Source organism: Fodinicurvata halophila (assembly GCF_042651425.1).
Lineage (GTDB): Bacteria > Pseudomonadota > Alphaproteobacteria > Kiloniellales > DSM-21159 > Fodinicurvata > Fodinicurvata halophila.
In genome coordinates this window covers 1-56144 of sequence record NZ_JBHSCW010000009.1, presented here as the reverse complement: position 1 = coordinate 56144, position 56144 = coordinate 1, and the positions used below count along the sequence as shown (strand labels likewise).

At 65.2% G+C, this 56144-nt stretch carries 53 protein-coding genes, 1 other RNA gene and 1 pseudogene (1 of these 55 running past the window's edge); 24 read left to right on the top strand and 31 right to left on the bottom strand.

Going from position 1 to position 56144, the window contains the following annotated elements; all coding sequences use genetic code 11:
• The 5 genes from ruvX to ACFOW6_RS14995 all read left to right on the top strand — a co-directional run.
• Positions 1-125 carry the end of a Holliday junction resolvase RuvX gene (gene ruvX, locus ACFOW6_RS15015; protein WP_382423239.1) on the top strand. Its footprint begins 373 nt before the window's first position, so only the last 125 of its 498 coding nucleotides appear in the window; its start codon lies beyond the left edge, outside the window; it ends in the stop codon at positions 123-125.
• A 48-nt stretch (positions 126-173) separates the two neighbouring features.
• The gene (locus tag ACFOW6_RS15010; protein ID WP_382423238.1) at positions 174-1088 is read left to right on the top strand and encodes an AEC family transporter; all 915 of its coding nucleotides are present in this window, start codon (positions 174-176) and stop codon (positions 1086-1088) included.
• Between the two features lie 88 nt (positions 1089-1176).
• Positions 1177-2391: a CaiB/BaiF CoA transferase family protein gene (locus ACFOW6_RS15005; protein WP_382423237.1), complete on the top strand. Its 1215-nt coding sequence runs from the start codon at positions 1177-1179 to the stop codon at positions 2389-2391.
• Positions 2392-2429: 38 nt separating this feature from the next.
• Positions 2430-4070: an amidohydrolase gene (locus ACFOW6_RS15000; protein ID WP_382423236.1), complete on the top strand. Its 1641-nt coding sequence runs from the start codon at positions 2430-2432 to the stop codon at positions 4068-4070.
• 15 nt (positions 4071-4085) lie between these two features.
• On the top strand, positions 4086-5015 hold the full coding sequence (locus tag ACFOW6_RS14995; protein ID WP_382423235.1) for a CobW family GTP-binding protein: 930 nt from the start codon (positions 4086-4088) through the stop codon (positions 5013-5015).
• 7 nt (positions 5016-5022) lie between these two features.
• Here the strand turns inward: ACFOW6_RS14995 and mtgA are convergent, their stop codons facing one another.
• Entirely contained in the window at positions 5023-5760 is a 738-nt protein-coding gene (gene mtgA, locus ACFOW6_RS14990; protein ID WP_382423234.1) for a monofunctional biosynthetic peptidoglycan transglycosylase, read from the bottom strand.
• 51 nt (positions 5761-5811) lie between these two features.
• On the opposite strand from mtgA, the gene ACFOW6_RS14985 reads away from it, so the two are divergent.
• From ACFOW6_RS14985 to rpmG, 8 genes are all read left to right on the top strand, one after another.
• Entirely contained in the window at positions 5812-6777 is a 966-nt protein-coding gene (locus tag ACFOW6_RS14985; protein ID WP_382423233.1) for an aspartate carbamoyltransferase catalytic subunit, read from the top strand.
• Between the two features lie 4 nt (positions 6778-6781).
• Positions 6782-8089 (top strand): dihydroorotase, encoded by a 1308-nt coding sequence (pyrC, locus tag ACFOW6_RS14980; RefSeq protein ID WP_382423232.1) that lies wholly within the window; start codon positions 6782-6784, stop codon positions 8087-8089.
• 10 nt (positions 8090-8099) lie between these two features.
• Entirely contained in the window at positions 8100-8726 is a 627-nt protein-coding gene (plsY, locus tag ACFOW6_RS14975; RefSeq protein WP_382423231.1) for a glycerol-3-phosphate 1-O-acyltransferase PlsY, read from the top strand.
• Positions 8727-8780: 54 nt separating this feature from the next.
• Entirely contained in the window at positions 8781-9905 is a 1125-nt protein-coding gene (gene dprA, locus ACFOW6_RS14970) for a DNA-processing protein DprA (protein WP_382423230.1), read from the top strand.
• 202 nt (positions 9906-10107) lie between these two features.
• A complete protein-coding gene (gene topA, locus ACFOW6_RS14965) occupies positions 10108-12708 on the top strand; it encodes a type I DNA topoisomerase (protein ID WP_382423229.1) in 2601 nt (866 codons plus the stop codon).
• A gap of 3 nt (positions 12709-12711) precedes the next feature.
• Positions 12712-15009: a ribonuclease R gene (gene rnr / locus ACFOW6_RS14960; protein ID WP_382423228.1), complete on the top strand. Its 2298-nt coding sequence runs from the start codon at positions 12712-12714 to the stop codon at positions 15007-15009.
• A 109-nt stretch (positions 15010-15118) separates the two neighbouring features.
• Positions 15119-16714, top strand: a complete 1596-nt coding sequence (locus ACFOW6_RS14955) for a S41 family peptidase (protein WP_382423227.1) — start codon at positions 15119-15121, stop codon at positions 16712-16714.
• A 110-nt stretch (positions 16715-16824) separates the two neighbouring features.
• A complete protein-coding gene (gene rpmG, locus ACFOW6_RS14950) occupies positions 16825-16992 on the top strand; it encodes a 50S ribosomal protein L33 (RefSeq protein WP_022729510.1) in 168 nt (55 codons plus the stop codon).
• Positions 16993-17172: 180 nt separating this feature from the next.
• Here rpmG and ACFOW6_RS14945 read toward each other — a convergent pair whose 3' ends face one another.
• The 5 genes from ACFOW6_RS14945 to ACFOW6_RS14925 form a co-directional block, all read right to left on the bottom strand.
• Complete coding sequence (locus tag ACFOW6_RS14945) at positions 17173-17355, bottom strand: hypothetical protein (protein WP_382423226.1); 183 nt, start codon at positions 17353-17355, stop codon at positions 17173-17175.
• A gap of 18 nt (positions 17356-17373) precedes the next feature.
• On the bottom strand, positions 17374-18816 hold the full coding sequence (locus tag ACFOW6_RS14940; RefSeq protein ID WP_382423225.1) for a GntP family permease: 1443 nt from the start codon (positions 18814-18816) through the stop codon (positions 17374-17376).
• A 6-nt stretch (positions 18817-18822) separates the two neighbouring features.
• Positions 18823-19905, bottom strand: a complete 1083-nt coding sequence (locus ACFOW6_RS14935) for a patatin-like phospholipase family protein (protein ID WP_382423224.1) — start codon at positions 19903-19905, stop codon at positions 18823-18825.
• Between the two features lie 461 nt (positions 19906-20366).
• Positions 20367-21752 carry a PleD family two-component system response regulator gene (locus tag ACFOW6_RS14930; RefSeq protein ID WP_382423223.1) on the bottom strand — a complete coding sequence of 462 codons (1386 nt, stop codon included), beginning with the start codon at positions 21750-21752 and terminating at the stop codon, positions 20367-20369.
• A gap of 32 nt (positions 21753-21784) precedes the next feature.
• Complete coding sequence (locus ACFOW6_RS14925; RefSeq protein ID WP_382423222.1) at positions 21785-22183, bottom strand: response regulator; 399 nt, start codon at positions 22181-22183, stop codon at positions 21785-21787.
• A 241-nt stretch (positions 22184-22424) separates the two neighbouring features.
• On the opposite strand from ACFOW6_RS14925, the gene ACFOW6_RS14920 reads away from it, so the two are divergent.
• Positions 22425-23708 carry a DNA polymerase IV gene (locus ACFOW6_RS14920; RefSeq protein WP_382423221.1) on the top strand — a complete coding sequence of 428 codons (1284 nt, stop codon included), beginning with the start codon at positions 22425-22427 and terminating at the stop codon, positions 23706-23708.
• Between the two features lie 21 nt (positions 23709-23729).
• Here ACFOW6_RS14920 and ACFOW6_RS14915 read toward each other — a convergent pair whose 3' ends face one another.
• Positions 23730-24575, bottom strand: coding sequence for an EipB family protein (locus tag ACFOW6_RS14915; RefSeq protein ID WP_382423220.1), 846 nt, complete (start codon positions 24573-24575; stop codon positions 23730-23732).
• A 275-nt stretch (positions 24576-24850) separates the two neighbouring features.
• Here ACFOW6_RS14915 and ACFOW6_RS14910 point away from each other — a divergent pair, with 275 nt between their 5' ends.
• From ACFOW6_RS14910 to ACFOW6_RS14895, 4 genes are all read left to right on the top strand, one after another.
• Complete coding sequence (locus ACFOW6_RS14910; protein ID WP_382423219.1) at positions 24851-25567, top strand: GGDEF domain-containing protein; 717 nt, start codon at positions 24851-24853, stop codon at positions 25565-25567.
• 102 nt (positions 25568-25669) lie between these two features.
• A complete protein-coding gene (locus ACFOW6_RS14905) occupies positions 25670-26725 on the top strand; it encodes a dienelactone hydrolase family protein (RefSeq protein ID WP_382423218.1) in 1056 nt (351 codons plus the stop codon).
• Positions 26726-26848: 123 nt separating this feature from the next.
• Positions 26849-28231 carry a YcjX family GTP-binding protein gene (locus tag ACFOW6_RS14900; protein ID WP_382423217.1) on the top strand — a complete coding sequence of 461 codons (1383 nt, stop codon included), beginning with the start codon at positions 26849-26851 and terminating at the stop codon, positions 28229-28231.
• Entirely contained in the window at positions 28228-29244 is a 1017-nt protein-coding gene (locus ACFOW6_RS14895; protein ID WP_382423216.1) for a TIGR01620 family protein, read from the top strand. Before ACFOW6_RS14900 ends, ACFOW6_RS14895 begins: the two co-directional genes overlap by 4 nt.
• An 11-nt stretch (positions 29245-29255) precedes the next feature.
• On the opposite strand, the gene thiL is transcribed toward ACFOW6_RS14895, so the two are convergent.
• From thiL to ACFOW6_RS14840, 11 genes are all read right to left on the bottom strand, one after another.
• Entirely contained in the window at positions 29256-30242 is a 987-nt protein-coding gene (gene thiL, locus ACFOW6_RS14890; RefSeq protein WP_382423215.1) for a thiamine-phosphate kinase, read from the bottom strand.
• A gap of 34 nt (positions 30243-30276) precedes the next feature.
• Positions 30277-30795: a transcription antitermination factor NusB gene (gene nusB / locus ACFOW6_RS14885; protein ID WP_382423214.1), complete on the bottom strand. Its 519-nt coding sequence runs from the start codon at positions 30793-30795 to the stop codon at positions 30277-30279.
• 23 nt (positions 30796-30818) lie between these two features.
• Entirely contained in the window at positions 30819-31337 is a 519-nt protein-coding gene (locus ACFOW6_RS14880; protein ID WP_382423213.1) for a 6,7-dimethyl-8-ribityllumazine synthase, read from the bottom strand.
• A gap of 42 nt (positions 31338-31379) precedes the next feature.
• Positions 31380-32525, bottom strand: a complete 1146-nt coding sequence (ribB, locus tag ACFOW6_RS14875) for a 3,4-dihydroxy-2-butanone-4-phosphate synthase (RefSeq protein WP_382423212.1) — start codon at positions 32523-32525, stop codon at positions 31380-31382.
• A gap of 5 nt (positions 32526-32530) precedes the next feature.
• Complete coding sequence (locus tag ACFOW6_RS14870) at positions 32531-33121, bottom strand: riboflavin synthase (RefSeq protein WP_382423211.1); 591 nt, start codon at positions 33119-33121, stop codon at positions 32531-32533.
• Positions 33122-33170: 49 nt separating this feature from the next.
• Entirely contained in the window at positions 33171-34286 is a 1116-nt protein-coding gene (gene ribD / locus ACFOW6_RS14865) for a bifunctional diaminohydroxyphosphoribosylaminopyrimidine deaminase/5-amino-6-(5-phosphoribosylamino)uracil reductase RibD (RefSeq protein WP_382423210.1), read from the bottom strand.
• A complete protein-coding gene (gene nrdR / locus ACFOW6_RS14860) occupies positions 34267-34728 on the bottom strand; it encodes a transcriptional regulator NrdR (RefSeq protein ID WP_382423209.1) in 462 nt (153 codons plus the stop codon). Before nrdR ends, ribD begins: the two co-directional genes overlap by 20 nt.
• Positions 34729-34757: 29 nt before the next feature.
• Positions 34758-36071, bottom strand: coding sequence for a serine hydroxymethyltransferase (glyA, locus tag ACFOW6_RS14855; protein WP_382423208.1), 1314 nt, complete (start codon positions 36069-36071; stop codon positions 34758-34760).
• A gap of 54 nt (positions 36072-36125) precedes the next feature.
• Positions 36126-36566: a ribose 5-phosphate isomerase B gene (rpiB, locus tag ACFOW6_RS14850; RefSeq protein ID WP_382423207.1), complete on the bottom strand. Its 441-nt coding sequence runs from the start codon at positions 36564-36566 to the stop codon at positions 36126-36128.
• A 106-nt stretch (positions 36567-36672) separates the two neighbouring features.
• Positions 36673-37779, bottom strand: coding sequence for a cytochrome b/b6 domain-containing protein (locus tag ACFOW6_RS14845; protein WP_382423206.1), 1107 nt, complete (start codon positions 37777-37779; stop codon positions 36673-36675).
• 32 nt (positions 37780-37811) lie between these two features.
• Entirely contained in the window at positions 37812-39854 is a 2043-nt protein-coding gene (locus ACFOW6_RS14840) for a protein meaA (RefSeq protein WP_382423205.1), read from the bottom strand.
• A 195-nt stretch (positions 39855-40049) separates the two neighbouring features.
• Here ACFOW6_RS14840 and ccrA point away from each other — a divergent pair, with 195 nt between their 5' ends.
• The 3 genes from ccrA (at position 40050) to ACFOW6_RS14825 (ending at position 43562) form a co-directional block, all read left to right on the top strand.
• Positions 40050-41330 (top strand): crotonyl-CoA carboxylase/reductase, encoded by a 1281-nt coding sequence (gene ccrA / locus ACFOW6_RS14835; RefSeq protein WP_382423204.1) that lies wholly within the window; start codon positions 40050-40052, stop codon positions 41328-41330.
• Between the two features lie 86 nt (positions 41331-41416).
• On the top strand, positions 41417-43105 hold the full coding sequence (locus tag ACFOW6_RS14830) for an acyl-CoA dehydrogenase family protein (RefSeq protein ID WP_382423203.1): 1689 nt from the start codon (positions 41417-41419) through the stop codon (positions 43103-43105).
• A 109-nt stretch (positions 43106-43214) separates the two neighbouring features.
• Positions 43215-43562 carry an antibiotic biosynthesis monooxygenase family protein gene (locus tag ACFOW6_RS14825; protein WP_382423202.1) on the top strand — a complete coding sequence of 116 codons (348 nt, stop codon included), beginning with the start codon at positions 43215-43217 and terminating at the stop codon, positions 43560-43562.
• A gap of 216 nt (positions 43563-43778) precedes the next feature.
• Here ACFOW6_RS14825 and truA read toward each other — a convergent pair whose 3' ends face one another.
• The 3 genes from truA to def are packed head-to-tail and all read right to left on the bottom strand — an operon-like array spanning position 43779 to position 46077.
• Positions 43779-44522, bottom strand: coding sequence for a tRNA pseudouridine(38-40) synthase TruA (truA, locus tag ACFOW6_RS14820; protein ID WP_382423201.1), 744 nt, complete (start codon positions 44520-44522; stop codon positions 43779-43781).
• A complete protein-coding gene (gene fmt / locus ACFOW6_RS14815) occupies positions 44519-45490 on the bottom strand; it encodes a methionyl-tRNA formyltransferase (protein WP_382423199.1) in 972 nt (323 codons plus the stop codon). The genes truA and fmt overlap by 4 nt, the downstream gene beginning before the upstream one ends.
• A gap of 50 nt (positions 45491-45540) precedes the next feature.
• A complete protein-coding gene (gene def / locus ACFOW6_RS14810) occupies positions 45541-46077 on the bottom strand; it encodes a peptide deformylase (protein WP_382423197.1) in 537 nt (178 codons plus the stop codon).
• 155 nt (positions 46078-46232) lie between these two features.
• On the opposite strand from def, the gene ACFOW6_RS14805 reads away from it, so the two are divergent.
• Positions 46233-47348, top strand: a complete 1116-nt coding sequence (locus ACFOW6_RS14805) for a DNA recombination protein RmuC (RefSeq protein WP_382423195.1) — start codon at positions 46233-46235, stop codon at positions 47346-47348.
• Between the two features lie 122 nt (positions 47349-47470).
• Here ACFOW6_RS14805 and ACFOW6_RS14800 read toward each other — a convergent pair whose 3' ends face one another.
• Positions 47471-47755 carry a Dabb family protein gene (locus ACFOW6_RS14800; protein WP_382423193.1) on the bottom strand — a complete coding sequence of 95 codons (285 nt, stop codon included), beginning with the start codon at positions 47753-47755 and terminating at the stop codon, positions 47471-47473.
• Positions 47756-47811: 56 nt separating this feature from the next.
• The gene (locus ACFOW6_RS14795; RefSeq protein WP_382423191.1) at positions 47812-48657 is read right to left on the bottom strand and encodes a PhzF family phenazine biosynthesis protein; all 846 of its coding nucleotides are present in this window, start codon (positions 48655-48657) and stop codon (positions 47812-47814) included.
• Between the two features lie 167 nt (positions 48658-48824).
• On the opposite strand from ACFOW6_RS14795, the gene ACFOW6_RS14790 reads away from it, so the two are divergent.
• On the top strand, positions 48825-49175 hold the full coding sequence (locus tag ACFOW6_RS14790; RefSeq protein ID WP_382423189.1) for a GFA family protein: 351 nt from the start codon (positions 48825-48827) through the stop codon (positions 49173-49175).
• 250 nt (positions 49176-49425) lie between these two features.
• Here the strand turns inward: ACFOW6_RS14790 and ACFOW6_RS14785 are convergent, their stop codons facing one another.
• From ACFOW6_RS14785 to ffs, 7 genes are all read right to left on the bottom strand, one after another.
• Positions 49426-49770 (bottom strand): hypothetical protein, encoded by a 345-nt coding sequence (locus tag ACFOW6_RS14785; RefSeq protein WP_382423187.1) that lies wholly within the window; start codon positions 49768-49770, stop codon positions 49426-49428.
• Between the two features lie 244 nt (positions 49771-50014).
• Positions 50015-50407 (bottom strand): cupin domain-containing protein, encoded by a 393-nt coding sequence (locus ACFOW6_RS14780; RefSeq protein ID WP_382423185.1) that lies wholly within the window; start codon positions 50405-50407, stop codon positions 50015-50017.
• 115 nt (positions 50408-50522) lie between these two features.
• Positions 50523-51944, bottom strand: a complete 1422-nt coding sequence (locus ACFOW6_RS14775) for a DUF4139 domain-containing protein (protein WP_382423183.1) — start codon at positions 51942-51944, stop codon at positions 50523-50525.
• Between the two features lie 100 nt (positions 51945-52044).
• Positions 52045-52644: a recombination mediator RecR gene (gene recR / locus ACFOW6_RS14770; RefSeq protein WP_382423181.1), complete on the bottom strand. Its 600-nt coding sequence runs from the start codon at positions 52642-52644 to the stop codon at positions 52045-52047.
• A 23-nt stretch (positions 52645-52667) separates the two neighbouring features.
• On the bottom strand, positions 52668-52991 hold the full coding sequence (locus ACFOW6_RS14765) for a YbaB/EbfC family nucleoid-associated protein (RefSeq protein ID WP_382423179.1): 324 nt from the start codon (positions 52989-52991) through the stop codon (positions 52668-52670).
• A 7-nt stretch (positions 52992-52998) separates the two neighbouring features.
• On the bottom strand, positions 52999-54903 hold the full coding sequence (locus ACFOW6_RS14760; protein ID WP_382423177.1) for a DNA polymerase III subunit gamma/tau: 1905 nt from the start codon (positions 54901-54903) through the stop codon (positions 52999-53001).
• Positions 54904-54965: 62 nt separating this feature from the next.
• An RNA gene (gene ffs, locus ACFOW6_RS14755) (signal recognition particle sRNA small type) lies at positions 54966-55065 on the bottom strand.
• A 124-nt stretch (positions 55066-55189) separates the two neighbouring features.
• On the opposite strand from ffs, the gene ACFOW6_RS14750 reads away from it, so the two are divergent.
• On the top strand, positions 55190-55996 hold the full coding sequence (locus ACFOW6_RS14750) for an aldolase (protein ID WP_382423175.1): 807 nt from the start codon (positions 55190-55192) through the stop codon (positions 55994-55996).
• A gap of 24 nt (positions 55997-56020) precedes the next feature.
• Here ACFOW6_RS14750 and ACFOW6_RS14745 read toward each other — a convergent pair.
• Positions 56021-56144, bottom strand: a pseudogene (locus tag ACFOW6_RS14745) (IS5/IS1182 family transposase); the annotation flags it as partial.

Genomic DNA, 56144 nt, shown 5'->3' with positions numbered 1-56144 from the left:
ACGAGGCCGACATGACTCGGGCGAAACGCGGCAAGGTCGTGGACAAGATGGCCGCAGCCTATATCCTGCAGGGCGCGCTGGACGCCCTGCGCAATTCTCCCGCCGGAGGAGGCACTTCCTCCTGAGTCTCCCATCACGCCTGGTCGGGATGCCCTCGGGCTCCCTCTTACTGCATGCTCGACATCGTCCTGGTCATCATCCCGATCTTCCTGCTGATCTTCCTGGGCCACGTCCTGCGCAAGAAGCAGTTTCCCGGCGACGGTTTCTGGGAGCCGGCGGAGCGCCTGACCTACTACGTCTTCTTTCCTGCCCTGTTGATCAGCACGCTGGCCCAGGCCGACTTCACGGAGGTGGAGGCCGCACCGATGATCGGGGTCCTGGCGCTTTCGATCGGGCTCATGAGCCTGCTGGCCCTGGGGCTGAAGCGCCTGCTCGGCATCGACGGACCCAGTTTCAGCAGCCTCTATCAGAGCGTCATCCGCTTCAACACCTACATCGGTTTCTCGGTGGCCGCTGCCTATTACGGCGCACCCGGCATGACCGCGGCCGCCCTGGTCGTGGCCTTCCTGGCGCCCCTGGTGAACATCCTGACCGTCATCGCCCTGGCCCGCTATGGCAAGGCCGGACGTCCGGGCCTCCTGCGCATCGCGAAACAGGTGCTCTCCAATCCCCTGATCCTGGGCTGTCTTGGCGGCCTGGCCCTGAACCTGACGGGCCTGGGCCTGCCCCCTGTGATTGGCCCCTTCCTGGAGATCATGGGCCAGGCCTCGCTGCCCATCGGGCTGCTGGCCGTGGGCGCCAGCCTGCAGCTTCGCGCCCTGAAATCGGCCGGCAGCCTGCCCCTGGCCGCCGCCGGGCTGAAGCTGTTCCTGCTGCCGCTGGTCACCTTCGGCATCCTGCAGGCCTGGGGCGTCACCGGCATCACCGCCGCCATCCCCATCCTGTTCAACGCCCTGCCGGCCGCGCCGGTCTCCTACATCATGGCCCGGCACCTGGGTGGCAATGCCGAGCTGATGGCCGGCCTGATCACGCTCCACACCCTGCTGTCCATGGCGACCGTACCGATCGTACTGGCCTTGCTGGCCTGAAAAGACATGTGCCGGGTCTTGACCTTCCGGGCGCGGGCGGGCGTCATGCCAGACAGTTGATGGAAGAAACTCAGGAACGAACGGACTGATGACTGGACCACTTGCCGGATTGCGCGTTTTCGACCTGACCCGGATCCTTGCCGGGCCCACCTGTACCCAGCTGCTGGGCGACCTTGGCGCCGATATCATCAAGATCGAGCGCCCCGGCGAGGGCGATGACACCCGCCGCTGGGGCCCGCCCTATGTCCGCAACGAGGACGGCAGCGACAGCGACGCCAGCGCCTATTACCTCGCCTCCAACCGCAACAAGCGCTCGCTGACCATCGACATCGCCAAGCCCGAGGGGCAGGCACTGGCCAAGCGCCTGATCGCCGACTGCGATATCCTGGTGGAGAACTTCAAGGCCGGCGGGCTCAAGAAGTACGGCCTGGACTATGACAGCGTGAAGGCCATTCGTCCGGACATCGTCTACTGCTCCATCACCGGCTTCGGACAGAGCGGCCCCTATTCCTCGCGCGCCGGCTACGACTACCTGGCCCAGGGCATGGGCGGCATGATGAGCCTGACCGGCGAACCGGACGGCGAGCCCATGAAGGTGGGCGTCGGCATCTCGGACATCATGTGCGGCATGTACGCCTCGAACGCCATCCTGGCCGCCATCCACCACCGCACGAAGACGGGCGAGGGCCAGTACATCGACCTCGCCCTGCTGGACACCCAGGTGGCCTGGCTGGTGAACGAGGGCCTGAACTACCTGGTCTCCGGCAAGGTCCCGAAACGGCTCGGCAACGAGCACGCCAACATCGTTCCCTACAAGGTCATGCCCTGCAAGGACGGCTACTTCATCCTGGCTGTCGGCAACGACCGGCAGTTCCAGCGCTTCTGCACCTTCGCCGGTGCGCCGGAGCTGGCCGAGGATCCGCGCTTTGTCACCAACTCGCTGCGCATCGCCAACCGCGAGGCGCTCTACGAGATCCTGCCGGAGTACACGAGGCAGTACACCATCGACGAATGGGTCGAGGGGCTGAGCGAGCTGGGCGTGCCCTGCGGGCCGGTGAACACCCTGGACCGGGTTTTCGAGGATCCGCAGGTGCAGCATCGCGAGATGCAGATCTCCATGCCCTATCCGGGCAGCGAGAAGGGCGAGGTGGACCTGATCGGCAATCCGGTGAAGATGAGCCGCACGCCCGTGGAGTACCGCGTGCCGCCACCGCATGTGGGCGAACACACCGAGGAAGTGCTGAAGGAATTCGGGCTCAGTGACGAGGAGATCGATCGCCTGCGCGGCGAAGAGATCGTCTGAAGCACCGCACGCCACATCCCGCACGCACGAGGTCCGTCATGAGAGAACCCGCCACGATCTATCCGGCGCGCAAGATCATCACCATGAACCGCCACCGGCCCTTCGCCGAGGCCATCGCCGTCTCGGAGGGCCGCCTGCTGGGCGTCGGGCCGGTGGAGGAACTGAAGTCCTGGGGCGAGCACAGGATCGACGACAGCCTGCGCGACAAGGTGCTGCTGCCGGGCTTCGTGGAGGGGCATTGCCACGCCCTGGAAGGCGGCATGTGGGCGCATGTCTACACCGGCTTCTACGACCGCATGGACCCGAACGGCAAGGTCTGGCCAGGCCTCAAGTCCATCGACGAAGTGGTCCAGCGCCTGCAGGAGGCCGACCGGGCGATGGAGGACCCCGATACACCGCTGACCGCCTGGGGCCTGGACCCTGTCTTCTTCGAGGGCCGGCGCATGGTCGCGGCCGATCTGGACCGTGTCTCCACCACACGGCCGATCTTCATCCTGCACGCCAACGTCCATGTCCTGAACGTGAACTCCCTCGTGCTGGAAAAGGCCGGCATCACGGCGGACAGTTCGGTCGAGGGCGTCATGACCGGCGAGGACGGCAAGCCCAACGGCGAGCTGCAGGAGTTCGCCGCCATGTTCCTGGCGCAGCAGCCCTTCAATGTGGACTACTTCGCGCGCGTCTCGCAGGCCGATGCCCTGCGCGACTTCGGCCGCATGGCCGTGCTGACCGGGACCACCACGGCCACCGACCTCTACAACGAGCTGCCCGAGAGCGTGGTGGACAACTTCCGCACGGTGACGGCCGAAGCGGACTATCCCCTCTGCCTGGTATCGGCCTACACCGCCACCGCCGACACCCCCGAGCGCGGCGTGGAAAAGATGGCCGACCTGATGCGCCACAACACCGACCGCCTGCGCTTTGGGCTCATCAAGGTGATGACCGACGGCACCCTGCAGTCCTTCACCGCCCGGCTCAACTGGCCCGGATATTACGGCAGCGACGCCCAGGGCATCTGGAACCTGACGCCGCAGCAATTCCTGGACTCGGCCCGCGCCTTTCACAAGGCCGGCCACCTGATCCACATGCACACCAACGGCGACCAGGCCTCGGACCTGGCGCTCGACGTCATCGGACAGGTCCTGGCCGAGCATCCGCGCCTCGATCATCGACACACCATCCAGCACGGCCAGATGCTTTCCACGGCGCAGTTCCGGCGCATCGCCAACCTGAGCATGTGCGCCAATCTCTTCAGCAATCACATCTACTACTGGGGCGACATCCACTACCGCCTGAGCCTGGGCCCGGAGCGCGCCGAGCGCATGAACGCCGCGGCAACCGCAGCCAAGATGGGGGTCAACTTCGCCATCCACTCCGATGCCCCGGTGACTCCGCTGGGGCCGCTCTTCACCGCGTGGTGCGCCGTCAATCGCCTGACCTCGGGCGGGCGCATCCTGGGGGAATCCGAGCGCATCACCGTGCCCGAGGCGCTCTATGCCATCACCATGGGGGCGGCCTATACCCTGAAGATGGATCACGAAATCGGCAGCCTGGAAGCCGGCAAGCGCGCCGATGTGGCGATCCTGGAGGACGACCCCCTGGAGGTCTCGCGCGAGCAGCTGAAAGACCTGCGTATCCACGGCACCATGCAGGGCGGACGGATCTTCGAAGCCGGAACCTAGGCTGGAGGAACGGCCATGATCACCAAGAAGCCAGCCATCCCGCTCAGCGTGATCGGGGGCTTCCTCGGTTCAGGCAAGACCACGCTCATCAACAACCTGTTGCGCGAAACCGACGGCCGGCGCCTGACGATCCTGGTCAACGACTTCGGCGACATCAACATCGACGCAGACCTGGTCGCCGCGCACGACGGACGCACCCTCCAGCTCAGCAACGGCTGCATCTGCTGCACCATTGGCGATTCCCTGAGCCGCAGCCTGATGGAGATCGCCGCCATGCCGGAGTCCCCCGAGCATGTGGTGATCGAGGCCAGCGGCGTGGCCGATCCCGGTCGCATCGCCCAGATCGGCCTGGCCGGCGGCGCCTACAGCCTGCAGGCCGTCTGCGTGCTGGCCGATGCCGCCAACCTGCCAACCCACGCCGCCGACCGCTACATGGGCGACACGGTGATACACCAGCTGAAACGTGCGGACTTCATCGCCCTCAACAAGTGCGACCTGGTCGACGAGGCAGACCGCACGCAGCTGTATGCGCGCCTGACGGACTGGGGCATCACCTGCCCTGTCCTAGAAACCACGCAGGGCCAGGTGCCGCTGTCGCTGCTTCTGGAGCCCCGGGAGAGGGAGAGTCCGGAGAACCTTGAGGAGCACCACCACGACTCCCATGCCGAACGCCTGCGCTCCTGGAGCCTGAGCACAGACACCCCGCTGAATCGGACCGCCTTTGAAGCCGCCCTTGAAGATATCAAGGGCCGCGCCCTGCGCGCCAAGGGCCTGCTGCGCTTCTCCGATGCCCCACACCATCTGGAGGTGCTCCAACTGGTGGGACGGCGATACGAGTTGTCCCCGGTCCGTGAGGCGGAAGGAGAAGAGGCCTCCCGGTTGGTCGTGATCACCGCGGGGGATGTGGAGTTGCCGGCGAGCCTGCGAGACTTTTTCCCGAAGTGAAGACCTCTCAGCGGGCACAGTCCAGCAGCGGACCCAGCTGGTGGATGCGCCGCTGCAGCGTGCTGGCCCGTCCGGCGATGTAGTTGGTCGGCTGACTTGCAGACCAGCGTCTGGGATTGGGAAGCACGGCCGCCAGCAAGGCAGCCTCACGCTCCGTCAACTGCGCCGCCGACTTTCCGAAATGGTGGCGCGCCGCCGCCTCGGCGCCATAGACACCGGGCGCCCACTCGGCGATGTTGAGATAGATCTCCAGAATGCGTTGTTTCGACAGTAGGATCTCGAGATAGACCGTCAGATAAGCCTCGACACCCTTGCGCAGCAGGCTGCGCACCGGCAGCAGGTAGAGGTTCTTGGCTGTCTGCATGGAAATGGTGCTGGCGCCGCGTGCGCCCTCTCCAGCCTGCCATTCCCGCCAGGCCATCTGCAGGGACTCGAAGTCGAATCCGTTGTGGGCGCAGAACAGGTTGTCTTCCGCGGCGATGACGGCAAAGCCCAGGGATGGAGAGATTTCCTCCCTGGGCACCCAGTCGTGCGACCAGCCCTCGCCCTCGAACAGCCGGGCCACCATCAATGGCGTGGCCGGGACCGGCAGGACGGTATAGAGCAGCGTGAAGGTTGCCGGCATGCCGACCAGTACGACCAGGACCAGCACACCCGTGCGCTGCACCCAGCGCCGGCGGAGGAGTTTCGACCAGCGGCCACGGCCCCCTGTCTTGCCCCCCTTCTTCGAAGCTTTCCCGGCCACGCCGTCTAGCGCCTTGCACGCCTTGGCGCAGAGTGCCATAAGACCCGCGTCATGTGTTCAGATCGCCCCCTCGACAGCAATACGGGTTACGCGCACAGACATCTTCTCGGTATCGAGGGGCTGCAACGCGCGGAAATCGCCACGCTCCTCGATCTGGCCGACGACTACGCCCGTCAGGACCCCCGAGCCCATCGGCCCAACACTTTGCTTTCGGGCCACACGGTAATCAACCTCTTCTTCGAGACCTCGACCCGCACCCGCACCTCCTTCGAGCTGGCCGCCAAGCGCCTGGGAGCGGAGGTGATCAACATGTCGGTGGCCTGGTCCTCGATCAAGAAGGGCGAAACCCTGATCGACACGGCCATGACCCTGACCGCCATGCGCCCTGACGTCCTGGTGGTGCGCCACCCCGATTCCGGCGCGGTCAAGCTGCTGAGCGAGAAGGTCGACTGCGCCGTCATCAACGGCGGCGACGGCAGCCACGAGCACCCCACCCAGGCCCTGCTGGACGCGCTCACCATCCGGCAAAGGAAGGGCGGCCTGGCCGGACTGACCGTGGCGATCTGCGGCGATATCCTGCACAGCCGCGTGGCGCGCTCCAACATCCACCTGCTGAACATCATGGGCGCCCGGGTACGGGTCATCGCCCCGCCGACCCTGATGCCTTCGAAGGTGGAACGGCTGGGCGTCACCGCCTTTCACGATATGAACCAGGGCCTGCAGGACGTGGACATCGTGATGATGCTGCGCTTGCAGACCGAACGCATGCAGGGCAGCTACGTCCCCTCGGTGCGGGAGTACTTCCGCTTCTATGGCCTCGACCGCGAAAAGCTCTCGAAGGCGAAGCCCGACGCGCTGATCATGCACCCGGGCCCGATGAACCGCGGCGTGGAAATCGACACCGAGGTGGCCGACGACATCGACCGCTCCGTCATCCGCCAGCAGGTCGAGATGGGTGTCGCCGTGCGCATGGCCTGTCTCGACATCCTGACCCGCGGCCAGGCGCAGGAGACGTGAAGGCATGTCCGTGAAATCCCCTGAACGCACCGCCTATATCAACGCCCGCCTGATCGACCCGGACACCGGCCTGGATGCGCCGGGCGGCCTGCTGACCGAGGGCGAGGAGATCCTGGATCTGGGCGCCGGCCTCTTCGCCGAGGGCGCCCCGGAAGGGGTGACGGTCATCAACTGCGCCGGGGCCGTACTCGCCCCGGGCCTGGTCGACCTGCGCACGCAGCTGCGCGAGCCCGGGGAAGAGCACAAGGAGACCATCGCCAGCGCCGGGCGCGCCGCCGTGGCCGGCGGAATAACCTCGATGGTGGCGCTACCCAACACCGATCCCATCGTGGACGATGTCGCCGGCGTGGAGTTCGTCGCCCGCCGGGCGCGCGAGGAGAAACTGGCCAAGGTCTACACCTACGCTTCCATTACCCGCGGCCTGGAGGGGCAGGAGCTCACGGAGATCGGCCTTTTGAGCGAGTACGGCGCGCGTGGCTTCACCGACGGCATGCAGCCCGTCGCCGATGCCAACGTCATGCGACGCGCCCTCAGCTATTCCAGCGCCTTCGACACGGTGGTCCTGCAGATGCCCCAGGAACCCAGTCTCAGCAGCGGAGTCATGAATTCCGGCGAACTCGCCATGCGCCTGGGCCTCTCCGGCATCTCCCCCCTGGCCGAGGTCATTATGCTTGAGCGCGACCTGAGACTGGTCGAGATGACCGGGGGACGCTACCACGCCAGCCTGGTTTCCACGGCGGCCTCGGTCGATGTCATTCGCCGCGCGCGCCAGCGCGGTCTCGCCGTTACCTGCGATACGGCCCCGCAGTACTTCACGCTCAACGAAAGCGAGGTGGGGGACTACCGGACCTTCGCCCGCACCATGCCGCCGCTGCGCTCGGAGGAGGATCGCCAGGCCATCGCGGACGCCGTGGCCGACGGCACCATCGATGCCATCTGCAGCGACCACAGCCCCCACGACCAGGACTCCAAGCGCCTGCCCTTCGCGCTTGCGGAGCCGGGAATCGTCGGCCTGGAAACCCTGCTGCCGCTCTCGCTTGCCCTGGTGCACAAGGACGCGCTGTCGATGAAGGACCTGATATCGCGCCTGACCACAGCACCGGCCGCCATCCTGAAGGGCCGCAGCGGCCTGAAAAAGGGCGGACCCGCGGATTTCGTGATCTTCGACCCGGACCGGCCCTGGATGATCGAGCCGGACCGTTTCCGCAGCAAGTCGAAGAATTCGCCGTTCGAGCACTATGCCGTGCAGGGAGAGGTTTTGCAGACCGTCGTGGACGGACGAACCGTGTACTCTGCCGCCGAGGAAAGGTGACACACGAAGGATGCCGGATCCCATCTCCTGGGCCTTTGCCTGGCCATACCTGCTGACCGCCCTTGCCTGCGGCTACCTGTTGGGCTCGCTGCCCTTCGGGCTGCTGGTGACACGGCTGGCCGGCCTCGGGGATATCCGCAAGATCGGCTCCGGGAACATCGGCGCCACCAACGTCCTGCGCACCGGCCGCAAGGACCTGGCGGCCCTGACCCTGATCTTCGATCTCGGCAAGGGCGCCGCCGCTGTCCTGATCGGTCTGCACTGGGGACCCGACATCTCTCTTACTGCCGGGTTCGGTGCCGTTCTCGGCCACCTCTTCCCGGTCTGGCTGATGTTCCGGGGCGGCAAGGGCGTCGCCACCACGCTGGGCACGCTGCTGGCTGTGGCCTGGCCGGTCGGCCTGGCCACCTGTGCCACCTGGCTGGTGGTTGCCGGCGTCTTCCGCTACTCTTCCCTGGCAAGCCTGCTCTCGCTGGCCGTTTCCCCTCTGTTTGCCTGGTGGTTGATCGGCGATGTCCAACTGGTGGAGTTCTGCGGACTGCTTGCCGTCCTTATCTGGCTGCGCCACCTGTCGAACATCAAGCGCCTGCTGAAGGGCGAGGAATCGCGTATTTCCTTCAGCCGCAAGACATCCTGAAAACTTTCAACCTGAAATATTGACCGGCGCAGAGAGACACGCGAAAGTAAAAGCATGACCGCCCATGCCTCCCTTTCCCTCTCCGCTGCCCAAGAGCGCATCGACTGGCTCCGCCTGGCCCGCAGCGAGACGATCGGTCCGGCAACCTTCCGTGAACTCCTGAGCCGATACGGCACGGCTGGCGCTGCCCTGGAGGCGGTGCCCGAACTGGCACGATGCGGCGGACGCAAGAGCGGCATCCGGCTCTGCACCAAAGAGGCCGCAGAGCATGAGCTCGAGCAACTGGACCGGCTCGGTGCGGTCCTGCTCAGGTCGTGCGACGAGGACTACCCCGAAGCCCTTCGGGCAATCGACTCCGCCCCGCCCGTCCTGACCTGCAAGGGAGATAGGGAACTCCTGAAGCGGCCGTCCTTTGCCATCGTCGGGGCACGCAATGCCTCGCTGAATGCGCGCAAACTGGCACGTCGACTGGCCAGTGAACTCGGCGAATCAGGGCTGGTCATCACCTCCGGACTGGCTCGGGGTATCGATGCCGCTGCTCACGAAGGAGCCCTGGAGAGTGGAACCATCGCCGTGCTCGCCGGCGGGATCGACAGCATTTTCCCGCCGGAGAACAAGGACCTGCATCATCGGATCGCCGAGCAGGGCCTGCTGGTCGCGGAATCGCCGCCCGGCACCCAGCCGAAAGCCAGTCATTTTCCGCGCCGCAATCGGATCGTCTCCGGGCTGTCGAAAGGCGTTCTGGTGGTCGAGGCCGCACTACGCTCCGGCTCGCTGATCACTGCACGCCTGGCCTTGGATCAGGGTCGCGAGGTCTTCGCCATTCCCGGCTCGCCGCTGGATCCGCGTGCCAAGGGTGCCAATGACCTGATCCGTCAGGGGGCCGTGCTGACCGAAAGCGCCCAGGACGTACTGGTCACCCTGAGCGGCCTGAGCGGCCTGGCTGAACCACCGCCCAGCGAAGGCTTTGCGCCCCCCTCGACAGACGCGGAAGATGCAGGTCTGGACGAGGCGCGCCAACATCTGGAGGAACTGCTTTCCCCGGTTCCGATCCAGTTGGACGACCTGTTGCGCGACAGCGGCCTCACTCCGGGAACTGTCAGCCTGATCCTGCTTGAGCTCGAACTGGCCGGACGCCTGGAACGCCACCCGGGTCACAGGATCGCGCTGATCGCATAAGGTTGAATTTACCGGCTTATGCTGCTCCAGGCCAAAATGCTTCTTCGCGTCATTTTCGGGACGGCTCTTCGCGGCGAGGTTGACGAATTCGTAGGCGGATGCCAATTGTCTGCGCGTACCTCACATCCGCGGCTTCCGCTGGTCGGCTCGCTGTGCCCCTGCGAGAGAAGCGCGAGAAACCTACAGGAACCCCATTTTCTCCATGCATGTCGTCGTCGTCGAATCGCCTGCCAAGGCCAAGACCATAAACAAGTATCTGGGTGAAGACTTCCAGGTGCTGGCCAGTTATGGCCATGTCCGCGACCTGCCTTCCAAGGACGGATCGGTCGCGCCCGACCAGGACTTCTCCATGTCCTGGCAGGTGGACGAGCGCGGTGAGAAGCGACTCAAGGAGATCGCCCAGGCCGTAAAGAATGCCGACCAGCTCTACCTCGCCACCGACCCCGATCGCGAGGGCGAGGCCATCTCCTGGCACATCGTCGAGGAGTTGCAGCGTCGGAAGGTGCTCAACGGCATTCCGGTCAAGCGCGTGGTCTTCAGCGAAATCACCAAGTCGGCAGTGACCGACGCCTTCAAGAACCCGCGCGAGTTGAACCAGGAACTGATCGACGCCTACCTGGCACGGCGCGCACTGGATTATCTGGTCGGCTTCAACCTCTCGCCCGTGCTCTGGCGCAAGCTGCCGGGCAGCAAATCCGCCGGGCGCGTGCAGTCGGTCGCCCTGCGCCTGATCTGTGAACGGGAGTCCGAGATCGAGGCCTTCCGCCCGCAGGAATACTGGAGCATCACCGCACTGATGGAGGCCGTGGGTCAGGCCCAGTTCAAGGCCCGGCTGACCCAGCTGGACGGCGAAAAGCTGGATCGCCTGTCCCTGGGCGACGAGGGTGCGGCCCGCAAGGCCGAGGTCGCCATTCGCGAAGCCGGAAGCTATCGGGTCGCCAAGGTCGAACGCAAGCAGGTCAAGCGCAATCCCCAGCCGCCGTTCACCACCTCGACCCTGCAGCAGGAGGCCTCGCGCAAGCTGGGCTTCGGCGCCACGCGGACCATGCGCACGGCACAGCGCCTCTACGAGGGCATCGAGCTGGGGGGCGAGAACGTCGGCCTGATCACCTACATGCGGACCGACGGGGTCGCCATGTCCGGCGAGGCCATCTCGGGGGCGCGCGAGAGCATCGCCGCACGGCACGGCGACAACTACCTGCCTCCCTCGCCGCGCATCTACAAGACCAAGGCCAAGAATGCTCAGGAAGCACACGAGCCCATCCGGCCAACCGACTTCGGCCGCCTGCCCGAAGAGCTGCGCGGACGCCTGGGCGAGGACGAGGCCCGGCTCTACGACCTGATCTACGTCCGGGCCCTCGCCAGCCAGATGGCCAGCGCCGATGTTGAACAGGTGGCTGCGGATATCGAGGCCGGCAAGCGCGCCATGCTGCGCTCCACCGGATCGACCATAAAGTTCGACGGCTTCCTGAAGCTCTACCAGGAAGGGCGCGACGAGCCGCAGGACGAAGACGAGCAGGAGACACGCCTGCCGAAGCTGGAGGAAGGCCAGGACCTGCATCTGCGCGACGTGGAACCTGCTCAGCACTTCACCCAGCCGCCACCGCGCTACAGCGAGGCAAGCCTGGTCAAGAAACTGGAGGAACTGGGCATCGGCCGTCCCTCCACCTATGCCTCGATCCTGCAGGTGCTGCAGGATCGCGACTATGTCCGGCTGGAGAAGCGCCGCTTCATACCGGAAGACCGCGGCCGCATGGTGGCCGCCTTTCTCAGCAGTTTCTTCGAACGCTACGTGGAATACGATTTCACGGCGCGCCTGGAAGAGGAACTGGACGAGATCTCCGACGGCCGTATCGACTGGAAGGAGGTTTTGCGCCGCTTCTGGCAGGCCTTCCACCAGACCATCGAGGAAACCAAGGGCCTACGCATCTCGGATGTCATCGACGCCCTGGACGAGGACCTGGGTCCGCACTTCTTCCCGGCAGATCCGGACAACCCGGACAAGGATCCGCGTCAGTGTCCCTCCTGCGGCACCGGCCGCCTGGGCCTGCGCATCGGCAAGACCGGCGGCTTCATCGGCTGTTCCAACTATCCCGACTGCCGCTTGACGCGCACCTTGGCAGCCGCGGCCAACCGCGACGGCGAAGAGGGCGCCGACCTGGCCAGTCAGCCCCGCGTGCTGGGAGAGGATCCGGAAAGCGGCCAACAGGTCACCCTGCGCAAAGGCCCCTATGGCCTCTATGTCCAACTGGGCGAAGCCGTCGAGAAGGGCGAGAAACCCAAACGCACCTCCCTGCCCAAGGGGCTTGATCCCGATGCCGTCGACCTGGAGCGCGCGCTGGCTCTCCTGTCCCTGCCGCGCAGCCTGGGCACCCACGAGGGCGAGGAGGTCACGGCCGGAATCGGACGTTATGGCCCCTATGTCCGCAAGGGCCGCACCTACAAGTCGATTCCGGCGGATGAGGATGTCCTGTCCATCGGGCTGAACCGTGCCGTCGACCTGCTGGCGCAGGTGCCTGGCAAGGCGGCTGCGCTGCGCACCCTGGGCCAGCATCCCGAAGACGGGGAACCGGTGACACTTCACAGCGGGCGCTACGGTCCCTATGTGAAGCACAACAAGCTCAACGCATCCCTGCCAAAGAACGCCGACCCCGACGCCCTGACCCTGGAAGAGAGCCTCGAACTTCTGCGCAAGCAGGCAGAAAAGAAAGGCGGCAAGGGAGGTCGCACGAAAAAGGCCTCAGGCAGCGGGAAGACGGCGTCCGGCAAGTCGTCACGCGCAAGGAAAGCCGATCAGGCGTAACCCGTGGCACGCAAGCAGACACAGTTCCCCTCCCGCGAAGACGTCCTGGACTTCATTCGCAGCAGCGAGACGCCGGTCCCCCGGCGCGAATTGGCGCGTGCCTTCAATGTGAAGGGCGAAGACCGCAGACGCCTGCGCGAACTGCTCAAGGAACTGCAGGACGAGGGAGAACTCGAGTCACCCGAGGGCCGCAAGGTGGCAGCCCCTGGCGCCCTGCCATCGGTCACCGTCATCGAGATCCATGACACCGACGAGGACGGCGAACTCCTCGCTCGCCCGGTGCGCTGGGACAGCGATCAGGCCCCGCCGCGCATCTATGTCGCCCCCGGCAAGTCGACCCCCCGCGGCTATGCCATCGGACAACGGCTGCTGGCTCGGCTGAACCGCAGCACGGAGGGAGACTACGAGGCTCAGGTCATCCGGCGCCTCCACGAAGGCCCGCGGGAAGTCCTGGGCATCTACGAGGTCGGGCCAAACGGCGGCCGCCTGCGTCCCACGGACAAGCGCGCCAAGCATGATTTCCGGATCGCCAAGGCCGATAGCAAGGGGGCGGAATCCGGTGAACTGGTGCTGGCCCAGATCCGGGCCCACCATCCGCGGGCCGGACGGACCAAGGAAGCCGTGGTCAGCGAACGCCTGGGCAGCCTGGACAACCCCAGAGCCCTGAGCCTCATTGCCATCCACGAGCACGGTATTCCGACGGAATTTCCGGACGATGCCATCGCCGAGGCGGAGGCGGCCGGCGCCGTGAGCGAAGACAATCGCACGGACCTGCGGGATGTTCCACTCATCACCATCGACGGCAGCGATGCCCGCGACTTCGACGACGCGGTCTTCGCCCAGGCCGAGGGCGACCCGAAAGCGCCTGACGGCTGGCGGATCATCGTCGCCATCGCCGACGTGGCCCACTACGTACGTCCCGGCAGTGCGCTGGACCAGGAAGCTCGCAAACGCGGCAACTCCGCCTATTTCCCGGATCGGGTCGTGCCGATGCTGCCCGAAGCCTTGTCCAACGGCTGGTGCTCCCTGCGACCGAACGAGGAGCGCGGCTGCCTGGCTGTGGAACTCCGCATCGATGCCGAGGGGCGGCTGAAGAAGCACCGTTTCGTGCGGGGCATCATGCGCTCGGCGGCCCGCCTGACCTACGAGCAGGTGGAGGCCGCCTACAACGGTGAGCCCGACGACACCACCGCCCCCCTGGTCCAGGAGGTCATCCGCCCCCTTTACGGCGCCTACAACAGCCTTCTCAAGGATCGCAAGCGCCGCGGTACACTGGACCTGGACATGCCCGAGCGCCAGATCGTCATGAACGACAGCGGGCACGTCGAAGCGATCCTGCCGCGCCAACGCCTGGAAAGCCACAAGCTGATCGAGGAGTTCATGATCGCCGCCAACGTGGCGGCGGCCCAGGAACTGGAAAAGCGCAACCAGCCCTGCATGTACCGGGTCCACGACGAACCCGACAAGGCCAAGGTGGAGGACCTGTCCGAAGTGCTGTCCACCATGGGACTCAAGCTTGCGCCCGGCCAGGTCCTGGAGCCCAAGATCTTCAACCGCATCCTGGACAAGGTCTCCGGCACGTCGGAAAGCGCCCTGGTCAGCGAGCTGGTCCTGCGCGCCCAGTCCCAGGCCATGTACAGCCCGGAGAACGTGGGCCACTTCGGGCTCGCGCTGCCGCGCTATGCCCACTTCACCTCACCGATCCGCCGCTATGCCGACCTGCTGGTTCATCGCGCCCTGATCCGCGGCCTGAAGCTCGGCGAGGACGGCCTGCCCAAGGAAGACGAGGCCCGCTTCTCGGAAATCGCGGAGCATATCAGCGAGACCGAACGACGTGCGGCGGCTGCCGAACGCGATGCGGACGACCGGCTGACGGCCTCCTATCTGAAGGACCACGTGGGCGAGGTCTTCGCGGGCCGGATCAGCGGCGTCACCCGTTTCGGGCTCTTCGTCAAGCTGCGCGACAGCGGTGCGGACGGGCTGGTGCCGATCTCCTCCCTGCCCAGCGACTACTATTTCCACGATGAGACCCACCACTGCCTGACCGGCCGTCAGCACGGCCGCGTCTATCGCCAGGGCGATGATGTCCATGTCCTGCTCAGCGAGGCGGAACCGCTGACCGGCGGCCTCATCCTTCAGGTTCTGGAGGGCGAGGACCCACCCGAAAGCATGCCTGCCACCCAGAAGCCTCGCGCAGGGAAACCGGGCAGGAAAGGCAGTGGCAGCAAAGCGGAACCGAAAGGCAAGGCAAAGGCCCACAAAGGCGGGAAGCGTGGCAAATCCGCCGCGAAGAATCGCTAAAGCCGACGCCGCTTCACAAAAGGCTGGCCCGATCCTTGCTTTCTTGTAAAAGTGGAGCAGGATAATGCTTCGCGACATGATCTCCTGTCCGAGGGTGGATATAACAGCAATGCGCTTTGGGTTTTCGGGACACCTGCGACTGACGCCTCTTGCAGGCCTGTTGCTTTTCCTGCTTGCCGCCTGTGCATCGGGTGCGGGGCAGCAGAACGGAAACGGTTATGACGAAGTGGCCGCGCGCTACATGTTCGCGACCGGGTATCAGGACATCAATGCCGTCTATATCCAGGACATTCCCATAGAGACACTGGCCTTCTCCGGGCTGCAGAAATTGCACGAGGTGGACCCCACCATCTCCGTTACGCGCAAGCCGGAACGCTTCCTGCTGAATCAGGAGGGCGAGACCATCAGTCGCTATGAGCTGCCGAAGGGTAACCGCATCGACCTCTGGGGCAAGGTGACGGCGCAGATCGTCGACGATTCCCGGAAAGCCTCGCCGAAGATCGCCGAGGCCGGACGCGAACAGCTCTATGAAAAGGTCTTCGAGGGCATGATCGAGCCCCTGGACGGCTATTCGCGCTATGCCACACCCGAGGAGGCACGCGAAAATCGCGCCAACCGCGATGGTTTCGGCGGTATCGGCGTACGCATCCAATTGATCGACAAGGGCGTCGAGATCGTCAATGTCATGGACGACAGTCCCGCAGAACGAGCCGGCCTGGACGACTGGGACGTCATCGTGGGCATCGATGGCGTGCCGGCACCAGAGCTCTCTCAGGAAGAGGTGGTCAGCCGCCTGCGCGGGCCTCTGGGCACGCACGTCACCCTGGGTATAGAGCGTCCCGGCAGGGTCGAGGGCACCTGGCGGTCATTGGAGGTGAAGGTGGAGCGCGCCCACATCGTTCCCCAGACCGTGGAATACGAGCGCCTGGACAATGTCGCCTATTTCCGCATCAGCGGCTTCAACCACGACACCGCTGAAACCCTCAAGGCAAAGCTCGAACAGGCCAAGGACGAGATGGGCAATCGTCTGGAGGGCTATATCCTGGACCTGCGGAGCAACCCCGGCGGACTTCTGGATCAGGCGGTATTCGTGTCCGATCTGTTCCTGGGCGAGGGGCGTATCGTCTCCACGCATGGGCGTCACCCGGACAGCCACCAGTATTTCGAGGCGCGGGACGATGCCCATTTTCCCGAGGCACCCGTTCTCGTCCTGATCAACGGCAGCTCTGCCTCGGCCGCGGAAATCGTGGCGGCCGCCCTGCAGGACTCGGGCCGCGGCATCGTCGTCGGCAGCAATTCCTACGGCAAGGGAACGGTCCAGACTGTCCTGCGCCTGCCCAACGAGGGCGAGTTGACGCTGACTTGGGCGACCTTCCATGCGCCTGCCGGCTATTCCCTGGATCGTCGCGGTGTTCTGCCCAATGTCTGCACCAGCCGCCAGGACGGCGATCTGCAGGAGACCCTGTCCCAGCTCTCGGGCGGACGCCTGATCTCCAGTCCGCATCTGCGGCAGCGGGACATCGATCGCGAGAACGAACTGGCCTTGGCCGAGTTCCGGTCCATCTGTCCGACCAGCGACAGCCTGAATGAAACAGATATCGAAGTGGCCATGAAGCTGCTACAGGACCCCGGCCTGCTCTCCCATGCCCGGCGCGGCGCCCCCAGCACTGCCCAGCGCATGGCCGAGGACAGGACGGCGGAGTAAACAGCCGGTTTCCTTCGCACGGGATTGAGAGATCTTCCCTTGACTTGTGCGCCTTGCCGGCTAATGTCCGCCGCCAAAGTCACAGATTCTGACCCCGGAAGGAAATCACTATGGCGAAGCCCGTCACACAGTGGATCAAGCTCGTCAGCACCGCGGACACCGGCTACTTCTACGTCAAGAAGAAGAACCCGCGGAACCAGACCGAGAAGATGAGCTTTCGCAAGTACGACCCCGTCGCGCGCAAGCACGTCGAGTTCAAGGAATCCAAGATGAAGTAAGCTCTGCGGCCGGGTACAAGCCCAGCTGCCACAGAGTTTTTTCATACGGTCGTGAAGAGCCGCCTTTTCCCCGGGAGAAGGCGGTTAAGCTTTTTGCTCTGCCGAGTCTTGTTCGCCAAAAATCCACTCCCTTGGAGCCACTCGGATTGGTGACAGGCTGCGGCGTGCGTCCAGTCAGGCCTATTCTGGCCATACCCTGCGCCGATGATGGAGTAATCCGAAGCGTTTACGGGCCGAACGATCGAACGGGTCTATCTGGACAAAAGCGATCGCGACCATGAACTGACCAACGCCAGGCGGGTGTTCCTCTCCGGCCAGACGCCCGGCATGCACGGCCGCCTCAAGCGTGAACTGCACCGGCATCCGGGCCGGTTTTCTTTATCAGAAACTCCCCAGCAACGTTCCCAGGATAATCAGCACGGTCAGAGCAATGATCGGTATAACCACGGCGACGACGGCGATATCAAGGTAGGCCTCGCGGTGTGTCAGCCCGCAGATCGCAAGAAGCGTGATGACGGCGCCATTGTGGGGCAATGCATCGAGCCCGCCGGTCGCCACCGCGGTCACCCGGTGCATCAAATCCGGTGAAATGCCGACGGCCTGGGCCATCTCCATATAGACGCCGCCGAGCGTGGTGAGCGCAATGCTCATGCCGCCCGACGCCGAGCCGGTCATCCCGGCCAAAAGGTTGACCGCGATCGCAAGTGATATCAGCGGATTGTCGCCGCCGATATCGATCACCGAATCGCGGATCAAGGTGAAGGCCGAGAGCGAGGCGATAACGGAGCCGAACCCGACAAGGCTCGCGGTATTGAAAATAGGCAGCAGGGAGGCGTGCGCACCGGCATCCAACGAAGCGGTCAGCCTGGGCAGGCGTGACCAGTTTACGGCAATCATCAACAGGATCGAGATGACCAGTGCGGAGATGATGGACCAGATGCCGCGCACTGAATCGATGGTCGTCGCGCCATATTCCGGCGCTGCGAGGTAGTTGGTGTCCATGGCCGGAATAACGATGGCGGTGAAGACGAGATTGACGGTGATCACCGTAGCAAGCGGCAGCACCGCCAGCATGAAGGACGGCAGCTTGGCCGGGGGCACTTCGGCCGGAAGCTCTGCAATGTCGAAGTTTTCGCCCGAGGCACGCTCGCGCAAGGCGACAGGAGCGCGCGGTGCCGCGTCCGGATGATCTCCATAGCCTTCGGGGATGACCCGGGCCCGTCGCTCCAGCCACAGTTGACCGAGCGCAAACATGATCAACGCGGCCAGAATGCCCAGCCCCGGCGCGGCAAAGGGCGTCGTTCCGAAGTAAGGCATCGGGATCGCATTCTGGATTGCTGGCGTACCGGGCAACGCTGTCATGGTGAAGGTGAAGGCCCCAAGCGCAATGGTGCCTGGTATCAGCCGCTTGGGAAGGTCGGCGCGACGGAACACCGCCGCCGCGATCGGGAACACGGCGAAAGCGACAACGAACAGGGACACCCCACCATAGGTCATCGCGGCGCATGACAGGACCACCGCCAGTATGGCGCGCTCGCTGCCAAGCTTGCGGATCGTTGCGTTGGCCAGCACCTCCGCACTTCCGGAAGCCTCCATCAGCTTGCCGAAGATGGCGCCAAGCAGGAAGACCGGAAAATACTGAACGATGAAGTCGCCTGCCGAGGCCATGAAGATCTGGGTGTAACTGGCAAGCAGAGGCCGTTCCAGCGAGGCAAGCACGGCCAGCATGGCGAGGCCAGGCGCCAGGATCAGCAAGGTGACGCCACGATAGGCCAAATAGATGAGCCCGCCGAGCGCTGTCACGAGAACGAGAATGCCATACATCCGCGCCTACTCCGCTGACCCGTTTCTGCTCGACTGCTCAGGCCCCCCTACCGGACGCAGCGGATCGGCGAACAGTGCATCGAGATCAAAAGTGGAGCGCACACCGAGCCCGTCATAGTTCTCCTCAAGCCATCGCTCCGCCAAAGCCCTGCCACGCTCGTAAAGATAGCTGATGAAGTCCCATTCGGCATTGAGCTTGCTGGAGGAATCCAAGCCCTGCAGTTCCTCATCGGCATGGATGAGATGAATCCGCATGTCGCGGTAACGCTCCGTCTCGAGCCCCTCGGCCTCGATGAGTCTGTGCAGCAGCTGGATCGCCCGCAGGTCCTTGATGAGACTGGCATTGAAATTGATTTCATTCAGCCGGTTCAGGATCTCGCGGCCGGTGCGCGGCAGTTCGTTTCGGATCATTGGATTGATCTGGACAATGACCAGGTCGCGACAGCTGGTCTGGTCGACGAGGGGGTGAAGCGCCGGATTCCCGATATAGCCTCCGTCCCAGTATGCTTCGCCATCGATCTCCACCGCCTGATAAACCGATGGCAGGCAGGCCGAGGCCATGATCGTTTCGACCGACAGATGCGGCTGGGTAAAGACGCGCGCCTGTCCGTTGCGCACGTTGGTGGCGGTGACGAAGATCTTCGGCAACTCGCAAGAATTGACCTGATCGAAGTCTACCGTGCTGGAAACGAGGTCGCGCAACGGGTTGATATCAAGAGGATTAAGCTCATAGGGCGAGAACAGCCGCGTCAGGTTCTCGAAGAACAGGTAGCCAGGCGATCTGTTCAGGTTGAAGTCGCCAGTGAGTCGGTTCCACCAGGTGTTCTGCACGGGCGAAAAACGCGCCGCTTCGCTCACCGCTCGCCAGAAGGCGGCGAGCGACTCGCGCGCTCCCTCCCGACCGCCTTGGTGAAATCCTTGCGCCAGCACCACGGCATTCATTGCCCCCGCACTGGTCCCGCTGATGCCTGAGATCTCCAGACGCCCATCTTCCAGGATGCGGTCAAGCACTCCCCAGGTCAGCGCCCCGTGGGATCCGCCGCCCTGAAGCGCCAGATCGATCGTCTTGGTGGGCTGTTGCTGGACCATACCGTTTTCTTTGCTAACTCTTAACGGACAGACGAGACAACTTGCCCTAATGGCATTGCCTTTGGCGAGGCCACCCCGTCAGCACTCTCTCGCCTGCAACTTTGTCGCCAAACAGTCAACATCCCGAGACGATCGTTCGTTAACCCGCCGCTTGCATCCAGGAACCGTTCACCCATGCCATCATCCGCGTAACACCAGTGCGGAATTGGTTCACGGCAAACCATGGTCGACCCGCCTGAAGCAATCCGCCAGCGGTGGAGAGCGAAGCTTTTTCAGGGACGACGAGGTAAGATGTAAGCTTGGGGCCCAGGACCCGGATTATGAGGAGGCCTTCAGGCCGTATTGAGAAACCGCCTTTTCCAGCAAGAGAAGACTGTTTGTCTTATGTGTCTAGCGAAGCCTCGCGCACCGAAGACCACTTACTGGGACTGGACAGTCTTTCGGCGCGAGTCGAGCGCACTCTAACCGGCCACAGCCTCCGACATCACCACACGATCACGGCCTCCGCGCTTGGCCTCGTAGAGCGCGTGATCCGCCTCCTCGAGCAGGGTCTCGGGCTTGGCGGTGGGATCGCTTGTCACCGAAACGCCGATGGAGACCGAAACGGTCAGCGCACCGACCTGCTCGTTGATGTCCACAGCAAAACTGCCGATGCGTTCGCGCAGTCGCTCGGCAATGTTCAGGGCCTGCTCGGCGGTGGTGTCGGGCATGACCAGCACGAATTCCTCCCCGCCATAGCGCGACAGCAGGTCGAAATCGCGCACGTTCTCCTCGACGCGTCGACAGACTTCACAGAGAATCATGTCCCCCACGGCATGCCCGTGGGTGTCGTTGACCTCCTTGAAACGGTCGATATCGAAGATCAGCAGCGCCAGGGGTTTTCCCGTTTCGCGGATTTCGGGCAGCTTGCGGGTCAGGTAACTGTCCATGTAGCGCCTGTTGTAGACCCCCGTCAGGGAATCCGTGTAGGCCATGGACATGCCCTGATCCAGCATGCTGCGCAGGCGATTGTGATAGTGGCGTCGGCGCACCTGGGTGCGCACCCGCGCCAGCAGTTCGTTGTTGTCGATAGGCTTGAACAGATAGTCGGTCACCCCGAGGTCGAGCCCCTTGGCGAGACGCGGAAGATCCATGTCGTCCAGCACCAGCAGGATGGGAATGTGCCGGGTTTCCTCGTGACTGCGCAACTGGCTGCAGAAGCGCAGCCCGTCTTCTCCAGCCACCTCGATGCCCACCAGGATCAGATCGAAAAAGGGCGCGACGGAACACTGCTGCTGGGCATCCTGCAGGCTCTGGCTGAGCGTCACCTCATAGCCTTCCTCGCGCAGCTGCCCGCACAGTCTCTGGCCGTGCTGGGGCTGGCCGTCGACCACCAGGATATGGGCTTCGTTCAAGTCCTCCTTGGTGCCCATCTGGATCCGGTCATCCACGCTGAGGCCGGCGGCCGCCTGCCGCGCCCGCAGCTCGTCCATCAGGGTCTTCAGGCGCACCAGGGACCGCACGCGCGCAAAGAGGGCGATGTCGTTGACCGGTTTGGAGAGAAAATCATCGGCCCCCGCTTCCAGGCCGCGAACGCGATCGGATACATCCGTCAGGGCCGTGACCATCACCACGGGGATATGCCCCAAGGCGGGATTCTCGCGCAGACGTCGGCATACCTCGAAGCCATCCATACCCGGCATCATGACATCCAGAAGGATGACATCCGGCACCTCGCTCTCGGCGATCTCCAGCGCCGTAGGCCCGTCGCTTGCTGTCAGGACGTCGAAATACTCGGCGGTCAGCTTGGCTTCCAGAAGCCGAACATTGACCGGCGTGTCATCTACAACGAGGATTCTTGCGCTCATCTAACAGCAGATCCGCTTCAAGAGTCCGTGTCTCAATCCAGGAAGCGCCTGATCGTATCCAGGAAGTCCGTCACCGAAATCGGCTTGGCGATGTAGGCTTCGCAGCCCCCCTCCCGGATCTTCTCCTCGTCGCCCTTCATGGCGAAAGCGGTTACCGCGATGACGGGAATGGTGCTGAGATCGTCATCCTCCTTGATCCATTTGGTTACCTCAAGTCCCGAAACTTCTGGCAGCTGGATATCCATCAGGATCAGGTCCGGCTTGTGATGACGCGCCATGCGCAGCGCGTCCATGCCATCCTTGGTCTGGAGAATGTTGTAACCATGCGCTTCCAGCAGGTCGTGAAACAGCTTCATGTTGAGTTCGTTGTCCTCAACCACGAGAACCGTTTTCGTATCGCTGGCCGTGGCGATCGTCTCGACGTTGTCCATCCTAACCTCGTTCCTCGTCATTTCCACAACCGCGACTCCGGCTGATCCCACGCACCGGGGAACACTGGACTCGGGCTTGGCAACTTCATTCGCCTCCTAAAAGACGCCCCAATTTGGTAACATTCGATTAAGAGCAAGCACATCGATATACTAAAGCGCATATGCTTAACGTTATGCTTACGGATTGAAAACAATTTAACCCGTTCGAGCATCGATTTTCCCATGGTGCCCTCGGGTTCAGGTGCAGCAGGAGTTTCCTGTGAAAACGCTCTGTCGTGACTGCGTCACACTGACGACGGGGGAGGAGACGCCGCCCAGGCGGTGTCCTTCCTGCGGCGGCCCCCGACTCGTGCACCACACTGAACTGGAGAGCCTCAGTTTCGCCCACCTCGATTGCGACGCCTTCTATGCCAGTGTCGAGAAACGCGACCGGCCAGAGCTGCGCGACAAGCCGGTGATCGTCGGCGGCGGCCAGCGTGGCGTGGTCTCCGCCGCCTGCTATGTCGCCCGACTCTACGGCGTGCGTAGCGCCATGCCCATGTTCAAGGCGCTTTCGCTCTGTCCGGATGCCGAGGTCCTCCGGCCGGACATGGCCAAGTACCGCGAGGTCTCGCGCGCCATCCGGGACCGGATGTCGGCCCTGACGCCGCAGATCGAGCCCCTGTCCTTGGACGAGGCCTTTCTCGACCTGTCCGGGACGAGTCGCCTGCATCGTGCCAGTCCTGCCGAATGCCTGGCCAGGCTGGCCGCCGATATCGAGCGCGATCTCGCGGTCAGCGTCTCCATCGGACTGTCCACCTGCAAGCTGCTCGCCAAGATCGCCTCGGATCTGGACAAACCACGTGGCTTTGCCGTGATCGGCGCGTCCGAAGCTGCAGACTTCCTGGCCGACAAGCCGGTCTCCATTCTCTGGGGTGTGGGCAGTGCCCTGCAGAAGAAGCTGCTGTCGGACGGCATACGCCTTGTCCGCGACCTGAGACCCTACGAGGAAAGCGAACTGATGGCCCGCTACGGGGCCATGGGCCGGCGCCTCCATCTCTTTGCGCGTGGCCAGGATCCCCGCCCCATCGAGGCGGACGCCCCGGCCAAGAGCCTGTCCTCGGAGACAACCTTCGAGCAGGATATCCAGGACCTGGACAGCCTGCAGCACCATCTCTGGCCGCTCTGCGAAAAACTTGCCCGCCGTCTCCGGGACAAGGACGTGGCGGGCAAAACGGTCACTTTGAAACTGCGCACGGGCGATTTTCGGCTGCAAACCCGCAGCCGCCAGCTCTTTGCCCCCACCCAGTCGGCCGAAACACTCTATGAGATGGGGCACACGCTGCTGCGGGAAAACTGGAAACCGGGGGGCTATCGCCTGATCGGGATCGGGGCTGCGGACCTGGTTCGGGGCGAACTGGCCGACCCCCCGGACTTCCTGGATCCGCAACGCACCCGGCGCATCGCGGTCGAGAAGGCGATCGACGGCCTGAATCGCAAGCTGGGCACGGACGCCGTGCGCAAGGGCCGCAGTTTCACTCCCTGACGCGCCAGGGGCGGCGAACGCTCAGCATCCCGCGTCCGGCAGTTCCTCCAGCTTTGCCAAGTGGCCTTCCAGGGTGAAATCGCCGTAGTCGAAGCGCAGTTCGTCTGCAATTCCGTTGCGATAGAGCCGCAGGGTCTGTTCGTTGATCGGCAGCATCTCCCCGCGCTCTGGCTCGAAATAGGCCATGTGCAGGCGCCAGGACGGCTCGCCCCGCAGGGCCTCGAACTCGTCGAACGCCTCTTCCCCCTTATAGCTGCGCAGTTTGTGGACCGACACGCCGGCGTAGCCGTCATTGTCGCCCGAGCCATCGAACACCATGCGCCACAACGGCAAGGCACCGCGCCGGGCCTGGTCCAGAAGTTCGAAGCTGTGCCAGCTGGGCAGGACCGTCCCGGACGGCAACTTGACCTCACGTTCCTCGGGCGTATTGAAGGTGGCCGTGCCTTGCTGGCCAGGGGCGCTCAGATGCGCTTCTCCCTGTCTTTCGTCCGTCTTGCGGCCATCGGCGTAATGGCGGATGGAGAAGCGGTAGTGATCGCCCCGCTTGGCTTCCCACGAGGAAATCGACCAGCCGAAATCGACGACGGGACCTTCGCTGCGTTCCAGGAAGATGCGCGAACTCTGGTTGACCGTCCAGCCGGAGCAGCCGTCGGCCCATTCGAATTGCAGGCGGCCCGTGGCAGCCGCGATGTCGGGAGTGCTCTGCTCTCGCTCCAGGGTCAGGTCATAGGTGGCCCTGTGCGGTTGAAAATCCCCGGCGGATTTCGGAAAGGGCGTCGCAGCCCCAACCGGAGAGCCCAGTGCCATGGCCACAAAACCGCAGAGTATCGTCCAGACCGTAATCCTCACTGCACCTGACACCTTCATACCCCAAGTCCGGAGTCCTGACTGTTCCGAGCCGTATGGCTCTTCAAGCATACTTGGGCAGTCTATCACGGACAGCCTGTTGCTGCAGAGAAAACGAGGTCGCGGCAAGCGGCAAGAATTGCCCGCTTCTTCGGGCCTTCAGGGCAGTTCCTGCCCACTCGGATCAAGTCCGATCAGAGGCGCCCCAGCAGATCAGCCAATCCGGGATGCAAATTCTGGCCCGCTTCTTGCTTTCCCCTTGGCAAACACCCTCGCAGCAAGAAAGGGCAGGCATCATGGTATTTCGTACACTGGCTATCTACGACGATCCGGATTTGAACAGCACTCTCCTCTCGCGCCTCGGCGAACTCGGGCACCAAGATAGGCGAACGGCCCAGGATTCCCGTGCCGCTGAGAACGAGGACAGTCTCATGGAACGGCTGCGTATCCGGCTCGCCGACCAGAAGCGCCAGATCGCCGCTCAGGCCGAGCGGATTCGCGTGCTGGAAAGCCTTGCCGTTACCGACGAGCTTACCGGCCTGCTCAATCGGCGTGGTTTCCGGCAGAGCCTGGAACGGGCTTTGGCCGAGGCTGGCCGGCACAACGACATGGGCATCCTCGTGCTCTGCGACCTCGACAGCTTCAAGCAGGTCAACGACCGGCACGGCCATATCGCCGGCGATGTCGTGCTGCGTCATGTCGGCCACCTGCTGGAGCAGTATACCCGACGCAACGACTCTGTCTGTCGCATTGGCGGGGACGAGTTCGCCGTCCTGATGCCGCGCACGCCGCCAGTTCTCGCCGCCAGCTTGACCGAAAAACTGGAGAACCTGGTCAATCGCCAGTCGGTCGACTGGAACGGTGAGAGCATCCGCGTGAGTGGCAGCTTCGGCTACGAGACTTTCGATGGAAGCACGGATCCGACGACACTCTTCTCGCAAGCCGACCAGCTGCTCTATGAGCGCAAGCGCCGCCAACCGGTGGCCGAGCTGTTGAGGCAGGGGCTGGGCTGAAACCAAAGCCGCCGGCCTTATCCTGCGAGACGGCCATGACAGTGACAAAATCCGCCCTATCTCTGGTCCTGACGCATATGTCGCATGGAACAGGATGTGCAGATGAAAAGACAGTTCTGGCCGGCTTTCCTGGCCCTGCCGCTTGCGCTGCTGCTCTCCGGCACCGCCACAGCCTCGCACTTCGAACGCCTGCTGCAGGAATGGCCGTCTCGACAGGCGGTGGACAGCCAGCATGAAGAGGTCACCCTGACCTCCCACAGTCCCTTCATGCTCTCTGATGTGGGCGAGGGACCCGAGGCCAATCCGAAAACCGAGATCAGCGTCGACCTCTACCTGCCGGAGACAGCCTCGGCGGAGACCCCGGTCCCGGCCGTCGTCCTGTTGCACGGTGCATCGGGCGTAAGCTCCTCGCGCGAGCTCCTCTATGCCCGGCAGTTTGCCGAAATGGGCATCGCCGCTGCCGTGGTCGACGTCTTCGCCCCCCGGCGCGACATGGCCACCGGATTCATAGACCGGTTGCTGAACATTACGGAAACCATGATGCTGGCCGACGCCTATACAACCTTGAAGCATCTCGACGAACGCCCCGAGGTAGACGGCAGCCGGGTCGCCCTCATGGGCTTCTCGTACGGCGGCATGGCAACCGTGTTCGCGGCCTATGAGCAGGTGGCCGAGACCCTGGCGCCGGACGGTCAGCGCTTCGCCGCCCATGCCTCCTACTACGGCCCCTGCATCGCCCGGTTCGACGACAACGAGGCCACCGGTGCTCCCGTCCTGATGATGCTGGGCGGGGAGGACGAGATCACCGACCCCGAACGCTGTCGCGAGATTGCCCGGGAAATCGAGGAGGGCGGTTCCCCTACGGACATCATCGTCTACGAGAACGCCTATCACAAATGGGACGGCTCCCGCCCTGGCCCCTACCGCATCGGACGCAACCTGGCGCCCTGCGAATTCCGCGTCGACGAGCAGGGCAATGCCCGGGAAGGCCTGTTCGGGCTGGCCATGGACGGGCCCTTCATGCGCAAGGTCATTCTCGGCCTGTGCAGCGAAAGCGAGGGCTACCTGATGGGCCGCGATGACAAGGTCCGGGCGAAGTCCAACCGTGATGTAGGCGAGCTTCTGCGGCAGGCCTTCTCGGATCACGGCTCCTCCTGAACCCTCCTGCCCCGGTCGGCACAACCTTGAAGTTCCTGCCGGGTTTCCCCAAGCTTGAGCGGAACTTCGTGCTGCCTTCCCTTACCCAGCCTGCATGGCCAGGAGACAGGACCGAACACAACCGTGGTCAATGACTGGATCGATACGCTCGCGGACACCGGCCGCGGCCTTCTGGAACGCCGCCTGCGTCTCGGCATTACCGGCCTCTCGTCTTCCGGCAAGACCGTCCTGTTGACCGCGCTCGTGCAGGCGCTGCTCTATCCTGCCCGCCTGCAGGGGCTCACGGCTGTCCAGGAAGGCCGCTATCATGCCGCGGTCCTGCGCCCCCAGCCCAATCAGCACCTGCCGCGCTTTGCCTTCGAGAGCAACCTGCAGCACCTGTGCGAAGCGGGCGAATGGCCGCCGGGCACCCGCCGGCAGTCGGAACTGCGCCTGTCCATACGCTACCGCCCCACCGGCCTCCAAGGGCGCCTGGGAGATGCGGTATTGCATCTCGACCTGTTCGACTATCCTGGCGAATGGCTGCTGGACTTGGGGCTGCTGGCCCACGATCATGACAGCTGGTCCCGGGCCGTGCTGGAGGAAATGCAGCAGCCCGAACACCGGGCCGCCTCGCAGTCCTTCCGGGAGCTTCTGGCCGAACTCGACCCCGACACGCCCGATGCCGAGGCCGAACGCAAGGCCATGCAGGCCGCCAAAGCCTTCCGGAACTATCTGCGCCAACGGCAGGAGCAGGAGAAGCGCGCACTCCTGCTGCATCCCGGCCGTTTCCTCCTGCCCGGAGACCTGGAAGGAGCGCCGGTGCTGACCTTCGCGCCACTTCCCCCGGCCAGCTATGACACGGCTTGGCGTCGGCGCGGCCGCGGCCAGGACGAGTCGCTGCGCAGCCTCATGGAACAGCGCTTCAAGGCCTACCGCGACGAAATCGTACGCCCATTTCATCGCCGCCATTTCGCACGGCTCGACCGGCAACTGGTCCTCGTGGACCTGCTCGGACACCTGCAACATGGCAGCGAGGGGCTCAGGGCGCTCGATCGCGAGATGGAAAGCCTGCTGGACGCCATGCGGATCGGCCGCAGCTGGCTGCCGCGTGCCGTTCGTCCGGGAATCGACAGGGTCCTCTTCGCCGGCAGCAAGGCGGACCACATTCCGAGCGACCAGCACGACACCCTGACCGGCCTGCTGGCGCGCAGCCTGGCTGGTAGCCTGCGCCAGAGCCGATTCCGCGGCGCGGAGAGTGAAACCATGGCCATTGCCGCACTGCGCGCCACGCGGGAAGTGAGACAATCTCACCGCCCGGACCGTCGCTACCTCGCCGGACGCCCGATCGGAAACGAGGCTGAGGTCGCACATTATCCGGGGCAGCTGTCCGCGGAAGGCCTGCCGCCGGAGGGCTTCGAGGCGCTCGCGTTCCGGCCGCCGGCCGGACTTCACGCGGATGGGGCCTGGCCGCACATCCGTCTCGACAAGGCCCTGCAATACCTGATCGGAGACCGCCTGGGATGACCGAGGATCGACGACCGGAAACCCGCTCGCTGCAGGACGGTGGCGATGAGTCGAGGACGGGACGTGACGTTCGCCCGGAGACCCGGAGTCCCAGCGGCATGCACCCCCTCCCGGAAGCCGAAGGCGGCGCGGAAAGCTTTACTCACCCCCTGGGTCGGCGCTCGCTGGCCGGACGCCTGCTGTGGACAGGACTCGGACTGCTGCTGGCCACCGGCTTCGGCATGGCGCTCGATGCCCTGGTCACGGAAATCCTGGCCAGCGAGTCCTGGTACCACTGGGCCCTGCTGGCCGCCTGTGGCCTGTTGCTATTGGGCGGCCTGCTGCTCATGCTGCGCGAACTTGCTGCCCTTCTGCGCCTGCGCCGCCTGTCCCACCTGCAAGCGCGCAGTCCCTCCGCCCGCCAGGACCATGTGGAAGCCGGGCGGCTTCTGGGCGAACTGCTCTCCCTCTACGGCCGGCGGCCCGTCAGCGAATGGGCCGTGGCAGCCTGGCGCGAGCGCGAGGCTGATCTGGGCGACGACCGGGAGAAACTGGAAGCCTTCGAGCAAGAGGTCATCGTTCCCCTGGACCAGCGGGCCGCCGCGATCATCACCGCCGCCACGCGCCGCAGTGGCTTCATCAATGTGCTGAGCCCCTTCGCGGTCTTCGACATGTTGGCCACCGCCCTCATCGATCTGCGCATGGTGGCGCGCCTTGCCCGTCTCTACGGCGGGCGCCCGGGCGGATTGGCCAGCCTGCGCCTGCTGCGCATCGCCTTCCTGGACGTGCTGGCCGCTGGCACGCTGGAAGCCGCGGACGAAACCCTGGGCGACCTGGTGGGCGCCAGCGTCACCGCACGGCTCTCCGGAAAGGCGGGCGCGGCCCTGGTCAACGGCCTCTTCACCGCGCGCCTGGGCCTGGCCGCGGCCGAGGCCTGCCGGCCCATGGACTGGCAGACCGCACGCCCTTCGGCGCGGCGCCTGGTGATGAAGGCTCTCTATCCCGGCCGCTCGGAACAACGAGAGGAAGGGTAGCCAGGAGCGCATCAGAAGTGCGTCCAGCCCGCCTGGGCCACGGCCACGTCCCGTCCCTGCACATCCAGCAGGCGCACGCTGTCCCCTTGCGTCATGCGCCCGATACGGGAGATGGCAACGCCACTGTCTCCGGACAGTCGTTCCACGGCATCCCTCTTCTCCTGCGGCGCCGTAAACAGCAGCTGGTAGTCGTCGCCGCCACTCACCACGTCCTGCAAGCGTTCCGGGACAGCCTCGACCAGCCGGCGCACCTCCGGAGCAAGGGGCAACCGGGTTACCTCGACCTCCGCACCCAGGCCGGATCCATTCGCAATGTGCCCCAGATCCCCCATCAAGCCGTCGGAAACGTCCAGGCAGGCCGTGGCCAGCCCCGGCAGCAGAGGGCCGAGCTGTACGGGCGGATCGGGCAGGCGATAGGCCGCCTCGAGCCTGTCCAGCTGTCCGGCGGTCAGATCGGGCAGTTTCTCTGCGGCCTGGCCCAGACGCACGAAGAGGCCCAGCGCCGCCTCGCCCAGGCGACCGGTCAGATAGATATCCTCGCCCGCACGAGCGGTCCCGCGCTGAAGGGCCTGTCCCCTTGGTACTTCGCCCAGGGCCGTCAGGGTGAGCGTCAGCGGCCCGGGTGTGCGCAGGGTATCCCCTCCCAGCAGTACCACGTCGTAGATGTCCTGATCCCTCCCGAACCCCGTGGCAAAGGCCTCCAGCCAGGTTTCGTCTTGGTCGCCGGAAAGCGCGAGAGAAAGGAGATAGCCTCTGGGACGCGCGGCCATGGCTGCCAAGTCCGAGAGATTGACGCGCAACAGCTTGCGCGCAATCAGGTCCGGTGGATCATCGGGCAGGAAATGCACGCCCTCCACCATGCTGTCCAGGGTCGTGACCAGGCTGTGCTCGGCCGGGACATCCAGGATCGCGGCATCGTTGAGCAGGGCATAGGCGCCCCTTTCCCCCACGGCCAGGGGCGCGAAGTAACGCGCGATCAGGTCGAATTCCGCCTCCATGGCAAGGAAGCCCTCCGGACTGCTGCCGACCTCGTCAGCCGGTCTCGAATTCCTCGCTGCGCAGGCTGCGCGCGATCCTGTCCAGCATGCCGTTTACCATGGCGGGTTCCCGGTCATTGAAGAAGTCATGGGCCAGGTCGACATACTCGTTGATGGCGGCCTTGGCGGAAAACTCGAGCCGATGGCCGATCTCGTAGGTGCCCGCGCGCAGGATCAGGCGCAGCAGGAATTCCAGCCGCTCCACCTGCCAGCCCTCGGAGATGACGGCACTCAACATGTCATCCAGGTCCGCGGCCTCGCGATGCACGCCGCGCACCAGCTCGGTGAACAGCTTCTGGTCCACTTCGCCCAGCGAATAGCCCTCGATTTCCTCGTCGGTGCGGTATTTCAGGAACTCGAGAATCACCGCCTCCGTGGAGGCCTTGTTCATCTCGATCTGGTAGAGCGCCTGCACGGCCGCCAGGCGCGCAGCCCGGCGCTTGCGCACGCTCTTGTGCACTTGCGGCTTCTGTGTGTCGCCGTTCTCGGTTTCTGACCCTGTCACCTTGTCCATTCTCTTTCCGGAGACCGCTCCGCTCATCTGGCGGAGAATCCGAACCCGCGGGAGATCTCGATCATCCGCAGGCAGGCTTCGGCCGCATCGGCCCCCTTGTTCTTGCGCTTGCGGTCGGCCCGCGCCCAGGCCTGATCCTCATTCTCTACGGTCAGTATGCCATAGCCGATCGGCACGAACATCCGGCAACCCAGGTCGCGCAAGCCGCGGGCGCTTTCCTCGCAGACATAGTCGTAGTGGCTGGTCTCTCCCCGGATCACGCAGCCCAGGGCGACGTAGCCGTCATAGACCCGAGTGGCATCGCGCCGGCCGGCTTCCGCTGCCATGGCGATGGCGGCCGGAATTTCGAAGGCGCCCGGCACGGAAAGGCGCTCAATCCTGGCATCTGCAGCGTCCAGGGCCTCGGCCGCCCCTGCGTAGAGTTCATCAGAAATATCTTCGTAAAAGCGTGCCTCGACGATCAGGACACGTGGTGACTGTCTCATGAACGATCCGTTTCTTTTCTCTCTGTCTGGCCTTGCGTCAAGGCCGCGCCGGTCCAACGCGCCCCAGCTATCGGGGATACCTCCCGCCAGGGCAAGCCCTTACTGTGCAGGACGCACGGCTTTCTGCCCCACCACCTTCAGGCCATATCCCTCCAGCCCGACAATGGTATGGCGCGTGTTGTGCAGCAGGATCATCTCGCGCACCCCCAGATCCAGCAGGATCTGGGCGCCCTCGCCGTAGTCGCGCAGTTCCGTGCTGGGTATGCTGTCCTGGCCGCCGCGGTTCTTCAGGCGTTCTGAAATCGAGACCGGCGAAGGATCGCGAATCAGGACGACCACGCCTCGGCCCTCCTGTCCGACCAGATCCATGGCCTCCTGCAGCTCGCCGCCCCGGCCCTGGGTGCGATCCGAAAGCACGTCGTCCAGAACCGAAAGTGCATGCACCCGCACCGGCACCGGCGCGCCGTCTACAATATCGCCCTTCACCAGGGCCACATGCTCGGCCTGGGTGATGGTGTTGCGATAGACCGAGAGATTGAACAGGCCGCCGTGCCGGCTGTCGAACTCCTGGGTCATAACCTTTTCCACCAGGCGATCATGCCGCCGGCGATAGGCGATCAGGTCGGCGATGGTGGCCAGTTTCAGACCATGCGACTGGGCGAAGGCGATCAGGTCGTCGCGCCGCGCCATGGTGCCGTCGTCGTTCATGATCTCGCAGATCACGCCCGAGGGATTGAGGCCGGCCAGCCGCGCGATATCCACCGCCGCCTCCGTATGACCCGTGCGCTCCAGCACGCCGCCGTCGCGTGCCAGCAGGGGGAAGACATGGCCCGGCGTGGCAATGTCCTCCGCGGTACTGGAAGGGTCTATGGCAACCGCGATGGTCCGCGCACGGTCCGGAGCCGATATGCCGGTGGTCACCCCTTCCCTGGCCTCGATGGACACCGTGAAGGCCGTCTCGTGGCGCGATTCGTTCTTGCTCGACATCATGGGCAGGCCCAGGGACTCGATACGCTCGCGCGTCAGCGCCAGGCAGATCAGGCCACGCCCGTACTTGGCCATGAAGTTGATGGCCTCGGGCCCCGCCATCTGTGCCGGGATGACCAGGTCGCCCTCGTTCTCGCGATCCTCGTCATCCACCAGGACGAACATGCGCCCGTTGCGCGCCTCCTCGATGATGTCCTCGATCGGCGAGACCAGTTCGCGAAAGGTGACGCGCCAGGGCTCGACGTTTGATTCTGACATGCTTTTCAATCCTGTTGGGCCATGAGGCGCGCAACGTAGCGCGCCAGAAGGTCGATTTCCAGATTAACGCGGTTTCCCGCCTCGTAGCGGCCGAAGGTGGTGACCTGCGCCGTGTGGGGAATGATGTTGACACCGAACTCGGCCCCCTCGACCTCGTTGACGGTCAGTGAGACGCCGTCCAGCGTCACCGAGCCCTTGGGTGCGATGTAGCGCGCCAGGTGCCCGGGGGCGCGCAAGGAAAAGCGCAGTGACCCCCCCTCGGGCCGGATCTCCAGGATCTCGGCAATCCCGTCCACATGGCCCGAAACCAGGTGACCGCCGAGTTCGTCGCCCAGCCGCAGCGCCCGTTCCAGGTTGACGCGATGGTCCGGCTGCCAGTCCCCCAGAGTCGTCTTCGACAGCGTTTCGCCCGAGACGTCCACGGCAAACCAGCCCTCGCCTTTCTCCACGACACTGAGACAGCAGCCGTTGCAGGCGATGGAGGCGCCAATGGCCACTTCGCCCAGGGGATAGGAGGTGGCAATGCGAAAACGCTTGTCCTCCATGCCCTCGCTCCCGAGAAGCCGCCCCAGGTCGCTTACCAGTCCCGTGAACATGCGTGCCGTCCGATCATCAATGTGGAAATGTCCTGATACGCCTGGGCCATCAGGCGGCTTCACGCCGGTAGCGCTCCAGCAGGTCCGCGCCCAGCTGTTCCAGATCCTCTCGCTGGAAGATGGGAGCCTGCAACAGGCTTTCCAGATGCAGGGCCGCCATGCCGGACAGGCCATCCGCCCCGATCACCATCGGCGCCCTGAACCACTCCAGGCGGTCCACGAGTCCGGCCTGCAGGAAGGCAGTGGCTGTCTGCGCTCCGCCTTCCAGCAGGACGCGCGTCAGGCCACGTTGCGCCAGGTGCTGCAACACGGTTTCGGGAAAGTCGCTCTCATCCGTGGTGGACGCCGCTTCCACGACCTCTACGCCGCCATCCCGATAGGGTGCCAGTTCCTCGTCGGAATGCCCCGGGGCGGTGAACAGCAGGGTGGCCCTGTCCCGGGCCCGGGAAACCAGGTCATGGCCATGCGGCAGGCGCAGACGGCGATCCAGCACCACCCGCAGGGGCGAGCGATCCTCGAGCCCCGGCAGGCGTGCGTCCAGGCGGGGGTCGTCGGCAAGGGCCGTTCCGGCCCCCACCAGGATGGCGTCGTGTCCGGCACGCAGCAGGTGCGCGCGGGCCCGGGCGGCTTCACCGGTGATCCACTTGCTCTCGCCCGAAGCCAGGGCGATCCGGCCATCCAGCGAGGTCGCCAGCTTGAGGGTGAGCAGGGGGCGGCTTGCCAGCTTGTTCAGGAAGAAGCCGCGGTTCAGTTCTTGCGCCTCCTCGGCAAACAGCCCGATCTCCACCTCGATGCCGGCAGCCCGCAGGGCAGCGATCCCGCGCCCGGAAACGCGCGGATCGGGATCCTCGCAGGAGATCACGCAGCGCGCCACGCCCGCCGCGGTCAGGGCATCGGTGCACGGCGGCGTCTTGCCGTGGTGCGAGCAAGGCTCAAGGCTGATATAGGCGGTCGCACCACGGGCAGCCTCTCCGGCCCGGTGCAGCGCCTCGGTCTCTGCATGGGGGCGACCGCCCGGCTGGGTCCAGCCGCGGCCGACGGCCCGGCCCTCGGCCACGATGATACAGCCCACCGTGGGATTGGGCGCGACCCGGCCCAGCCCGCGGCGGGCCAACGCCAGGGCCGAGGCCATCCACAGCCTGTCTTCAGAGCTCGCCTTCGCCACCGATCTTGCCTACGAACTCGCCGAAATCACTGGCCTCGCGGAAGTTCCTGTAGACCGAGGCAAAGCGTACGTAGGCCACGCCGTCCAGGGAGGCCAGGGCATCCATGACCATTTCGCCGACGACCTTGCTGGGAATCTCGGTCTCACCGGAACTCTCAAGGCGCCGCACGATCCCGTTGACGACCCGTTCCAGCCGCTCGGTGTCCACCGGGCGCTTCTGCAAGGCGATCTGCATCGAGCGCATCAGCTTGTCACGATCGAAGGGCTGGCGCTTGCCATCGGACTTGACGATGGTCAGCTCGCGCAGCTGGACCCGTTCGAAGGTGGTAAACCGTGCCCCGCAGTTCGGGCAGAGACGGCGCCGCCGGATCGCGGAGTTGTCCTCCGTCGGACGGGAGTCCTTCACCTGTGTGTCGTCGTGGCTGCAAAACGGACAGCGCATCGTCTTCTACCCCTGCCAGGTCCTGTGGATCAGTCGATCAGATCCGGATAGATCGGAAAGCGCTGACAGAGCGAGCGGACCTTGTCGTAGACGGCGGTCTCGGTCTTGCTGTTGTCCTCGCGGTTGTCCGCCACGCCATCGAGCACCTCGACGATCATCTGGCCCACCTGGCGGAATTCCTCGGCTCCGAAGCCACGGGTCGTGCCGGCCGGCGTTCCCAGGCGAATGCCCGAGGTGACAGCCGGCTTTTCCGGATCGAAGGGCACGCCGTTCTTGTTGCAGGTGATCCCCGCCTTGTCCAAGGTCACCTCGGCGATATTGCCGGTCAGGCCCTTCGGGCGCAGGTCCACCAGCACAACGTGCGTGTCGGTTCCGCCCGTCACGATGTCCAGGCCGCCGTCCTTCAAGGTCTCGGCCAGGATCTTGGCATTCTCGACCACCTGAGCGGCATAGGACTTGAACGAGGGCTTCAGCGCCTCGCCGAAGGCCGCCGCCTTGCCGGCGATGGCATGCATCAGCGGTCCGCCCTGCAGTCCCGGGAAGGCGGCCGAGTTGATCTTCTTGCCAATCTCCTCGCTGTTGGTCAGCACCATGCCGCCGCGCGCCCCGCGCAGGGTCTTGTGGGTGGTGGTGGTCACCACGTCCGCATGGGGCAGCGGACTGGGATGCACGCCCGCGGCGACGAGACCGGCGAAGTGCGCCATGTCCACCATGAACAGCGCCCCCACCTCGTCGGCGATCTCGCGGAAGCGTTCGAAATCGATATGGCGCGGATAGGCCGAGCCGCCGGTGATGATCATCTTCGGCTTGTGCTCGCGCGCCAGACGCGCGATCTCGTCGAAGTCCATCAGGCCGTCCTCACGGCGCACACCGTACTGCACCGGCTCGAACCACTTGCCCGAGAGGTTCGGCGCCGCACCGTGGGTCAGGTGCCCCCCAGCCGAGAGCGACAGACCCATGAAGGTCTCCCCCGGCTTCATGAGGGCCAGGAAGACCGCCTGGTTGGCCTGGGCGCCGGAGTGCGGCTGGACGTTGGCGAAGCTGCAGCCGAAGAGTTTCTTCGCCCGCTCGATGGCCAGCTTCTCCACAACGTCCACATGCTCGCAGCCGCCGTAGTAGCGGCGCCCGGGATAGCCCTCGGCATACTTGTTGGTCAGCACCGAGCCCTGGGCTTCCAGCACGGCGCGCGAGACGATGTTCTCGGAGGCGATCAGTTCGATCTGGTTCTGCTGGCGGTCCAGCTCGTCCTCGATGGCGTGCGCCAGGTCGGGATCGCTTTCATCGAGCCCGGCGGTGAAGAAATTGTCCTCGGTCATGGCGGACTTTGCAGCTTGTGCAGTCATATCGTTATATTCCTCGACGTTTTGGTGTCGGAGCAGAGTGAAAACGCGGACAGCTCAATTCCTTCCGAGCTTGTCTACGCGACGTTGATGCCTGCCTCCCTCGAAATCCGTCTCAAGAAAGACCTTGAGGCAGGCCTTCGCGACTTCCTCGCCGACCAGGCGCGCTCCCAGCGCCAGAACATTGGCGTCATTGTGTTGGCGCGCCAGCCGGGCAGCGGTTTCGTCGCAACAGAGAGCAGCACGCACCCTGGGGTTCCGGTTGGCAGCGATGGAAATCCCGATTCCGGTGCCGCAGACGACAACGCCGCGCGTGACGCGGCCGTCGGTTACGGCCTCACCCATGGCGCTTCCGAAATCCGGGTAGTCCACCGAATCCGTCGAATCGGTTCCCAGATCCAGTATATCATAGCCGAGAGTTCGAATTTCGTCTGCCAACAGGCTCTTCAGCCCGTAACCGGCGTGGTCGGAGGCTAGTGCTATTGTTTCGCGCGACATGTTCCGCTGTTCCCAAGGAAGGTGGCGGACGCTACCACATGTAGACGGGCCTGCAAAGGCACCGCCCTGTTTCCCGCAGTTCCCGCGCTCAAGGCGAGTCGCAGGTTCAGGAGCCAGACGCCTCGGCGTGGATGACGAAACGGATGATGATCTCGGCGCCGACCTGGGAGGTGTCCTCCCACTGGCCCTGCCCCACGCCGTAATCCAGCCGATTGATGGTCAACTCCCCTTCGGCGCGAGCCTGACGCTCCGGGCCCTCTCCTTCGATCTCCAGGGTAAAGGGAAGGGTCACCTCACGCGTCGTTTCGCGCAGGGTCAGTTCGCCTTCGGCCTCGTACTGGCCCTCGCCGGTTTCCCAGAAAGTGTCGGCGACGAAGCTGGCTTCAGGATAGCTCTCCACATCCAGCAGCCCCTCGTCGCGAATGGAATTGTCCCGCTGGCTCGAGCCGCTGTTCACGGAGGCCGTCTCGATCAGCACCTCGACCCGCGAGTCCTCGAGGGTCTCGGGATCGAAGACGATGTCGGCCGTGAAGTCCTCGAACTCTCCCTCGAATTCGTCCCCCGACTGGCTGCCGATGAAGGTCAGGCGGCTTTCCTCGTAGTCCGTCTGCCACTCTGTGGCCTGTGCATCGCCAGGAAGCAGCAGCCCCGTGGCCAGCAGGCCACCGGCCAGCAGCGGCAGCATGCGGCGCAGGACATCGTCCTTCAACACGAAGTGGTGACGCAGAGCGGCGGCGGCATGCACCAGCACCACCAGCAGCAGGGCAGCCGCGAGATAGAAATGTACGGCGGACATGGAATGCATCAGGTCCTCGTTGGCCGGAATGGGGCTCGGCAGGTTGAACAGTCCGTAGATGACGGTGGGAAGGCCAGAGGCGAAGCCTATGATCAATCCCGTCGCGGGCATGGCCAGCATCAGGATATAGAGCAGGGCATGGCTGGTCCGCGCGGCCAGCCGCTCCCACTGCGGCATGTGCGCGGGCAGCGGCGGAGCCGGGTGGCGCCAGCGCCAGATCAGGCGCAACAGCACCAGCACCAGGATGGTCAGCCCGACCGACTTGTGCAGGTTGTAAAACTCGATCTTCTGCGGACTGTTCTCCATGGTCACCATGTACAGCCCGAAGATGCCCTGGCCCACCAGGACCAGAGCCAGCAGCCAGTGCAGGCCGCGCTGGACGAAATGATAGCGCTGAACAGGAGCGTCTACGGACATGGCTTCCTTCCTGCCCTGAAGTTAGTCCTTCCTCAGCGTTTTGCCAGAGGCAAATCCTCCACGTCCTCTGCAAAGACCTGTTCCACCAGATCAACAATCCGTGAGAGGATGACCGTCATGTCATAGTCCTTGGGCGTGAAGACCGCCGCGGCCCCGGCCGCTTCCAGGGCGCTGGTATCCGCCTCGGGAACGATTCCTCCCACCACCAGGGGCAGGTCGTCCAGTCCGAAGGCCTGCAGGCGTTCGCGCACGGCCCGTACCAGCGCCAGGTGGCTGCCCGAGAGGATGGACAGCCCCACCACATGCACCCCCTCTTCCAGGGCGGCGTTGGCGATCTGTGCCGGCGTCAGGCGGATTCCGTCGTAGACCACCTCGAACCCGGCGTCCCGGGCCCGCACGGAGATCTGCTCCGCACCGTTCGAATGGCCGTCCAGGCCGGGCTTGCCCACCAGCATCTTGGGTCGACACCCCATTCGCTCCGACAGCGCGGCAGTGCGTGCACGCAAATCCGCCAGACCCCGTTCCTCCTCCGCACCGAAGTCATGGCCCCGCCCCAGCCCGGTGGGAGCGCGATAGGCCCCGAACACTCCCCGCAGGACCTCACCCCACTCGCCCGTGGTCACCCCGGCATGAGCGCAGGCTATCGAGGGCTCCATGATGTTGCGCCCCGCGCGTGCGGCGGCCTCTAGGTCGGCCAGCGTTTGCGCGACCTTCTCCTCGTCACGCTGCCGACGCCAAGCCTCCAGGGCGGCAATCTGCTCCGCTTCGGCCCTGGGATCCGATTGCAGAAAATCGCCCTCGCCGGCCGTGAGCGGCGAGGGCTCGCTTTCCCGATAGCAGTTGACGCCGACCACCGGCTGCACCCCGCTCTCGATGGCCGCAAAACGTCGGGAGGCACTATCCACCAGGCGTTCCTTGATGTAGCCGCTTTCCACGGCCGCCACGGCACCACCGCGTTCGGCTACGCGCGCCATCTCGGCCCGGGCCTCCGCCACGAGGCCGGCAACCTTCTCCTCGATGACCGGATTGCCGCTGAAGATATCCCCATGCTCCAGCAGGTCGCTCTCGTAAGCCAGGACCTGCTGCAGGCGCAGGCTCCATTGCTGGTCCCAGGGCCGTGGCAGGCCCAGGGCCTCGTTCCAGGCCGGCAGCTGCACGGCGCGCGCCCGGGCGTCCTTCGACAGGACCACCGCCAGCATCTCGATCAGGATGCGATAGACGTTGTTCTCCGGCTGCTGCTCGGTCAGGCCCAGCGAGTTCACCTGAACGCCATAGCGGAAACGCCGGTATTTCTCCTCCTCGATGCCGTAGCGCTCGCGGCAGATCTCGTCCCAGAGCTGCACGAAGGCGCGCATCTTGCACAGCTCGGTGACGAACCGGATGCCGGCGTTGACGAAGAAGGACATGCGGCCGACGACCCGGGCGAAATCCGCCTCTGGCACCTGCCCGTCCTCGCGCAGGCTGTCCAGGACGGCGGTCGCCGTGGTCAGCGCATAGGCCAGCTCCTGGACCGGCGTGGCCCCGGCCTCCTGCAGGTGATAGCTGCAGACGTTCATGGGATTCCAGCGCGGCATCTCGCGATAGGTGAAGGCAACGACGTCCGTGGTCAGCTTCAGCGACGGCGCCGGCGGCAGCATGTAGGTCCCGCGCGAGAGGTATTCCTTGATGACGTCGTTCTGGACGGTGCCGGTAAGCGCCGCGCGCGCCACGCCTTGGCGTTCGGCAACGGCGATATAAAGGGCCAGCAGCCAGGGTGCCGTGGCGTTGATGGTCATGGAGGTGTTCATCTGATCGAGCGGAATGCCGTCGAACAGCGCCTCCATGTCCCCCAGGTGGCTGATCGGCACCCCCACCTTGCCCACCTCGCCCAGAGCCAGGGCATGGTCGCTGTCATAGCCCGTCTGGGTCGGCAGGTCGAAGGCGACCGACAGCCCGGTCTGCCCCTTGGCCAGGTTGCTGCGATAGAGCGCATTCGAGGCGTGCGCCGAGGAATGCCCCGCATAGGTCCGGAACAGCCAGGGCGAATCGCGCCCGGGCTGCTCATGTTGCGCCGCACTCTCTTTTGACTGGGTCATGGAGCGCCTACCTCCTGATTTTCCCTGTTATTTCTAATAAATCCATTAGAAAGTGATAATATTTCGCTCATTATAGCTTAAAAGTAACATACTATCTTTTTGCATTGCAAAAAATAAATCGGTGTAGTTAGCTGGTGCAAAAACAACCGGTCGGCATACTGGCCAAGACTACAGGACAGGTTCAAGGAGGTCGTTATGAACAGCAGCGCCGAAGCGGTGCAGATCCACCCCCGTCAGCAAGCCAAGGATCTCTACGAGGTGGGCGAGATCCCGCCGCTGGGGCATGTCCCTAAAAAGATGTACGCTTGGGCGATCCGACGCGAGCGCCACGGCGAACCGGAAAGCGCCATGCAGCAGGAGGTCGTGGACATCCCCGAGCTGGACAGCCATGACGTCCTGGTCATGGTGATGGCCGCCGGGGTCAACTACAACGGCGTCTGGGCCGCCCTTGGACAGCCGATGTCCGTTTTCGACGTGCATGGCGCCGACTACCATGTGGCGGGCTCGGACGCCTCGGGCGTCGTCTGGGCCGTGGGCTCGGCCGTCAAGCGCTGGAAGGTCGGCGACGAGGTGGTCATCCACTGCAACCAGGACGACGGCGACGACGAGGAGTGTAACGGCGGCGACCCCATGTTCTCGCCCTCCCAGCGCATCTGGGGCTACGAGACGCCGGACGGTTCCTTCGCCCAGTTCTGCCGCGTCCAGGACCGCCAGCTGATGCCGCGGCCGAAGCACCTGACCTGGGAGGAATGCGGCTGCTACACGCTCACCCTGGCCACCGCCTATCGCATGCTGTACGGCCATCGCCCGCACATCCTTAGGCCCGGTCACAATGTCCTGGTCTGGGGCGCCTCCGGCGGGCTGGGCTCCATGGCCATCCAACTGATCGCCACAGGCGGCGCCAATGCCCTGGGCGTCATCTCCGACGCCACCAAGCACGACTTCGTCATGAGCCTGGGCGCGCGCGGTGTCATCAACCGCAAGGACTTCGACTGCTGGGGCCGCCTGCCCGACGTCAACGGTGACGCCTTCGGCGATTACATGAAGGAGGTGCGCAAGTTCGGCAAGGCAATCTGGGAACACACCGGCAAGGGCAACGACGTGGACTTCGTCTTCGAGCATCCGGGCGAACAGACCTTCCCGGTCTCCTGCTTCGTGGTCAAGCGCGGCGGCATGGTGGTCTTCTGCGCCGGCACCACCGGCTACAACCTGACCATGGATGCCCGTTTCGTCTGGATGCGTCAGAAACGCATCCAGGGCAGCCACTTCGCCAATCTGAAGCAGGCCAGCCAGGCCAACCGCCTGGTGATCGAACGGCGCATCGACCCCTGCATGAGCGAGGTCTTCGGCTGGGAGGACATCCCGCTGGCCCACACCAAGATGATGAACAACCAGCACAAGCCCGGCAACATGGCCGTGCTGGTCCAGGCTAGGCGCCCCGGCCTGCGCACCATCGAGGACGCCATCGAGGCCTGAGCCCCTCTCGGGCCGGGCCTTGCCTGGCCCGGCCCGAGAGGCCATAACGGATGCATTGCTCTCAGGCAGGATAAGGGGATGCAACCTTGAGCCAGGCACAAACCACCGCCCCCGGCGCAGACAGCAACAGTCCTATCCTCGACAATCTGACGGCCCTGTGCCGCGAGGCTCTGACGGCGGCCGAAGGCTTCTCGGACGCGGCCAGGACAGCCCTGGCTGCAAGCGTCGCACCGGACGGCAAACCCGACGCCGCCCTGCTGGAGCGCGAGCAGTTCGCTGCCCACGGCTATGCCTGGTTCGCCACCTATGTCTCGGCCCTGCGCGAGATGCTGACCTGGGCCGAGCGGCTGGAGAGCGAAGGCCGCTTCGGTGAACTGGAAGCGCTGATGCTGCAGGCCGCCTTCGGGGAATACCTGAACCAGCTGCACGGCGGCATCGCGCTCAGCCAGGTGGAGATCCTGCGCCCTGCCGACCTGGGGCTGTCCGAGGCCGAGATCGACGCCTTCCTGACCCCCGCCGTGAAGAAACTCCGTGTGGCCGGCCATACCGCTGCGGTGCGCGCGCGTATCGGCGATTTCCTGGCCGATGGACACTTCGGCGCGCCGGGCCTGGACGAGACCGAGGCCATGATCGCCGACGAGTTCCGTAAGTTCGCCGACGCCCATGCCGAGGCCGCCCACGAATGGCACCTGAAGGATGACCTGATCCCGCTGGAGGTGGTCCAACAGCTGGCCGACCTGGGTGTCTTCGGCCTGACGGTCTCCGAGGCCTATGGCGGCACCGGCATGGGCAAGACGGCCATGTGCGTGGTCACCGAGGAACTGAGCCGCGGCTACATCGGCCTGGGCTCGCTGGGCACACGCTCCGAGATCGCCGCCGAACTGATTACCCTGGGCGGCACCCAGGCACAGAAGGACCACTGGCTGCCGCGCATCGCCTCGGGCGAGATCCTGCCCACCGCCGTCTTTACCGAGCCCAACACCGGCTCGGACCTGGGCAGCCTGCGCACCCGGGCCAGCCGCGACGGCGAGGTCTACCGCATCACCGGCAACAAGACCTGGATCACCCATGCCGCGCGCACCGACGTCATGACCCTGCTGGCGCGCACCAACCCGGACGAGCCGGGCTATCGCGGGCTGTCCATGTTCCTGGCCGAGAAACCGCGCGGCAGCGATGCCGATCCCTTCCCGGCCAAAGGCATGAGCGGCGGCGAGATCGAGGTTCTGGGCTATCGCGGCATGAAGGAGTACGAGATCGCCTTCGACGGCTTCGAGGTCCCGGCCGCCAACCTTCTGGGCGAGGTCGAGGGCGAAGGCTTCAAGCAGCTTATGGCCACCTTCGAGTCGGCCCGCATCCAGACCGCCGCCCGCGCCGTGGGCGTCGCCCAGAACGCCATGGAACTGGGCCTGGACTATGCCAGGGAGCGCAGGCAGTTCGGCAAGGCGATCCTGGAGTTTCCGCGCGTATCGGGAAAACTCGCCTGGATGGCGGTGGAGACCATGGTGGCCCGCCAGCTGACCCTCGCCGCAGCGCGCGAGAAGGACTCGGGCCGGCGCTGCGACATCGAGGCCGGCATGGCCAAGCTGCTGGCCGCGCGCGTGGCCTGGGCCAACGCCGACAACGCCCTGCAGATCCACGGCGGCAACGGCTACGCCCTGGAATACAAGATCTCGCGCGTGCTCTGCGACGCCCGCATCCTCAACATCTTCGAGGGCGCCGCCGAGATACAGGCCCAGGTCATCACCCGCGGCCTCCTGAAACCCGGCAGGAACTGACGCCGAACGGCAGGCAGGTTGAAGCCCGCCCAAGCTTTCGGCTGGACTCTGCACAGGCCGGGAATCTGCTAGGCTGTCTCTCAAACAAACAGAGAGGGAGGGACACCGCATGATCGCCGTCATCTTCGAAGTCTGGCCTGCCGAAGGCGAAACCGACCACTATCTGGACCTGGCCGCCGAGCTCAGGCCGGAACTGGAACAGGTGGACGGCTTCATTTCCGTCGAACGCTTCCAGAGCCTGAGCGAGTCCGGCAAGCTGCTCTCGCTGTCCTTCTGGCGCGACGAGGAGGCCATCCAGGATTGGCGCAACCGTCCGAAGCACCGCGCCACCCAGGCCGAGGGCCGCGCGGGGGTATTCAACGATTATCGCCTGCGCATTGCCGGCGTCTTGCGCGACTACGGCCTGGACGACCGCGCCCAGGCACCGGAGGACAGCCGCCAGGCCCATGGCAAGTGAGACGAAGCCGCTTTCCGCCGAGGCCAATCCAGAATTGATATTGAATAGAAATGCATCTTCAGGAGTCGTGCCGGAAGGCGAACCTCGAAAGATCGGCCACAAGCACAGGCCGAGCCGATGGCATAGCCCCGACTCAAACGTCAGTGCCGGCATGCTTCGAGCCACCCGTACAGTGTGCCCCTCAGCATGGGCTATTCAATTATTGGTCCCAAATACCTAATCATAACTCACGCCGGTCAGATACAGCCCCTCCGGCGGCGCCGTCTCTCCGGCAGCGGCGCGGTTGCGCGCCTCCAGGATGGCGCTGATGTCGTCGGGGCTCCAGCGGCCCAGGCCAACCTGTTTCAGGGTCCCCGCGATATTGCGCACCTGGTGATGCAGGAACGAGCGCGCGCCTGCATGGATGTCGATGGTCTCGCCCTCGCGCACCACCTCCAGCCGGTCCAGTGTCTTCACCGGCGAATCCGCCTGGCACTCGGAGGCGCGGAAGGAGGTGAAGTCGTGCTTGCCCAACAGGCGCAGCGCCGCCTCGGCCATGGCGCCGGCGTCCAGCGGCTTGGGCACCCACCAGGCCCGTCCGGCATCGAGGACCAAGGGTGCCCGCCGATTGACGATACGATAGAGATAGCTGCGTCCCGTCGCCGAGAAGCGCGCATGGAAATCCGGTTCCACCACCTCGGCCCTGATCACCGCCACCGGCTGAGGCTTCAGGTGATAGTTGACCGCATCGCGCACGGTATCGGCCCGTGTCGTGCGGTGAAGATCGATGTGCGCCACCTGAGCCACGGCATGCACGCCGGCATCCGTGCGTCCGGCACAGTGCACCACGAGCCGCTCGCCCGAGAAGGCATAGACTGCCTCCTCCAGTGCCGCCTGCACCGAAGGCCCGTTGTCCTGGCGCTGCCAACCGACGAAGGGCCCTCCATCGTACTCCAGGATCAGCTTGAAGCGCGTGGTCATGGCGCCTCCGGCAACTCCAGGATACTGCCCGCCGGCACGGCAAAGCCGCGCAGGAAGGCACCGGCTTCCAGCACGGCGCGTCCCGGGCGCTGCAGCTTCTCCAGGCGCAAGGCGCCCTCGCCGCAGGCCACGGTCAGATGGGTGTCCAGCACTGTGCCAGGCATAGCGCCGTTCTCTCCACCCTGCAGGCTGGCCTGCACCACCTTGATCTTCTCGCCCTCGATCTCGCAGAAGGCCCCGGGCCATGGCGTAAAGGCACGGACCTTGCGTTCCAGTTCTACTGCCGGCCGTCGCCAGTCCAGCGCGCTCTCGGCTCGGCTCAGCTTGGCGGCATAGGTGACACCCTCTTCCGGCTGGGGCTCCGGCGTGATGCGCCCGCTTACGTAATCTGCCAGCACCGGCACGATAGCCTCGGCACCCAGGGTCGCCAGGCGGTCGTGCAGGCTCTGCCCGGTCTCCTCAGCTGCGATCGTGAGAGGCCGGCGCGCCAGCATGGGCCCGGTGTCCAGGCCGGCCTCCATGCGCATGAGGGTGACCCCGGTCTCGGCGTCGCCGGCCAGCAGGGCGCGCTGGATCGGCGCAGCCCCGCGCCAGCGCGGCAGCAGAGAGGCATGGACGTTGACGCAGCCATGACGCGGTGCGTCCAGCACGGCCTGGGGCAGGATCTGGCCATAGGCCACCACCACTGCGACGTCCAGGTCCAGGGCGGCAAACTCGGCCTGTGCCTGCGGGTCCTTCAGGCTCTGGGGCGTGCACACGGGCAGGCCGTGGGCCAGCGCCGTCTCGTGCACCGGCGCGCGGCGCTCGCGATGGCCGCGGCCGGCCGGGCGCGGTGGCTGGCTATAGACGGCGGCAATGTCGTGTCCGGCGGCGACCAGCGCCTCCAGTGTCGGCACGGCGAAATCCGGCGTGCCCAGGAAGGCCAGGCGCAGGCGTGAATTGAGTGGGGTGGTCTGGCTGTCCGACATGGGCCCGCTTATAGCACGGGCGAACGGCTATGCCAGTGGGGGACGGCGTCTTACGAAGCGGCCGCGTAGCTGGGCAGGCTGTGCGACTTTTTCGCCTTCAGCAGCTTGCGCAGCACCATGTTGCGCTTCAGCGAAGACAGGTGGTCCAGGAACAGGATGCCGTCCAGGTGGTCGATCTCGTGCTGGATGCAGGTGGCCAGCAGGCCGTCGGCCTCCAGCTCACGGATCTCGTTCTCGCGGTCGATATAGCGCAGGCGGATTTCGGCCGGGCGCGCCACCTCGCCGAAATACTCCGGCACCGACAGGCAGCCCTCCTCGTAGGAGGCATCGTGGTCGGAAACCCAGAGCAATTCCGGATTGGCGAGATAGAGCGGGTTCGGCCCCTCGCCCTCGGGCGAGATGTCGATGACGATCACGCGCTTGGACACGCCCACCTGCGGCGCCGCCAGGCCGATGCCCGGCGCGGCGTACATGGTTTCCAGCATGTCGTCCATCAGCGTCCGGATCTCGTCGTCCACGCGCTCGACAGGCTTCGCCTTGGTCTTCAGCACGGGATCCGGCGCGGTCACTATGGGTAGCAAAGCCATCGGGGGTCTGGTGTCCGTTCCTTGAAATCCTTCTAAAGTGGATAGGTATGCCGTTCGGCATCGGGCGTCAAGATTCGAAGCTGCGGCAGGCGCACGGCCCAGGCTCCCGCGACTCTGGACGCCTGTGCTATGCAGGTCCGGACTCGAGAGAATGGATGAACACGATGGATGGAGTCGACCCGCTCGTACTGGTGGTCCTGGCCGGCCTGATCGGCCTGATGGTGGGCGTGCTGGCTGTCCTGCTGCTGCGCCGCGGAGCGGACCGCAGCAGCCAGGAGGTGGACATGCGCCTGCGCCAGCTGTCCGAGAGCCAGGCCGCCGTGCAGTCCCAGATGTCCGAGAGCCTGCGCCAGCAGGAACGCGCGCTGGCCCGCAACATGGAGGAACGGCTGGCCGACTTCTCCAAGCGCATCGGCGACCGCCTGCAGGAATCCCAGACCCAGCAGAGCAAGAACCTGACCGACCTGCGCGAGCGCCTGGCCGTGATCGACAAGGCGCAGCAGAACATCACCGAGCTGTCCAGCCAGGTGGTGGGCTTGCAGGACATCCTGTCCAACAAGCAGTCGCGCGGCGCCTTCGGCGAGGTCCAGCTGCACGACATCGTGGAGAACATCCTGCCGCCTTCGGCCTACAGCTTCCAGGCCTCGCTCTCCAGCGGCACGCGGGCCGACTGCCTGCTGCTGCTGCCCAACCCGCCGGGGCCCATCGCCATCGATTCCAAGTTCCCGCTGGAGGCCTTCCGCAACCTGCGCGCGGCCGAGGACGAGGCCAGCCGCACGACCGCCATGCGCAACTTCACCAACGACGTGCGCAAGCACATCAAGGACATCCGCGACAAGTACATCATCGCCGGCGAGACGGCGGAATCGGCCCTGATGTTCCTGCCCAGCGAGGCGGTCTATGCCGAGCTGCACGCCAACTTCACCTCGCTGGTGGAGGAGTCCTACCGCGCGCGCGTCTGGATCGTCTCGCCCACCACGCTGATGGCCACGCTGAACACCGTACGCGCCGTACTCAAGGACGTGCGCATGCGCGAGCAGGCCGGGGTGATCCAGACCGAGGTGCACCACCTGCTGGCCGATGTCGGCCGCCTGGACGAGCGCGTCGGCAAGCTGCAGCGCCACTTCGACCAGGCCAACGAGGACATCCGCCAGATCCGCATCTCCACCGAGAAGGTCTCCAAGCGCGGCGAGCGCATCGAGGACCTGCAATTGGAAGACAAGGAGGGCGGCGACACGCCGATCACCCCGCCGGTGCGGGATAACGAGTAAGGAGCAGCTTATGCGCCAATGTCGGAAACCGGGATTGATCTGACACAGCGCACGGACTCACGGATCTCCCATTTCTGGGACAGGTATCATAGGCAGGCACAATTCAAATGCCCGAACCCCCTTCAAACCTCGACATCCGCCGCGATCCGCAAATCCCGCAAGGGCCGAACAAGAGCGATGGCCTCCTCATAGAGTGGATGGGCCTTGAAGGCGGCCAGCTTGTCCTCGTCCGTAAATTCGCCGTAGACCACCAGGTCCACCTCGTTGCCCAGCTGGTCACGCCGCAGGTTGCGGCGTACGTGCAGCAGCTCGGTCTCGGGAACCTCTTCCAACCGCTTCAGGCCGGACTCGGCGGCGGTCAGGTCGGCAGGGTCCTTCACGGTGAAAAAGACCATGTGGCGGATCATGCGCAGACGACTCTCTTTTCTGTTCTTCGATGTTCCGGTGAGGCGGCACGAACCCCTTAGAGTTCCAGCGTGCCCTCGATCAGGATCTGGGTCTCGCCGCCGACAAGAATGCGGCCCGGATCATGCGTGGACGGCGTGATGTGCACCCGGCCCTCGCGGCCCAGGCGGGTGCCCTGGCGTATGGTCAACGGGCCGGCCAGGCGCCCCTCGGCTGCCATCCACTGGGCGATGGCGGCGTTGAGCGAGCCGGTGATCGGATCCTCCGACATGGAGGTCGGCGGGGCCAGCAGGCGCACCTCGTAGTCGGTCTCGCTGCCCGTCGGCTGCGGCCCGATCAGACCCACGTCGTGCAGGCCAGCCGCGCTCAGACCGGCGGGCTCCACCGCCAGCACGTCGTCGGCACTCTCCAGCTCCAGCACCTGCCAGTCGGGGCCGTTGTTCAGCCAGGCCGAGCGCACCACGCGCTCGGACAGCAGCTGCAGGGCGCGCAACAGCGCCGCCTGCCGTCCTTCGGGCAGGGGGCGTGCATCCGTGGGCGGCGCCACGAAGGCCGGTACCGGCCCCTTCAGATCGATTTCCACCAGGCCGACGCCGCATTCCTGACGCACCAGGTCCGCCTCGATGGGCACGCCGCCGCCGCGCAGCCAGGCGGCACAGCTGCCCAGCGTCGGGTGGCCGGCGAAGGGCAGCTCGCGCTCCGGCGTGAAGATGCGCAGGCGGTAGTCGGCCGCCGGGTCCTCGGGCGGCAGCAGGAAGCTGGTCTCCGCCAGATTGGTCCAGGTGGCGAAGTCCTGCATGGCCCGATCCGACAGGCCGTCGGCGTCGAGCACCACGGCCAGGCCGTTGCCCTTGGTGGGCACGGCGGTGAAGACATCGCACTGGATGAAGCGGCGTTTTGTCATGGTTTCGTCCTCGGGCTTGCTTTCACTCAGCATAGCCGAAGTCTAATCTATCCCAGGACGGCGTCGGGCAAAACCACAGGTTTCGCCGACACGCTCACTCTGGACGCCTGAGACCACATCGGGCTACAGAGTCCGGATGACACCACCAAGGATCCAGGGAGGGATAAATGGCGTTCGAAGGCTCCTGCCACTGCGGAAACGTGAGTTTCACGGTCGAGGCCGAACTGCCGGAAGCGGCGGTCAGCTGCAACTGCTCGCACTGTCGGCGCAAGGGGTTCCTGCTGGCCTTCTTCCCGGCCGAGCTCTTCACCCTGACTGCCGGGGAGGAAAACCTGCGCAGCTACTTCTTCAACAAGCACAGGATCGAGCACAAGTTCTGCACCACCTGCGGCACGGAACCCTTCGCCCATGGTGCCAATGCCGACGGCTCGCCCATGCGTGCGGTGAACCTGCGCTGCGTTCCCGCACTCGAGCTCGACAAGCTCCAGGTCCAGCCCTTCAACGGCGCCGAGTTGTAAGCCGGCTCCAAGGCAAACCCACAGCAAGCGCTCGGCCGGAGCATGCGCAGGTCATGGCACTCCCCGCCGAAGATACGGGGTGTGCCCAGCGGGCGCCGCGCGTCCTTGTCCCGCAGCCGCCAGCGTGCCATGACGCTGAAGAAGGCGCGCAGCGCAACGGGGCTCAGCCGGTCCCGGTGGGCCGCCTCTGGCATGCAAAAAGCCCGGCAAGCTGACCTGCCGGGCTTCCTGGACGAAAGAGGGAGTGCGTTTACGAGCGCAACAGCTTGCTGCACGCGTCGGCGACTTCGCCTTGGATATCCGGCGCTTCGCCCGTACTGGCCGGAACGAACTGCAGCGCCAACTCGCTCCGCTCCTCATTACGGTACCCGCTCAGCCCTTCGAGGGTATTACCCTGAACAAGCCAGTGATCGCGGGCCATTTCCTCGCAGACTTCCGCCAGGGCATTGACGCGGCTCGCTTTCACGTTCTCTTCCATGGTGTCCGCCATGACGACCCAGTTGGCAGCAAAGGCAACGATCGTGATGGCCACGGCGCCCACGACGGCGCCACCGATCACGGGTTTGGCTGTTTCGAGTTTTTCTTTCATGGTCATGATTGACTTCCCTCAATTATAAATATTTTTATATAAATATGCGAGTATGCAAAATATATACTGCAACCATAAGGTCATTTAATTGTGGCTTTTATATGGCAATTTTTAAAAAATCTAATGAAATGAAGCTATCTACAAATAATTTCAATTCATTATTTCATAAAATATTCCAGTAAAAACAGGGCTTCGCATCCGGACCACGAGTCCGTTCAGCTCAGGATAGCTGTCCCCGCACTTGGATCGATCAGGACAGATCGGTGGGCGCGGGCCGCTTGGGGCCATAGAAGATCACCCAGGCCCTGAAGTCCTGGCTGAAAGTCTCGAAGCGGTGCGGCACATGGGCCGGCACATAAAGCAGGTCCCCGGCCGTGAAAGAGACCACCTCCTCGCCCCGACGGAATGTGCCCTCGCCTGTTGCAACGATATAGAGCTCGTCGCGCTCGTGCGGCTTCTGCCGGTCCTCGCCGACCGGGGCATAGAGCTCGACCAGGACCTCCTCGCCCTGCTCGAATACGATCTGGACCGGAGTGTCGGCCGAAAGCAGCGCCGCCACATCGGCCAGCCTGGCCTGGAGGTCACTGTCAGGCGACGCCGCCGCCGCGTCCGCCATCCGTGCTTGCGCCATTTTGTCGGACATCGATCCTCCTCCTTCCCGAGTGTCATGTCTTTCGCGGACACCCTGTGCGCCTGGGAACAGCTGCGATCGACCGGATCTAAGACGATATCCGCCTGGCCCCTGCAAAGCCGCGCCGTCAGCGCTCCACGCGCACCCGGTAGGTCAGCGTGGTCTCGCCCTCGGCCGGGACTTCCAGCGTCCAGACCGGGCGGCCTGCCCCTTCGCTCTCGCTGGCGGCGCTTTCCTCCAGGATGCGCGCCCCCTGGGGCATCTGCCCCGTGACCTCGACTTCGACCGCGGTCTCGCGCGCGTTCTTCACGACGATTTCGTGGGCAGCCTCGAAGCTGTCGTCGGACAGTCGCTCGAAATCGCTCTGTCGGGCCGTGGCGGTCACGTCGAAGGCCTCGCCCAGTCGCATCGACACCTCGCCACCTTCCGGCGTATGATCCATGCGGGCCTCGCCGGCGAAGAGCGGCGACTCGCCCTCGTCCCCGGAATCGTAGACGCGGATCGTGCCCGCCGGCAGCGGCTGGCCCGCCTCGCTGTCATTGTCGAAGGCCAGGTGCAGGCCGGCGGAAACCGGCCGGTCCGGTTGGCCGCCGCCGGCCGTGGCCAGGCCGTCGAAGCGGTAGATGCGTTCGGCAGCGATATCCTCCAGTGCGAACAGGCGGCGCTGCTGCTGCTCGCCGGGCTGCAGACTCACCGTGCCGTCGAGGGTGTAGACATAGCGATCGGCGCGCGAGACCGGCGCCCCCATCTGCTGCTTTTCCATGGAATCGGCCGCCATGCTCTCGTTCGCGCGCAACATGGCCGGGCGCGGCATCTGCTCGCGCGCCACCTCGCCGGCGACCAGGCGCAGGCCAGCGTCGTGATAGGCCACATCGGTCTGGTTGCTCAGCGTCACGCTGGCGGTGAGCGACAGGCGATCCTGCTCCGACAGCCGCGCCACATAGCTGGCCTGCCAGCCGAGGCCCTCGGTCAGGTAGGTCAGCGGCAGCTCGCCGGAACCGCTGCGTTGGCTGTCCAACGTCAGGGTCAGGGCCGGCTCGGCACGCAGGCCGCCCGGTACGTCCGTAGGCAGATTTCGCAGCGCGATGCGTCCCGGCGGATCGATCTCCACGCGATTCCCCAGGTCAAGCACCGGCGTGCCGCCGGCCATGGACAGAAGCTCGGCGTCCAGCTGCTCGCTTTCCCCCGTCTCCGGGTTCTCGCGGATCAGCAGGACACGCTGCCCCACCATCTGGCGCAGCAGTTCGTCACGCGTCATGTTGGCCGGCAGGTAGCTTTGGGAGATCAGGCCGAGTTCGTCGCCGGCACCCAGGCTGACACTGTCCAGCAGCAGCTGTTCGCTGACACCGGTCAGGGAAATGCGGTTCTTGCCCTCCACCAGGGGCAGCCAGCGCACCTCGTCCACCTGTGTCAGGCCGTTCTGGTAGACCGTCAGGGACAGCTCCTGCCGGGCATCCGGGCCGATCACGCGCTCCTGCGCCGCGGCCGCGGCAGCCGCCAGGCCGGCGAGCGACAAGGTCATCACGAAAAGGGATTTGCGGGGAACCATTCTGACCTCCCGATCTTGAGATTGTGCAGGAAAGCTTGCGCACAATTAAGGCGGCAGTTTGGCCGAAATCCGCCCGGCCCGTGCACCGCTGCCTTGGCCCTTAGCTGCTGGCCGGCCGCCGCGCCCGGAAGGCGGCCATAAGCGTGCCGTCGTCCAGGTAGTCCAGGGCGCCGCCCACGGGCACGCCCTGGCCCAGGCGCGTCACTTCCACCGGCAGGTCGGCCAGGCGTTCGGCAATGTAGTGGGCCGTGGTCTGGCCATCCACCGTGGCCGAAAGCGCCAGCACAACCTCCTTCACGTCCGGATGCTCGGCCCGCTGCCACAGGCTGGACAGGTTGAGCTGTTCCGGCCCGCGCCCGTCCAGCGCCGAGAGGGTACCGCCAAGCACATGATAGCGCCCCTGGAAGACGCCGCTGCGCTCCAGGGCCCAGAGGTCGCCCAGCTCCTCCACGACGCAGATCAGCGAGGTATCGCGACGGTTGTCGCGGCACAGCCGGCAGGGATCGCTATCGTCCAGGTTGCCGCAAAGCTGGCACTGGCGAATGTTGTCCGCAGCCCGCACCAGCGCATCGGCCAGTGGGCGCAACAGGTCCTCCCGCCGTTGCAACAGGCTGAGCGCCGCCCGCCGCGCCGAGCGAGGGCCCAGGCCGGGCAGGCGAGCCAGCAGCTGGATCATGCGATCGATGTCGGAGAGGCTCACGCCGGACAGGCTCCGTCAGCGCCTCAGAACGGCAGGTTCATGCCCGGCGGCAGTTCCATGCCACCGGTCAGTTCCTTCATCTGTTCCTGCGCTTCCTCGTCGACCTTGGCGCGGGCGTCGTTGATCGCCGCCAGGATCAGGTCCTCCAGGACCTCGGAATCGTTGGGGTCGATCAGCGAGGGATCGATCTTGACCTTCTTCGCCTCGCCCTTGCCGCTGAGCGTCACCTGCACGAGGCCGCCGCCCGACTGGCCCGTGATCTCCATTTCCTGCAGTTTCTCCTGCAACTCGTTCATCCGGCCCTGCATCTCCTGGGCCTGCTTCATGATCTGACCAAGATTCTTCATGGGATTCCTACTCCGTTTCCTCGTCTTCCGGGGGTGGACCGGCAGCCATATCCGCCTCGTCATCCGCCGCCGGGTCAAGTGGCTCGTCATCCCTGTCCCCGGGAGTCTCGACCTCCGTCTCCTGCGGCAGGGTTATGCGTGAAATCGCAGCTCCGGGAAAGGCATCCATCACCGCCTGCACGCGCGGATCGGCCAGCACTTCGGCCTGCAGGCGCGACTGTTCGGCCGCCTCCTGCTCCGCCAGCGTCGCCTCTCCGGTCTCGTCCGAGACGCTGACGACCCAGCGCTGGCCCGTCCATTCGCCAAGCAGGCGCCCCAGCTGTCCGGCCAGGTCCTTGGGCGCCTCGGGGCCCGGGCGAAATTCGATGCGGCCGGGTTCGAAGCGCACCAGATGCACATCGGTCTTGAGCTGGGCGGCCAGACGGGCCTCGCGTCGCGCCTGGGCCAGTTGCACGACCTCGGGAAAGCTCTTCGGGGCAGGCTTCTGTGCCTGATCACCGGGGACGGTACTGGGCTGGGCCGCGGGCTGCGCCTCGGGCGGTCTCTCGGCCAGGGCCGGCTGCGCCCCGCCGCTACCGGTGGAGCGCAAGGCCGTCGGTCCGTTCATGTCGCCGTGCTCGGGAGCACCGGGGGGGCTACCGGCCACCGCCTCGGCGCCAGCCGGGGCCGCCGGGGCTGCAGGCGCCGCAGAACCGTTGCCGCTGTGCCCCTCCTCCTGGGACAGGCGCCGCACCAGGTCCGCCGGCGCCGGCAGGTCGGCGGCATAGGCCAGGCGAATCAGCACCATCTCGGCTGCCTGCAGGGGCGAGGCCGCCTGCTGTGTCTCGGAAATGCCCTTGAGCAGCATCTGCCAGACGCGGGTCAGAACCGGAACGCCCAGTTTCTCGGCCATCTCGCGCCCGCGCAGGCGTTCGTTCTCGGTCAAGCCGGCCGTGGGCGTGTCCGGCACCACCTTGATGCGCGTCAGGCTGTGGGTCAGCTCCAGCATGTCCTGCAGCACCACTACGGGATCGCCGCCGGCAGCATAGAGCGAGCCCAGCTGTTCCAGCGCCGTGGCGACGTCGCCCTTCAGCGCGGCCTCGTAGAGGTCGTAGATCTGCGCCCGGTCGGTCAGCCCCAGCATCTGCTTGACCGTGGCCGCCTCGACCCGGCTCTCGCCCAGCGCGATGGCCTGGTCCAGCAGGGAGAGGCCATCGCGCACCGAGCCGTCGGCGGCGCGCGCGATCATCTGCAGCGCCTCCTCCTCGGCCGCGACGTCCTCACGCTGGCAGAGGGCGGCGAAGTGCTCGGCCAGCACCGGCTGCTCGACGCGGCGCAGGTCGAAGCGCATGCAGCGCGAGAGCACCGTGACCGGCACCTTGCGGATCTCGGTGGTGGCGAAGATGAACATGATGTGCGGCGGCGGCTCCTCCAGCGTCTTCAACAGGGCGTTGAAGGCGTTCTTGGAGAGCATGTGCACTTCGTCGATGATGTAGACCTTGTAGCGCGCCGAGACGGGGCGATAGCGCACCCCCTCGATCAGCTCGCGGATGTCGTCCACGCCGGTGCGGCTGGCGGCGTCCATCTCCAGCACGTCGGGATGGCGATCCTCGGCGATGGCGCGGCAGGTCTCGCAGTCGTCGGTGCTGCCCACGGTGGGGCCGGCGCTGCCGTCGGGGCCGGTGTAGTTGATCGCCTTGGCGATGATGCGGGCGGTGGTGGTCTTGCCGACGCCGCGCACGCCGGTCAGCACCACGGCATGCGGCAGGCGGTCGGTCTCGATGGCGTTCTTCAGCGTGCGCACCAGTGCATCCTGGCCGATCATGTCGGCAAAGGACTGCGGACGGTACTTGCGCGCCAGAACCAGGTAGGGGGATTTGCTGCCGGATGCTGCCGCCTCTTGTGGCGTCGGGGTCGCGGGCCGGTCCGTCATGTCCTCGCTCGAAGCCTGGCGCAAGCGATCGCCGACGTCGTTCTCGGCGCGGCGCGTGAAGGGTGGGAGGCTGGACCAGCGACCCGGATGCAGAAACTCGTTACGGCTGCTTCCTTCCGGATCTGACCGGGTTGGCGAGCGATCCGTCCGCGGCCAACCTCCCGTACGCACTATATCAGCATCACGGGGGGCGAGAGCAAGGGCGAGTTTACGGATTTTCTCCCCAGTTGGGGGTTTGCCAGACGGCCGCGCTTTTCGCAGACTGGAGATCACGGATTCCACGCGAATGAAGGACCCGCGCATGGCCCATGAACTCAAGACACGGCACGCCGCCGCCTCAGCGATCGGCAGCAACTCCATCGACCGCGAGGCGCTGCAGGCTGCGCGCGTGGACCTGGCCGCCGCCTTCCGCATGGCCGCGCGGCTGGGCCTTCAGGAGGGCGTGTGCAACCATTTCTCGGCCATGGTGCCGGGGCGCGACGACCTCTTCCTGGTCAATCCCTACGGCCATTCCTTCGACGAGATCACGGCCTCGCGCCTGCTGGTCTGCGACCTGCACGGCAACGTCGTCGAGGGCGAGGGGGTGCCCGAGGCCACGGCCTTCTACATCCACGCCTGCCTGCACCGCGAGGTGCCGCGCGTGAAGGTCGCCTTCCACACCCACATGCCCTACACCACCGCCCTGTCGATGCTGGAGGGCGAGCCGCTGGCCTGGGCCGGGCAGACGGCGCTGAAGTTCTACGGCCGCACGGCGGTGGACGAAAACTACAGCGGCCTGGCCCTGGACGACAGCGAGGGCGAGCGCATGGCCGCCGCCCTGGGCGATGCTGACATCCTGTTCCTCAAGAACCACGGCGTCCTGGTCGCGGCGACCGACATTGCCCAGGCTTGGGACGACCTCTACTACCTGGAGCGGGCTGCCGAGGCCCAGGTCATCGCCATGAGCACCGGCCGCTCGCTCAAGCCCATACCGCGCGAGATCGCCGAACGCACCGCCGCCCAGATCCAGGACGGCAACGCCGAAAGCGCCCGCGCCCACCTCGACAGCGTCAAGCGCCAGCTTGCGAAGCTGGCGCCGGATTTCGCGGAATAGCTTTGTAAGTCTGCAGATAGTGGACTAGGCCGCAGACTCATAAGACTTCAACCAGATGCGGAGTGAAGCCAGCTTGAGCGCGGCGAGGTAGTTTTCCGGTTTGCGGTCATAACGTGTTGCGATGCCTCTGAACTGCTTGATTTTCCCG

Bases quoted from the DNA above. Each gene is read 5' to 3' on its own strand.
- plsY (WP_382423231.1), top strand. From the start codon at position 8,100: ATGCCGGATCCCATCTCCTGGGCCTTTGCCTGGCCATACCTGCTGACC.
- ccrA (WP_382423204.1), top strand. From the start codon at position 40,050: ATGAACAGCAGCGCCGAAGCGGTGCAGATCCACCCCCGTCAGCAAGCC.
- ACFOW6_RS14925 (WP_382423222.1), bottom strand. From the start codon at position 22,183: ATGGACAACGTCGAGACGATCGCCACGGCCAGCGATACGAAAACGGTT.
- ACFOW6_RS14760 (WP_382423177.1), bottom strand. From the start codon at position 54,903: ATGACGGACCGGCCCGCGACCCCGACGCCACAAGAGGCGGCAGCATCC.
- ACFOW6_RS14845 (WP_382423206.1), bottom strand. From the start codon at position 37,779: ATGTCCGTAGACGCTCCTGTTCAGCGCTATCATTTCGTCCAGCGCGGC.
- ribB (WP_382423212.1), bottom strand. From the start codon at position 32,525: ATGTCAGAATCAAACGTCGAGCCCTGGCGCGTCACCTTTCGCGAACTG.
- thiL (WP_382423215.1), bottom strand. From the start codon at position 30,242: ATGGAGGCGGAATTCGACCTGATCGCGCGTTACTTCGCGCCCCTGGCC.
- ACFOW6_RS14840 (WP_382423205.1), bottom strand. From the start codon at position 39,854: ATGACCCAGTCAAAAGAGAGTGCGGCGCAACATGAGCAGCCCGGGCGC.
- ACFOW6_RS15000 (WP_382423236.1), top strand. From the start codon at position 2,430: ATGAGAGAACCCGCCACGATCTATCCGGCGCGCAAGATCATCACCATG.
- ACFOW6_RS14995 (WP_382423235.1), top strand. From the start codon at position 4,086: ATGATCACCAAGAAGCCAGCCATCCCGCTCAGCGTGATCGGGGGCTTC.
- ACFOW6_RS14825 (WP_382423202.1), top strand. From the start codon at position 43,215: ATGATCGCCGTCATCTTCGAAGTCTGGCCTGCCGAAGGCGAAACCGAC.
- ACFOW6_RS14780 (WP_382423185.1), bottom strand. From the start codon at position 50,407: ATGTCCGACAAAATGGCGCAAGCACGGATGGCGGACGCGGCGGCGGCG.
- ACFOW6_RS14985 (WP_382423233.1), top strand. From the start codon at position 5,812: ATGTGTTCAGATCGCCCCCTCGACAGCAATACGGGTTACGCGCACAGA.
- ACFOW6_RS14945 (WP_382423226.1), bottom strand. From the start codon at position 17,355: ATGCCGGTGCAGTTCACGCTTGAGGCGGCCGTGCATGCCGGGCGTCTG.
- pyrC (WP_382423232.1), top strand. From the start codon at position 6,782: ATGTCCGTGAAATCCCCTGAACGCACCGCCTATATCAACGCCCGCCTG.
- def (WP_382423197.1), bottom strand. From the start codon at position 46,077: ATGGCTTTGCTACCCATAGTGACCGCGCCGGATCCCGTGCTGAAGACC.
- nusB (WP_382423214.1), bottom strand. From the start codon at position 30,795: ATGGACAAGGTGACAGGGTCAGAAACCGAGAACGGCGACACACAGAAG.
- ACFOW6_RS14895 (WP_382423216.1), top strand. From the start codon at position 28,228: ATGACCGAGGATCGACGACCGGAAACCCGCTCGCTGCAGGACGGTGGC.
- ACFOW6_RS14930 (WP_382423223.1), bottom strand. From the start codon at position 21,752: ATGAGCGCAAGAATCCTCGTTGTAGATGACACGCCGGTCAATGTTCGG.
- ACFOW6_RS14795 (WP_382423191.1), bottom strand. From the start codon at position 48,657: ATGACAAAACGCCGCTTCATCCAGTGCGATGTCTTCACCGCCGTGCCC.
- ACFOW6_RS15005 (WP_382423237.1), top strand. From the start codon at position 1,177: ATGACTGGACCACTTGCCGGATTGCGCGTTTTCGACCTGACCCGGATC.
- dprA (WP_382423230.1), top strand. From the start codon at position 8,781: ATGACCGCCCATGCCTCCCTTTCCCTCTCCGCTGCCCAAGAGCGCATC.
- ACFOW6_RS14940 (WP_382423225.1), bottom strand. From the start codon at position 18,816: ATGTATGGCATTCTCGTTCTCGTGACAGCGCTCGGCGGGCTCATCTAT.
- ACFOW6_RS14785 (WP_382423187.1), bottom strand. From the start codon at position 49,770: ATGACCATGAAAGAAAAACTCGAAACAGCCAAACCCGTGATCGGTGGC.
- fmt (WP_382423199.1), bottom strand. From the start codon at position 45,490: ATGTCGGACAGCCAGACCACCCCACTCAATTCACGCCTGCGCCTGGCC.
- ACFOW6_RS14805 (WP_382423195.1), top strand. From the start codon at position 46,233: ATGAACACGATGGATGGAGTCGACCCGCTCGTACTGGTGGTCCTGGCC.
- nrdR (WP_382423209.1), bottom strand. From the start codon at position 34,728: ATGCGCTGTCCGTTTTGCAGCCACGACGACACACAGGTGAAGGACTCC.
- ACFOW6_RS14870 (WP_382423211.1), bottom strand. From the start codon at position 33,121: ATGTTCACGGGACTGGTAAGCGACCTGGGGCGGCTTCTCGGGAGCGAG.
- ACFOW6_RS14955 (WP_382423227.1), top strand. From the start codon at position 15,119: ATGCGCTTTGGGTTTTCGGGACACCTGCGACTGACGCCTCTTGCAGGC.
- topA (WP_382423229.1), top strand. From the start codon at position 10,108: ATGCATGTCGTCGTCGTCGAATCGCCTGCCAAGGCCAAGACCATAAAC.
- ACFOW6_RS14765 (WP_382423179.1), bottom strand. From the start codon at position 52,991: ATGAAGAATCTTGGTCAGATCATGAAGCAGGCCCAGGAGATGCAGGGC.
- ACFOW6_RS14905 (WP_382423218.1), top strand. From the start codon at position 25,670: ATGAAAAGACAGTTCTGGCCGGCTTTCCTGGCCCTGCCGCTTGCGCTG.
- glyA (WP_382423208.1), bottom strand. From the start codon at position 36,071: ATGACTGCACAAGCTGCAAAGTCCGCCATGACCGAGGACAATTTCTTC.
- truA (WP_382423201.1), bottom strand. From the start codon at position 44,522: ATGACCACGCGCTTCAAGCTGATCCTGGAGTACGATGGAGGGCCCTTC.
- ACFOW6_RS15010 (WP_382423238.1), top strand. From the start codon at position 174: ATGCTCGACATCGTCCTGGTCATCATCCCGATCTTCCTGCTGATCTTC.
- ACFOW6_RS14935 (WP_382423224.1), bottom strand. From the start codon at position 19,905: ATGGTCCAGCAACAGCCCACCAAGACGATCGATCTGGCGCTTCAGGGC.
- ACFOW6_RS14910 (WP_382423219.1), top strand. From the start codon at position 24,851: ATGGTATTTCGTACACTGGCTATCTACGACGATCCGGATTTGAACAGC.
- rpiB (WP_382423207.1), bottom strand. From the start codon at position 36,566: ATGTCGCGCGAAACAATAGCACTAGCCTCCGACCACGCCGGTTACGGG.
- ACFOW6_RS14750 (WP_382423175.1), top strand. From the start codon at position 55,190: ATGAAGGACCCGCGCATGGCCCATGAACTCAAGACACGGCACGCCGCC.
- ACFOW6_RS14790 (WP_382423189.1), top strand. From the start codon at position 48,825: ATGGCGTTCGAAGGCTCCTGCCACTGCGGAAACGTGAGTTTCACGGTC.
- rpmG (WP_022729510.1), top strand. From the start codon at position 16,825: ATGGCGAAGCCCGTCACACAGTGGATCAAGCTCGTCAGCACCGCGGAC.
- ACFOW6_RS14775 (WP_382423183.1), bottom strand. From the start codon at position 51,944: ATGGTTCCCCGCAAATCCCTTTTCGTGATGACCTTGTCGCTCGCCGGC.
- ACFOW6_RS14915 (WP_382423220.1), bottom strand. From the start codon at position 24,575: ATGAAGGTGTCAGGTGCAGTGAGGATTACGGTCTGGACGATACTCTGC.
- ACFOW6_RS14800 (WP_382423193.1), bottom strand. From the start codon at position 47,755: ATGATCCGCCACATGGTCTTTTTCACCGTGAAGGACCCTGCCGACCTG.